The 56,894-nt window shown below is 65.0% G+C and carries 53 protein-coding genes (2 of these 53 cut by a window edge); 30 read left to right on the top strand and 23 right to left on the bottom strand.

Annotated features, from left to right (window positions below):
• The 6 genes from V6F88_RS01825 to dld all read left to right on the top strand — a co-directional run.
• A protein-coding gene (locus tag V6F88_RS01825; protein ID WP_332607650.1) for a [protein-PII] uridylyltransferase crosses the window boundary here: on the top strand, window positions 1-2,063 show its 3' portion. The gene continues 544 nt to the left of window position 1, outside the view; 2,063 of the gene's 2,607 nt are visible here — the last part of the coding sequence; the start codon falls outside the window, past its left edge; the stop codon is at window positions 2,061-2,063.
• A gap of 80 nt (window positions 2,064-2,143) precedes the next feature.
• Window positions 2,144-2,857, top strand: a complete 714-nt coding sequence (locus V6F88_RS01820) for a MarC family protein (RefSeq protein WP_332607649.1) — start codon at window positions 2,144-2,146, stop codon at window positions 2,855-2,857.
• A 54-nt stretch (window positions 2,858-2,911) separates the two neighbouring features.
• Window positions 2,912-3,406 (top strand): disulfide bond formation protein B, encoded by a 495-nt coding sequence (locus V6F88_RS01815; RefSeq protein WP_332607648.1) that lies wholly within the window; start codon window positions 2,912-2,914, stop codon window positions 3,404-3,406.
• Window positions 3,403-3,924 carry a M48 metallopeptidase family protein gene (locus V6F88_RS01810; protein ID WP_332607647.1) on the top strand — a complete coding sequence of 174 codons (522 nt, stop codon included), beginning with the start codon at window positions 3,403-3,405 and terminating at the stop codon, window positions 3,922-3,924. Before V6F88_RS01815 ends, V6F88_RS01810 begins: the two co-directional genes overlap by 4 nt.
• Window positions 3,925-4,100: 176 nt before the next feature.
• On the top strand, window positions 4,101-4,868 hold the full coding sequence (lldR, locus tag V6F88_RS01805; RefSeq protein WP_332607646.1) for a transcriptional regulator LldR: 768 nt from the start codon (window positions 4,101-4,103) through the stop codon (window positions 4,866-4,868).
• Window positions 4,865-6,637, top strand: coding sequence for a D-lactate dehydrogenase (dld, locus tag V6F88_RS01800; RefSeq protein WP_332607645.1), 1,773 nt, complete (start codon window positions 4,865-4,867; stop codon window positions 6,635-6,637). The genes lldR and dld overlap by 4 nt, the downstream gene beginning before the upstream one ends.
• A 1-nt stretch (window position 6,638) precedes the next feature.
• On the opposite strand, the gene purF is transcribed toward dld, so the two are convergent.
• The 4 genes from purF to folC form a co-directional block, all read right to left on the bottom strand.
• The gene (gene purF, locus V6F88_RS01795; RefSeq protein ID WP_120155022.1) at window positions 6,639-8,159 is read right to left on the bottom strand and encodes an amidophosphoribosyltransferase; all 1,521 of its coding nucleotides are present in this window, start codon (window positions 8,157-8,159) and stop codon (window positions 6,639-6,641) included.
• A gap of 30 nt (window positions 8,160-8,189) precedes the next feature.
• A complete protein-coding gene (locus tag V6F88_RS01790) occupies window positions 8,190-8,678 on the bottom strand; it encodes a CvpA family protein (RefSeq protein WP_046807457.1) in 489 nt (162 codons plus the stop codon).
• Window positions 8,678-9,529 (bottom strand): SPOR domain-containing protein, encoded by an 852-nt coding sequence (locus tag V6F88_RS01785; RefSeq protein ID WP_332607644.1) that lies wholly within the window; start codon window positions 9,527-9,529, stop codon window positions 8,678-8,680. The genes V6F88_RS01790 and V6F88_RS01785 overlap by 1 nt, the downstream gene beginning before the upstream one ends.
• Window positions 9,530-9,592: 63 nt before the next feature.
• Window positions 9,593-10,903, bottom strand: a complete 1,311-nt coding sequence (gene folC, locus V6F88_RS01780) for a bifunctional tetrahydrofolate synthase/dihydrofolate synthase (RefSeq protein ID WP_332607642.1) — start codon at window positions 10,901-10,903, stop codon at window positions 9,593-9,595.
• Window positions 10,904-11,067: 164 nt separating this feature from the next.
• On the opposite strand from folC, the gene V6F88_RS01775 reads away from it, so the two are divergent.
• From V6F88_RS01775 to V6F88_RS01760, 4 genes are all read left to right on the top strand, one after another.
• On the top strand, window positions 11,068-11,484 hold the full coding sequence (locus V6F88_RS01775; RefSeq protein WP_332607641.1) for a cupin domain-containing protein: 417 nt from the start codon (window positions 11,068-11,070) through the stop codon (window positions 11,482-11,484).
• 73 nt (window positions 11,485-11,557) lie between these two features.
• Complete coding sequence (locus tag V6F88_RS01770) at window positions 11,558-12,529, top strand: Bug family tripartite tricarboxylate transporter substrate binding protein (RefSeq protein ID WP_332607640.1); 972 nt, start codon at window positions 11,558-11,560, stop codon at window positions 12,527-12,529.
• A complete protein-coding gene (locus V6F88_RS01765; RefSeq protein WP_332607639.1) occupies window positions 12,526-13,854 on the top strand; it encodes a CaiB/BaiF CoA transferase family protein in 1,329 nt (442 codons plus the stop codon). Before V6F88_RS01770 ends, V6F88_RS01765 begins: the two co-directional genes overlap by 4 nt.
• The gene (locus V6F88_RS01760; RefSeq protein WP_332607638.1) at window positions 13,854-15,020 is read left to right on the top strand and encodes an acyl-CoA dehydrogenase family protein; all 1,167 of its coding nucleotides are present in this window, start codon (window positions 13,854-13,856) and stop codon (window positions 15,018-15,020) included. Before V6F88_RS01765 ends, V6F88_RS01760 begins: the two co-directional genes overlap by 1 nt.
• A gap of 43 nt (window positions 15,021-15,063) precedes the next feature.
• On the opposite strand, the gene V6F88_RS01755 is transcribed toward V6F88_RS01760, so the two are convergent.
• The gene (locus V6F88_RS01755; RefSeq protein WP_332607637.1) at window positions 15,064-15,801 is read right to left on the bottom strand and encodes an IclR family transcriptional regulator; all 738 of its coding nucleotides are present in this window, start codon (window positions 15,799-15,801) and stop codon (window positions 15,064-15,066) included.
• A gap of 143 nt (window positions 15,802-15,944) precedes the next feature.
• Between V6F88_RS01755 and V6F88_RS01750 the strand changes: the two genes are divergently transcribed.
• From V6F88_RS01750 to V6F88_RS01720, 7 genes are all read left to right on the top strand, one after another.
• Window positions 15,945-16,322: a flagellar protein FlaG gene (locus V6F88_RS01750; RefSeq protein WP_332607636.1), complete on the top strand. Its 378-nt coding sequence runs from the start codon at window positions 15,945-15,947 to the stop codon at window positions 16,320-16,322.
• 143 nt (window positions 16,323-16,465) lie between these two features.
• Entirely contained in the window at window positions 16,466-17,854 is a 1,389-nt protein-coding gene (gene fliD / locus V6F88_RS01745) for a flagellar filament capping protein FliD (RefSeq protein ID WP_332607635.1), read from the top strand.
• A 19-nt stretch (window positions 17,855-17,873) separates the two neighbouring features.
• Complete coding sequence (gene fliS / locus V6F88_RS01740; protein WP_046807466.1) at window positions 17,874-18,302, top strand: flagellar export chaperone FliS; 429 nt, start codon at window positions 17,874-17,876, stop codon at window positions 18,300-18,302.
• Window positions 18,303-18,349: 47 nt separating this feature from the next.
• Window positions 18,350-18,706, top strand: coding sequence for a flagellar protein FliT (locus tag V6F88_RS01735; protein ID WP_332608918.1), 357 nt, complete (start codon window positions 18,350-18,352; stop codon window positions 18,704-18,706).
• A complete protein-coding gene (fliK, locus tag V6F88_RS01730; protein WP_332607634.1) occupies window positions 18,703-20,058 on the top strand; it encodes a flagellar hook-length control protein FliK in 1,356 nt (451 codons plus the stop codon). The genes V6F88_RS01735 and fliK overlap by 4 nt, the downstream gene beginning before the upstream one ends.
• The gene (locus tag V6F88_RS01725) at window positions 20,058-20,387 is read left to right on the top strand and encodes an EscU/YscU/HrcU family type III secretion system export apparatus switch protein (protein WP_332607632.1); all 330 of its coding nucleotides are present in this window, start codon (window positions 20,058-20,060) and stop codon (window positions 20,385-20,387) included. The genes fliK and V6F88_RS01725 overlap by 1 nt, the downstream gene beginning before the upstream one ends.
• A 24-nt stretch (window positions 20,388-20,411) precedes the next feature.
• On the top strand, window positions 20,412-21,212 hold the full coding sequence (locus V6F88_RS01720; RefSeq protein WP_332607631.1) for a flagellar brake protein: 801 nt from the start codon (window positions 20,412-20,414) through the stop codon (window positions 21,210-21,212).
• Between the two features lie 109 nt (window positions 21,213-21,321).
• Here the strand turns inward: V6F88_RS01720 and fliE are convergent, their stop codons facing one another.
• Window positions 21,322-21,654, bottom strand: a complete 333-nt coding sequence (gene fliE, locus V6F88_RS01715; RefSeq protein ID WP_046807469.1) for a flagellar hook-basal body complex protein FliE — start codon at window positions 21,652-21,654, stop codon at window positions 21,322-21,324.
• A 320-nt stretch (window positions 21,655-21,974) separates the two neighbouring features.
• Here fliE and fliF point away from each other — a divergent pair, with 320 nt between their 5' ends.
• From fliF to fliR, 13 genes are all read left to right on the top strand, one after another.
• Window positions 21,975-23,657 carry a flagellar basal-body MS-ring/collar protein FliF gene (fliF, locus tag V6F88_RS01710; protein WP_332607630.1) on the top strand — a complete coding sequence of 561 codons (1,683 nt, stop codon included), beginning with the start codon at window positions 21,975-21,977 and terminating at the stop codon, window positions 23,655-23,657.
• Entirely contained in the window at window positions 23,647-24,657 is a 1,011-nt protein-coding gene (gene fliG / locus V6F88_RS01705; RefSeq protein WP_039883173.1) for a flagellar motor switch protein FliG, read from the top strand. The genes fliF and fliG overlap by 11 nt, the downstream gene beginning before the upstream one ends.
• Window positions 24,650-25,393 (top strand): flagellar assembly protein FliH, encoded by a 744-nt coding sequence (gene fliH / locus V6F88_RS01700; protein WP_332607629.1) that lies wholly within the window; start codon window positions 24,650-24,652, stop codon window positions 25,391-25,393. Before fliG ends, fliH begins: the two co-directional genes overlap by 8 nt.
• A 62-nt stretch (window positions 25,394-25,455) precedes the next feature.
• Window positions 25,456-26,889, top strand: a complete 1,434-nt coding sequence (fliI, locus tag V6F88_RS01695; protein WP_162941321.1) for a flagellar protein export ATPase FliI — start codon at window positions 25,456-25,458, stop codon at window positions 26,887-26,889.
• Entirely contained in the window at window positions 26,882-27,331 is a 450-nt protein-coding gene (gene fliJ / locus V6F88_RS01690; RefSeq protein ID WP_046807473.1) for a flagellar export protein FliJ, read from the top strand. The genes fliI and fliJ overlap by 8 nt, the downstream gene beginning before the upstream one ends.
• A 24-nt stretch (window positions 27,332-27,355) precedes the next feature.
• Window positions 27,356-28,738, top strand: coding sequence for a flagellar hook-length control protein FliK (locus V6F88_RS01685; protein ID WP_332607628.1), 1,383 nt, complete (start codon window positions 27,356-27,358; stop codon window positions 28,736-28,738).
• Between the two features lie 170 nt (window positions 28,739-28,908).
• Entirely contained in the window at window positions 28,909-29,535 is a 627-nt protein-coding gene (locus V6F88_RS01680) for a flagellar basal body-associated FliL family protein (RefSeq protein ID WP_332607626.1), read from the top strand.
• A gap of 2 nt (window positions 29,536-29,537) precedes the next feature.
• Window positions 29,538-30,545, top strand: a complete 1,008-nt coding sequence (gene fliM / locus V6F88_RS01675) for a flagellar motor switch protein FliM (protein ID WP_046807476.1) — start codon at window positions 29,538-29,540, stop codon at window positions 30,543-30,545.
• Entirely contained in the window at window positions 30,538-31,098 is a 561-nt protein-coding gene (fliN, locus tag V6F88_RS01670; RefSeq protein WP_219992258.1) for a flagellar motor switch protein FliN, read from the top strand. Before fliM ends, fliN begins: the two co-directional genes overlap by 8 nt.
• A gap of 12 nt (window positions 31,099-31,110) precedes the next feature.
• Entirely contained in the window at window positions 31,111-31,434 is a 324-nt protein-coding gene (gene fliO / locus V6F88_RS01665) for a flagellar biosynthetic protein FliO (protein ID WP_006219060.1), read from the top strand.
• A gap of 27 nt (window positions 31,435-31,461) precedes the next feature.
• Complete coding sequence (fliP, locus tag V6F88_RS01660) at window positions 31,462-32,253, top strand: flagellar type III secretion system pore protein FliP (RefSeq protein WP_082134665.1); 792 nt, start codon at window positions 31,462-31,464, stop codon at window positions 32,251-32,253.
• Between the two features lie 16 nt (window positions 32,254-32,269).
• The gene (gene fliQ, locus V6F88_RS01655) at window positions 32,270-32,539 is read left to right on the top strand and encodes a flagellar biosynthesis protein FliQ (RefSeq protein WP_006219058.1); all 270 of its coding nucleotides are present in this window, start codon (window positions 32,270-32,272) and stop codon (window positions 32,537-32,539) included.
• Between the two features lie 34 nt (window positions 32,540-32,573).
• A complete protein-coding gene (gene fliR / locus V6F88_RS01650; protein WP_046807478.1) occupies window positions 32,574-33,362 on the top strand; it encodes a flagellar biosynthetic protein FliR in 789 nt (262 codons plus the stop codon).
• Between the two features lie 331 nt (window positions 33,363-33,693).
• Here fliR and V6F88_RS01645 read toward each other — a convergent pair whose 3' ends face one another.
• The 17 genes from V6F88_RS01645 to V6F88_RS01565 form a co-directional block, all read right to left on the bottom strand.
• The gene (locus V6F88_RS01645) at window positions 33,694-34,851 is read right to left on the bottom strand and encodes a T6SS immunity protein Tli4 family protein (protein ID WP_332607619.1); all 1,158 of its coding nucleotides are present in this window, start codon (window positions 34,849-34,851) and stop codon (window positions 33,694-33,696) included.
• 11 nt (window positions 34,852-34,862) lie between these two features.
• Window positions 34,863-36,062: a T6SS immunity protein Tli4 family protein gene (locus V6F88_RS01640; protein ID WP_332607618.1), complete on the bottom strand. Its 1,200-nt coding sequence runs from the start codon at window positions 36,060-36,062 to the stop codon at window positions 34,863-34,865.
• Window positions 36,059-37,771 carry an esterase/lipase family protein gene (locus V6F88_RS01635; RefSeq protein WP_332607617.1) on the bottom strand — a complete coding sequence of 571 codons (1,713 nt, stop codon included), beginning with the start codon at window positions 37,769-37,771 and terminating at the stop codon, window positions 36,059-36,061. The genes V6F88_RS01640 and V6F88_RS01635 overlap by 4 nt, the downstream gene beginning before the upstream one ends.
• Window positions 37,768-40,359, bottom strand: coding sequence for a type VI secretion system Vgr family protein (locus V6F88_RS01630; protein WP_442880123.1), 2,592 nt, complete (start codon window positions 40,357-40,359; stop codon window positions 37,768-37,770). The genes V6F88_RS01635 and V6F88_RS01630 overlap by 4 nt, the downstream gene beginning before the upstream one ends.
• A 90-nt stretch (window positions 40,360-40,449) precedes the next feature.
• Complete coding sequence (locus V6F88_RS01625) at window positions 40,450-42,045, bottom strand: methyl-accepting chemotaxis protein (RefSeq protein WP_332607615.1); 1,596 nt, start codon at window positions 42,043-42,045, stop codon at window positions 40,450-40,452.
• Window positions 42,046-42,382: 337 nt separating this feature from the next.
• A complete protein-coding gene (locus V6F88_RS01620) occupies window positions 42,383-44,113 on the bottom strand; it encodes a methyl-accepting chemotaxis protein (RefSeq protein WP_046807734.1) in 1,731 nt (576 codons plus the stop codon).
• 137 nt (window positions 44,114-44,250) lie between these two features.
• Window positions 44,251-44,718: a hypothetical protein gene (locus V6F88_RS01615; RefSeq protein WP_332607614.1), complete on the bottom strand. Its 468-nt coding sequence runs from the start codon at window positions 44,716-44,718 to the stop codon at window positions 44,251-44,253.
• A 29-nt stretch (window positions 44,719-44,747) separates the two neighbouring features.
• Complete coding sequence (locus V6F88_RS01610; protein ID WP_332607612.1) at window positions 44,748-46,613, bottom strand: methyl-accepting chemotaxis protein; 1,866 nt, start codon at window positions 46,611-46,613, stop codon at window positions 44,748-44,750.
• Between the two features lie 110 nt (window positions 46,614-46,723).
• A complete protein-coding gene (locus V6F88_RS01605) occupies window positions 46,724-48,733 on the bottom strand; it encodes a methyl-accepting chemotaxis protein (RefSeq protein WP_332607611.1) in 2,010 nt (669 codons plus the stop codon).
• Between the two features lie 143 nt (window positions 48,734-48,876).
• Window positions 48,877-50,136 (bottom strand): flagellar hook-associated protein FlgL, encoded by a 1,260-nt coding sequence (flgL, locus tag V6F88_RS01600; RefSeq protein ID WP_332607610.1) that lies wholly within the window; start codon window positions 50,134-50,136, stop codon window positions 48,877-48,879.
• A gap of 45 nt (window positions 50,137-50,181) precedes the next feature.
• Window positions 50,182-51,855, bottom strand: a complete 1,674-nt coding sequence (gene flgK / locus V6F88_RS01595) for a flagellar hook-associated protein FlgK (RefSeq protein ID WP_332607609.1) — start codon at window positions 51,853-51,855, stop codon at window positions 50,182-50,184.
• 73 nt (window positions 51,856-51,928) lie between these two features.
• Complete coding sequence (flgJ, locus tag V6F88_RS01590) at window positions 51,929-52,906, bottom strand: flagellar assembly peptidoglycan hydrolase FlgJ (protein WP_332607608.1); 978 nt, start codon at window positions 52,904-52,906, stop codon at window positions 51,929-51,931.
• Window positions 52,907-52,911: 5 nt separating this feature from the next.
• Window positions 52,912-54,048 carry a flagellar basal body P-ring protein FlgI gene (locus tag V6F88_RS01585; protein ID WP_332607606.1) on the bottom strand — a complete coding sequence of 379 codons (1,137 nt, stop codon included), beginning with the start codon at window positions 54,046-54,048 and terminating at the stop codon, window positions 52,912-52,914.
• Window positions 54,049-54,050: 2 nt separating this feature from the next.
• On the bottom strand, window positions 54,051-54,740 hold the full coding sequence (locus V6F88_RS01580) for a flagellar basal body L-ring protein FlgH (protein WP_046807742.1): 690 nt from the start codon (window positions 54,738-54,740) through the stop codon (window positions 54,051-54,053).
• Window positions 54,740-55,525, bottom strand: coding sequence for a flagellar basal-body rod protein FlgG (gene flgG / locus V6F88_RS01575; RefSeq protein WP_006219047.1), 786 nt, complete (start codon window positions 55,523-55,525; stop codon window positions 54,740-54,742). The genes V6F88_RS01580 and flgG overlap by 1 nt, the downstream gene beginning before the upstream one ends.
• A gap of 64 nt (window positions 55,526-55,589) precedes the next feature.
• The gene (locus V6F88_RS01570; RefSeq protein WP_046807743.1) at window positions 55,590-56,351 is read right to left on the bottom strand and encodes a flagellar basal body rod protein FlgF; all 762 of its coding nucleotides are present in this window, start codon (window positions 56,349-56,351) and stop codon (window positions 55,590-55,592) included.
• 33 nt (window positions 56,352-56,384) lie between these two features.
• A protein-coding gene (locus V6F88_RS01565) for a flagellar hook-basal body complex protein (RefSeq protein ID WP_332607604.1) crosses the window boundary here: on the bottom strand, window positions 56,385-56,894 show its final stretch. Its footprint extends 960 nt past the window's final position; the window shows 510 of its 1,470 coding nt (coding positions 961-1,470); the start codon falls outside the window, past its right edge — the gene reads right to left on this strand; its stop codon occupies window positions 56,385-56,387.

Here is a 56,894-nt window from a genome sequence, read left to right as displayed (position 1 = left end):
ACGCGCTGGAACCGAACTGCAAGGAATCGCCCGGCGGCCTGCGCGATCTGCAAGTGATTCTGTGGATGGCGCGCGCGGCGGGCTTTGGCGACAGCTGGCGGTCGGTCGCGCAAGCGGGCCTTTTGACCCCTTCCGAGGCGCGCGATCTGCGCAAGGCCGAGCAGGCATTCAAGCGCCTGCGCATTGAATTGCATCTGCTGTCGAACCGCCGCGAGGACCGCGTGCTGTTCGATTTGCAGCCGGCGCTGGCCGAGGTCTACGGCATTCATGCCACCGCCACGCGACGCGGCAGCGAACTGCTGATGCAGCGCTATTACTGGGCGGCGCGGCTGGTAACGCAGCTGAACGGCATCCTGGTGCAGAACATCGAAGAACGGCTGTTTCCGCGCCCCGATAGCGACGCGCGCGATATCGACGACGATTTCCGCAACCTGCGCGACCGCCTGGACATCATTCGCGACGACGGTTTCGAACGCAATCCCACTCTGCTGCTGCGCGCCTTCCTGGTGATGCAGCAGCATCCCGAACTGACCGGCATGTCGGCGCGCACGCTGCGCGCCATCTGGCATTCGCGCCACCGCATCGACGCGCAGTTCCGCCGCAATCCGGTCAACCGCAAGCTGTTCCTGCAAATACTTCAGCAGCCGCGCGGCATCGTGCACGAACTGCGGCGCATGACCATGCTGAACATCCTGCCCCGCTACCTGCCGGTGTTTCGCCGCATTGTGGGCCAGATGCAGCACGACCTTTTCCACGCCTACACGGTGGACCAGCACACGCTGGCGGTGGTGCGCAACCTGCGCCGCTTCACCATGCCCGAGCACGCCCAGGAATATCCGCTGGCCAGCCAGCTGATTGCCGGGCTGGACCGGCACTGGCTGCTGTACGTGGCGGCGCTGTTTCATGACATCGCCAAAGGCCGGGGTGGCGACCATTCCGAACTGGGCGCCCGCGAAGTGCGCAAGTTTGCGCAAGACCACGGCATGGACCCGGAAGACGCCAAGCTGGTGGAATTCCTGGTGCGCCAGCATCTGCTGATGTCTGCCGTTGCACAAAAGCGTGACCTTTCCGACCCGGCGGTGGTGCAGGAATTTGCCACCACGGTCAAAGACGAACGCCACTTGACGGCGCTGTACCTGCTGACGGTGGCCGATATCCGGGGCACCAGCCCCAAGGTATGGAACGCCTGGAAGGGCAAGCTGCTGGAAGATTTGTACAAGCTGACGCTGGCGGCCCTGGGCGGCGCCCACGCGGACGCGCACACCGTGCTGACCGAGCGCAAGGAAGAAGCGGCGCGCCTGACGCGCCGGGCCGGCCTGCGCGACGACGCCCGCGAGGCCTTCTGGAACCAGCTGGACGTGGCCTACTTCCTGCGCCACGACGCCTCGGACATTGCCTGGCACACGCGCCACCTGTATCACCAGGTGGCGCCCGCGCAAGCCGTGGTCAAGGCCCGCCCCACCGAGCAAGGCGAAGGCCTGCAGATCATGGTCTACACGCGCGACGCGCCGGACCTGTTCGTGGCGATCTGCGGCTACTTCGACGCCAAGAGCCTGTCCATTCAAGACGCGCGCATCCACACCACCCGCCATGGTTGGGCGCTGGACAGCTTTATCGTGCTGCTGCCCGAAGGCGCCAGCGACCTGCGCGCGCAAGCCACGCTGGTGGAACACGAACTGGCTGAACGCCTGAAGGACCCGCACGCGGCGGCGCAGGCACAGCCCAACCGGGGTGGCCATTACGGCCGCAACCGGCAATCGCGCGTGTCGCGGGTGTTTCCCGTCATGCCGCAGGCCGAGTTGCAACCGGATGAGCGCAGCACGTCGTGGCGCTTGTCCGTCACGGCCACCGACCGCCCCGGCCTGCTGCACGCCCTGGCGCGCGTGTTCGCCCGACACGAAATCAACCTGCTGATGGCCAAGATCATGACGCTAGGCGACCGCGTGGAAGACGTGTTCATCGTGGACGGGTCCACCCTGGCCCGCCCCCGCAGCCAGATGCAGTTTGAACGCGACATCCTTGATGCGCTGGCCGGCGACGAGGCGCAACAACGGGTCGCTTGATCTGACCGCACCCGCCGCATCGCCAGACCCCGCCCGGACCGCATACAATCCGGGTTTTCGGCCAGGCGATGCCCGCTCTCATGCAGCTCAACGACTATCTGCGCGTCTTTGGTGGCAGCTTCTTTTTTGCGCTGGCCACGCTCTTGCCCTTCCTGAACCCGCCCGCGATCGCGCCGATTTTCCTGTCGCTGACCGAAGGCGCCTCGTCGGCCACGCGCGTGGTGCTGGCCAAGCGCGTGGCCATCAACGTGTGCCTGATGCTGATCGTGGCCATGGTGGCCGGCAACGTGCTGCTCAGTTTCTTCGGCATTTCGTTGTCGATCGTGCGCGTGGGCGGCGGCATGCTGGTGATCGCCAGCGCCTGGCGGCTGGTGAATTCGCCCGACGCCGATACCGAGCGCGTGGCCCGCATGGCGGAATCGTTCACGCCCGAAATGGCCAAGGCGCGCGCGTTCTACCCGCTGACCTTTCCCATCAGCTGCGGCCCGGGCTCGATTGCCGCCGCCATCACCGTGGGCGTGTCACTGCGTGATCAGAACCATGTGCTGAGCCTGGTACGCCTGGGCGGCTCGATTCCGGGCATCATCGCGGTGTCGCTCACCCTGTATATCTGCCTGCGCTTTGCCGCCCAGATGCTGCACCGGCTGGGCGACAACGGCACGGCCGTGTTCATGCGGCTGTCCGCCTTCATCATGCTGTGCCTGGGCGTACAGATCTTCTGGGAAGGCGCCCGCGACCTGATGCTGGGTTTGTTGACGCAGGTAATGCAACCAATTCCGGTTCCCAAAGCCTAAGCGTTGGCCGGGCCGTAAGCCCGCATCGACAATCTCAAGACAAGCTAAAAAAAAATGACTACCCGCTCTGAACGCCTGCTACGCCTGATTGCCCTGTTTTGCTTCGGCGCCGTTGGCGTCGCCCTGATTTCCCAACACGTCTTTGACATGCCGCCCTGCGCCTGGTGCGTGCTGCAACGCCTGATCTATCTGGTGATCGGCGTGGTGGCGCTGGTGGGCGGCTTTGGTGGCGGCCGTGCGCTGACCCGCATCGCCGGCGCGCTGGCGGCGCTGCTGTCGTTGTCCGGCGTGGTAGCGGCCTGGTATCAGTACACCGTGGCGGCCAACATGCTGTCATGCGACCAGACATTTGCCGACCGCTTCATGACCGGCATCGGCCTGGAAGGCAACGTGCCCTGGGTGTTCGGCATCTTTGCCACCTGCATGGACGCCAAGGTGCCGGTGCTGGGCATTGAATACGCTCTGTGGAGCCTGGCGCTTTTCGTGATCCTGTTCTTCATGGCGTTGCCGGTGGTCTTCGGGCGCGCGCCTGCTCGCCCGGGGCTGTGACTGCCCTGAAATTTCTGACCGGCTATCCGGAACCCCTGCTCGTCCAGGCCCAGACGCTGCTTGAGCGCGGCAAGCTGGGCGACGCCCTGCTTGCGCGCTACCCGGATGGACCACACGATATCCGCACCGACCGCGCGCTGTACCAGTACGTGACCGACCTGAAGAACACGTATCTGCGCAATGGCGACCAGATCAACAAGGTGGCGTACGACAGCAAGATTCATGTGATCCAGCACGCGCTGGGCCAGCACACGTACATCTCGCGCGTGCAGGGCGGGAAATTGCGCGCCAAGCACGAGATCCGGGTAGCGACGCTGTTCAAGACCGTCCCCGCGCAGTTCCTGAAGATGATCACCGTGCATGAATTGGCGCACCTGAAAGAGAAGGACCATAACAAGGCCTTCTACAACCTGTGCCTGCGGATGGAACCGCACTACCACCAGTACGAATTCGATCTGCGGCTGTACCTGACGCATCTGGAAGCAACGCGCGAAACGCTGTGGGCGCCGCAGAGCTGAAGGCGGTGCAGCGAACCTACCCACGCATTGGTCGTACCAATTCTGCTTGAAAATATAGCGCCTTAGGCGAACCCGGTGCGAGTTGGACGGCAATTCTTGGGTATCATTGCCTCCGGCGCCTGATTGGCATGCGCCGTCGCCCGCACAGGGCGGCAAATTGGTCGTACCAATATCTCATGCGCCTGTCAGACCAAGTCGCTGAAAAGCTGTTATCCCTGATCCAGGCCCGGGACATCCCGCCGGGCGGAAGGTTGCCCGCCGAACGCGGCCTGGCGCAAAGCCTGGGCGTATCGCGCACGGCGTTGCGTGAAGCGATCCAGAAGCTGTCCAGCCACGGCATCCTGATCAGCCGCGTCGGCGCCGGCACTTTCCTGGCGGCCGACGCGCATCAATGGCCGCAGGAATCGATGTCGCCGCTGGCCGCGCTGATGCAGCATGACCCGCAGTACCGCTATGACGTGCTGGAAACGCGCTGCGCGCTGGAAACCAGCACCGCCGGCTATGCCGCCCAGCGCGCCACCGATGCGGACAAAGCCAAGATCCAACGCTGCTTCGACCAGATGGTCGACTACCAGCAACGCGGCAATGCCGAGCTCTCGGCCCACGCCGACGCGCAGTTTCACCTGGCCATCGCCGAAGCCTCGCACAACCTGGTGCTGCTGCAAGTCATGCGGGGGCTGTTCGACCTGATGCTGTCCACGGTGGCGCAAAACCGCCGCATCATGGTCATCCAGGACAGCCCGGCCTCGCACGACAAGCTGACGCATCAACATCAGGCGCTGATGCAGAGCATCCTGGATGGCGACCCCGATCAGGCGCGCGCCGTCATCGGCCAGCATCTGGACTACATCCGCGCCACGCTCGTCAAAATGGACGAAGACGCCGCCCGCCGCGACCGCGCCACCCGCTTGCCCTTCCCGCCCCCGACTCTGCCCCAACCATGACGCCACCCACCGCCCCCAACACCGGCAGCCAGCTGCTTACCCAATTGCGCGCCGTGGTCGGCCACGGGCATGTACTGACCGGCGATTCGGCCACGCGCCGCTTTCGTCGCGGCCATCGTACGGGCGAAGGCCGCGTGCTTGCCGTGGTACGGCCGGGCACGCTGCTGGAGCAGTGGCGCGTGCTGCAAGCCGTGGTGCAATCTGGCCGCATCGTCATCATGCAGGCGGCCAACACCGGCCTGACCGGCGGGTCCACGCCCGATGGCGATCAGTACGACCGCGAGATCGTGCTGATCAGCACGCTGCGCATTCCCGGTGTGCAAGTGATCCGCGACGGGCGGCAGGTGGTGTGTCTGCCCGGCGCCACGCTGGACCGGCTGGAGCAGACGCTGGCGCCGCTGGGCCGCGAGCCGCATTCGGTAATCGGGTCGTCCTGCATCGGGGCGTCGGTGCTGGGCGGGGTGTGCAATAACTCGGGCGGCGCCTTGCTGCGGCGCGGGCCCGCCTATACCGAACTGGCGCTGTATGCGCGCGTGAATGACGACGGCTCGCTTGCCTTGGTCAACCATCTGGGTATTGACCTGGGGCAGACCCCCGAAGAGATCCTGACCCGTTTGCAGGCCGGCGACTATGGTCCCGGCGATATCCGCGATGACGTGGGCGCGGCGTCGGACCCCAACTATGCCGAGCATGTGCGCCAGATCGATGCGCCCACGCCGGCGCGCTTCAATGCCGACCCCTCACGCCTGCACGAAGCCTCGGGCTCGGCCGGCCGCGTCTGCCTGTTCGCGGTGCGGCTGGACACGTTCGAGCGCGAGCCCAGCACGGTGTTTTATATCGGCAGCAATCTGCCCGACGACCTGACCGCCGTGCGCCGGGAACTGCTGGCCAATCTTGCACGGCTGCCGATCGCGGGCGAATACATCCATCGCGACGCATTCGACATCGGCGCGCGCTACGGCAAAGACGTGTTTCTGCTGATCGACAAACTGGGCACGGCACGCGTGCCCAAGGCATTCGCCATCAAGAGCCGACTGGACGGCATTGCGGAACGACTGGGCTTGCCCGGCGTGGTTGACCGCGCGATACAGGCCGTGGTGGCCCTGCTGCCGAATCATCTGCCGCGCCGCATGCGCGACTACCGCGACCGCTACGAACACCATCTGCTGCTGCGCGTGTCCAACGATACGGCCGAGGCCACGCGCGCCTTCCTCACGACGCATTTCGCGGGCCGCACGGATGCGGCGTTCTTTGAATGCGACGCCGAGGAAGGACGCAAAGCCTTCCTGCATCGCTTCGCCATCGCGGGTGCGGCAATCCGCTATCGCGACACGCATCGCTTAACGGTGCAGGACATCGTGCCGCTGGACATCGCGCTGCGCCGCAATGACCACGAATGGGTCGAGACGCTGCCGGCTGACATGGAACGCGACATCGTGCACAAGCTGTATTACGGGCACTTCTTCTGCCACGTGTTTCACCAGGACTACATCGTGCGCAAGGGCGTCGACCCGGTCGCGATGGAGCACCGCATGTGGGCATTGCTGGACGCGCGGCAGGCGGAATATCCGGCCGAGCACAACGTGGGTCACTTGTATGTCGCCAAGCCGGCGTTGGCCGCGTTCTATCGCGAACTGGACCCCACCAACACATTCAACCCCGGCATCGGGCACACATCAAAACTGTTGAATTGGGGCGCCTGCTGCGGCCAGCAAGGGCTGCCGGCCGCTTACCGCGGCCAAGAGGATGGCCGCGGCGCGCAGGGGTAGATCAGGCGTCGTTGGCAGCGTAGCCCATGTTGAATTGCAGGCCGCTGGCGCCTTCGTCCTGGCCGGGTTCGGCGCGCGACTGACCCAGGCGGGCCAGGTATTCGGCGGTGATGTCGCCCGTGACATATTCGCCGTCGAAGCACGAAGCCTCGAAGCGCTGCATCTTGGGGTTCAGGTCACGCACCGACTGCTGCATGTCGGACAGGTCCTGGTAGATCAACGAATCAGCACCGATGGCGCGGGCGATTTCTTCGTCGCTGCGGCCGGTGGCGATCAGCTCCGATTGCGTGGGCATGTCGATGCCGTACACGTTCGGGAAACGCACCGGAGGCGCGGCGGAGGCGAAATACACCTTGTTGGCGCCGGCGGCGCGCGCCATGTCGACGATTTCGCGGCTGGTGGTGCCACGCACGATGGAGTCATCAACCAGCAGCACGTTCTTGCCCTTGAACTCCATGCCGATGGCGTTGAGCTTCTGGCGCACGGACTTACGGCGCACAGCCTGGCCCGGCATGATGAACGTGCGGCCCACGTAACGGTTCTTGATGAGCCCTTCGCGGTAGTCCAGGTTCAGGCGCGCGGCCAGCTGCATGGCGGCGGGACGCGAGGAATCCGGAATCGGCATGACGACATCGATGTCGCCCAGGCGCATGTTGCGCGCGACCTTGTCGGCCAGGTATTCACCCATGCGCAGGCGGGCGTCGTAGACCGACACGCCGTCGATCAGCGAATCCGGACGCGCAAAGTACACGTATTCGAAAATGCAGGGCACCAGCTGCGGGTTTTCGGCACACTGGCGGCTGACGAAGCGGCCGTCCAGGTCGACGAACACAGCCTCGCCGGGCTCGACGTCGCGCACGAAGACAAAGCCACTGCCTTCCAGCGCCACGGATTCCGAGGCCACCATCCATTCAACGCCTTCGTCGGTTTCCATGCGGCCGATACACAACGGGCGGATGCCGTTGGGGTCGCGGAAGGCCAGCAGGCCGTAACCGGAAATCTGCGCCACGACGGCATAGGCGCCACGCACGCGCTTATGCACGGCCGACACCGCGCGGAAGATCGCGTCGTCGTCCAGCGACACACCGTTGGCCGACGATTGCAGTTCGTGCGCCAGCACGTTCAGCAGCACTTCGGAATCGGAGTTCGTGTTGATGTGGCGGCGGTCGACGCGGTACAGCGATTCACGCAGTTCACGCCAGTTGGTCAGGTTGCCGTTGTGGGCAAACATGATGCCGAACGGGGCGTTGACGTAGAACGGCTGGGCCTCTTCCTCGCTGGCGCTGGAGCCCGCGGTGGGATAGCGGACCTGGCCGACGCCGGACGTACCCGGCAACGAACGCATGTTGCGCGTACGGAAAACGTCGCGCACCAGGCCGTGAGCCTTGTACATATTGAATTGGTTGCCTTGCGACGTCGCGATGCCCGCGGCGTCCTGCCCGCGATGCTGCAACAACAGCAAGCTGTCATAGAGCAGCTGGTTGACCGGCCCGCGCCCGATGACCCCTACGATTCCACACATGGTGAGATTTCCTGGTTGATTTGAAGCTAATCAATACGGCAGCCACGTCGCCAAAGACGGCGGCAGCCACGTTTTGATATGTTTGATGGCCTCGATGGCCGAATGCGAAAACATGGCGTCCTTCCACCACGGCTCTTGGGGTAGCGGCGTATAGCCGGCAGCGGCAACCAGCGCCAGCACGATCAGCAGACCACGGGCCAGCCCGAACATTCCGCCCAGGCCGTGATCGGCCGGGCTGAGTCCGGTACTGCGGATCAAGGCGGCTAGCGTCATGTTGACCAAACCCACACCGAGCAGCACTAGGATGAACACCACGGCGTATGAGACTCCCATGCGCAGCAGCGTCGTTTCAATATAGGGCTCAAGCCACGTATATACCGTGGGGCCCCACCATATCGCGGCCACAAAGGCCAGCAGATAGGCGACCAGCGACAGCACCTCTTTGAGCAGGCCGCGCACCAGGCCCAGCACACCCGAGACCGCCAGGATGGCCAGCACGACGAAGTCGAAACCGGTCACTATTGGGCGGCGATAAAACCATTGTCATAGCCCAAGGTGCGCAAGCGCGCCTGGGCCGCCTGTGCCGCTTCGCGCGAGGGGAACGGCCCCACGCGCAAACGGTACTGCTGCTTGCCTCCGATGGAGGCCTGTTCAACGAATGCATTGGTAACGCCGGCCTGATGCAGTTTGCCGCGGCGCGATTGGGCATCTTCCGACGTGGTGTACGCCGCGATCTGCAAGACGAAATTGCCCTTGGCGGCTGGCTTGGGGGTGGCGGCCGGCGCCGAAGCGGCCGGTGCAGAGCGCCCTTCCAGCAGTGCCAATGCGCGCGCGCCGTCATCGGAGCGCGTGTCGGGCTTGGCCGGCGTGGCGGGTTTGGCTTCCGGCTTGGCCTCGGGCTTGGGTTCCGGCTTGGGCTTGGCTTCGGGCTTGGGCGGCACCAGCGGCGGCGTGACCTGCACCGTGGTCCCCTGCGCGGTGGACGCCGTCGCGGTGGGCGGCGTGGACGTCACGGCAGGCGGCGTGGGCACCGGGGTTTCCGTGGGCGCGGCGCCTGTAGCTGCGCCGTTCCCGGCGGTGGCGCCCGATGCGGCTGCGCCCGACCCGGCGGCCTGCGGCTCGCTTACCTGCGGTTGGAAGGGGGTGTTGCGGTCCGGCACGCGGATGGGGATGTTGTCGGCAACCGGCACCGGCTGCGAATCAAGCACCATGGGCAGGATGATGACCGCCGCCAGCACAAGGGCGACGGCGCCTGCCAACCTGCGCCGCGCACGGCCGCGCAACTGCGCAGCCTGAACCTCGCTAGGCACTGCCGCCCGTTTAGAGGACTGCGCCTGGTCGGCAGGATCTTTGCGATTGAAAAAACCCATGGAAGAGAATTCCTTGCGGCGCCTTGCGGCAATATGGCGGCGGGCCGCCATGACCCGTTTTGCCTATGCCTTGCGACCCAGAGCCTGCAAAACCGAGGCCACGGTGAGAAACGACCCAAACACGACGATTCTATCATTCTCGACCGCCCGTTCGCGCGCCGCCGCAAAGGCTTGCGCGGGATCGTCGAAGGCGGCGATGCTGGGCGTTTCCGCCCCCGCGGGCGATGGCGGCAAGGCGGCGGCAACCTTGTCGGCCAGCGCCTGGCCCGACGTGCCGCGCGGCCCCGGAAGCCCTGCGCAATACCAGTGGTCGATACGGGTGCCCAGCTTGGCGATGACGCCGGCCAGGTCCTTATCGTTCAGCATGCCGAACACCGCGTGGGTGTACGGATGAAAGCCCATGTTGTCCAGATTTTGCGCCAGCACGGCGGCGGCATGCGGGTTGTGCGCCACGTCCAGAATCACCGACGGCTGGCCGGGCAGAATCTGGAAACGGCCCGGCAACGAGGCTTGCAGCAAGCCCAGCCGCACCGCCTGCTGCTGCACCGGCAGCCGGTCGCGCACCGATTCCAGCGCGGCCAGCGCGGCCGAGGCGTTCAGCAACTGGTTGGCGCCGCGCAGCGCCGGGTACGCCAGCGCGCTGCGGCGCTGCTCACGCCCGCCATACGCCCATTGCTGGCGGTCGCCGGAATAGTTGTAGTCGCGCCCGAACAGCCAGAGATCCGCGCCGATTTTTTCAACGTGATCCAGGAGCGATTGCGGCGGCACCGGGTCGCTGCAAATGGCCGGGCGGTCGGCGCGGTAGATGTGGGCCTTTTCGAAGCCGATTTTCTCGCGCGTGTCGCCCAGCCAGTCGGTGTGGTCCAGGTCTACGCTGGTGACGATGGCGCAATCGGCGTCGACGATATTGACGGCGTCCAGCCGCCCGCCCAGCCCCACTTCCAGCACGATGGCGTCAAGCCGCGTTTGCGAGAACAGCCGCAGGATGGCCAGCGTGGTGAATTCAAAGTAGGTCAGCGAGACCTCGCCGCGCGCCGCCTCGACCGCCTGGAACTGCACGATCAGGTCGGCGTCCGAGGCGATCTGGCCGTTGACGCGGGCACGTTCGTTGAAGTCGATCAGGTGGGGCGACGTGTACAGCCCGACCTTGTACCCGGCCGCCAGCAGGATGGCTTCCAGCATCGCACAGGTGGAACCCTTGCCGTTGGTGCCGCCCACCACGAACTTCACGCCCGACAACTCAAGCCCCATGCGCGTGGCCACGTCGCGCACGCGGTCCAGGCCCATGTCGATCGCGGTGGCGTGAATGGATTCCAGGTACTGGAGCCAGTCGGACAGGGTGGCGGAAGCGTCAGGCGAAGAAACGGGGGACATGTCGGGGCCGAGAGAGGAGATCAGCGCGGGATTTTACCAGTCGATGCCCGGTGTTTTCCCTAATCCCCTAGGGCGCGCCACGGTATCCGTTCCGAAAAAGCGCTTGCCGATGTTTTTCGCATACGTGAAAATGAATTTACGTATGAAAACTTAGACGGACGAACATGACGCAATCTTCAACCCCCCGCTGGCTGGTTCGCGAAGCCGACATCCCCGGCTATCACCCCGCCAATCACACCGGCACCTTGAACCGCCGGCTGATCAGCCCCGAGACGGTCGGCGCGCGCGGCGTGGAAGTGCTGCTGGGCGTGATTGAAAAAGGCCAGGGCGCGCTGCCGCATGCGCATCCGGGCATCGAACAGGTCTGTTATCTGCTGTCCGGCACCGCGCGCGCGCAGGTGGCGGACGAAACGGCCGACATGGTGGCGGGCGACTGCTGCTACTTCCCACCCGACATCCCCCACGTATTTACCGTGACCAGCGACGAGCCCGCCAGGCTGCTGGTGATCTACACCCCTCCGTACGAAGAATCCCCCGACCGCGTGATCCGGGACTTTCCGGCGCCCTCGCCCGCCGCCTGACGCGGCGCGGCAACAAGCAGCGGACGCAGAGCCGCGCTTGCATTCCCTGTCTATAAAAACTGGAGACAAACCCATGCACCCCTTCCGTCTATTCGGCACCGCCCTGCTCAGCGGCGCGGCAATGTTGGCCGCGCCCCTGGCGCACGCGGCCGACTACCCGAACAAGCCCATCACCTTGATCGTGCCCTTCCCGGCCGGTTCAGGCACCGACGCCGTCGGCCGCATCTTCGGCCAGGAACTGTCTACCATCCTGGGCCAACAGATCGTCGTCGAGAACAAGCCGGGCGCCAACGCGACGATCGCCGCCAGCTATGTGGCGCGCGCCAAGCCGGACGGCTACACGCTGTTCGTCACCACCAATACGTCGCACTCCGCCGCGCCCTGGTTGATGAAGAACGTGTCCTACGACCCCGTCAAGGATTTCACACCCATCGCGCGGGGCGGCAACCTGCCCTTCATCCTGGTGGTGAACCCGAAACGGCCCTGGAAGAACGTGGCCGAACTGGTGGCCGACGCGAAGAAGAACCCCGGCCGCATCACCTACGCCAGCGGCAACAGCACGGGCATCGTCGCGGGCGCGACGCTGGCGGACCGCGCCAAGATCGACATCCTGCACGTGCCGTACAAGGGCACGCCGCAGGGGCTGACCGACGTGGTGGGTGGCCAGGTGGATTTCATGTTCACCGACCTGGCTTCCGGCCTGCCCTTCGTGCAGTCGGGCCAGCTGCGGGCGCTAGCCGTGTCCACCGCCGACCGCAGCGCCATCGTGCCGGACCTGCCGTCCATGGCCGAGGCCGGCGTGAAGGACTTTGACCTGAATTCCTGGAACGGCTACTTCGGCCCGGCCGGCCTGCCGCCCGAGGTGGTCGCCAAACTGAATGCCGCCATCAACCAGGTGGTTGCCAAGCCCGACGTGAAAAAGCGCCTGGCGGGCCTGGGTTTCGACGCCTTTTCAGGCACGCCGCAGGAGTTCGCCACGTTCGTCAGCGAACAGCGCGACCTGTGGGGCAAGCTGATCAAAGACGCGGGGATCCAACAACAATGACGCAGCATTCAGCCGCTGATGCCGTGCCAGGGGCGGTGCCTGGCGTAGCCGCCGGCGACGCAGTTGAACCCGGCTTCGGGACGACATCCGACACCGCCCCGGCCACCGGGCTTGCGCCTGCCGCCAGTGGCCCGCTGGCCGGCGTGCGCATCCTGGACCTGAGCTCGGTCGTGATGGGCCCGTACGCCACGCAGACGCTGGCGGACCTGGGCGCCGATGTCATCAAGGTGGAATCGCCCGCGGGCGACAACATGCGCGCCGTGGGCCCCATGCGCAATCCGGGCATGGGCCACCTGTACCTGCACCTGAACCGCAACAAACGGTCCATCGTGCTGGACCTGAAGACGCCCGAGGGCTTGGCGGCCTGCCTGAAACTGGCCGAAACCTGCGACGCGCTGCTCTACAACATCCGGCCGCAGGCCATGGCGCGGCTGGGCTTGTCTTACGAGGCGGTGGCCGCGCGTAACCCGCGCATCGTCTACCTGGGCGCCTACGGCTTCGGCGAGGCCGGCCCCTACGCCGGCCGCCCCGCCTACGACGACCTGATCCAGGGGCAGACGGGCATCGCCGCGCTATCTGCCCAGCAAAGCGGCGACGTGCCGCGCTATGCGCCGCTGACGCTTGCGGACCGCGCGGTGGGCCTGCACGTGGGCATCGCGCTCGTGTCCGCCGTGCTGCACGCCAAGACCACGGGGCGCGGCCAGCAGGTCGAGATCCCGATGTTTGAAGGCATGGCGCACCTGGTGCTGGGCGATCACCTGGGTGGGGCGACCTTTGAGCCGCCGCTGGGCCCAACCGGCTATGCCCGGCTGCTGGCGCCGCACCGCCGCCCTTACGCCACGGCCGACGGTTATCTGTGCTTGCTGATCTACAACGACAAGCACTGGCGCAACTTCTTCAAGCTGATCGAGCAACCGGAATTGGCCCAGGACCCGCGCTTTTGCACACATGGCGCGCGGGCGGCGCACATCAGCGAGGTCTACGCCTTCGTGGCCGATGTGATCCGTACCCGCAGCACCGACCACTGGCTGGCAGCGATGGCCGGCGCCGACATTCCGGCCTCGCAGCTGTACACCGTGGACGACCTGCTGCAAGACGAGCACCTGGCCGCCACCGACTTCATCCGCCACATCGACCACCCCAGCGAAGGCCCGCTGCGCACCCCCGCGCCGCTGGGCCATTACCAAGGCACGCCGACATCGCTGCGCCGGCCCGCCCCCCGGCTGGGCGAACACAGCCGCGAGGTGCTGGCGCAGGCCGGCTACGACGACGCCCGGATCGACGACCTGCTCGCCCGTGGCATTACCCAGGACGGAAACGACTGATGGACTTTGCTTTCACCCCCGACCAATTGGCGTTGCGCGACGCTGTTTCGCGCATCTGTGACCGCTACCCCGACGAATACTGGCTGGAGCGCGACCGCGAAGGCGGCTTTCCCGAGCCCCTGCATGCCGATCTGGCCCGCGACGGCTGGCTGGGCATTGCGATGCCGCAGGAATACGGCGGCGCGGGCCTGGGCATGACCGAAGCCGCGCTGATGATGCAGACCATCGCCGCGTCCGGCGCGGGATTTACCGGCGCGTCGGCCGTGCACATGAACATCTTCGGGCTGAACCCGGTAGTGGTGTTCGGCAGCGACGAGCAGCGTGGCCGCTGGCTGGAACCGCTGATCGCCGGCCGCGAAAAAGCCTGCTTCGCGGTGACCGAGCCCGATGCCGGGCTGGACACCACCAAGCTGTCCACCCGCGCCGTGCGCCAGGGCGACGAATACGTGGTGCACGGGCGCAAGATCTGGATATCGACGGCGCAAGTCGCCACCAAAATGCTGCTGCTGGCGCGCACCACGCCGTTGTCCGAAGTGGACAAGCCCACCCAGGGCCTGTCGCTGTTCTATACGGACCTGGACCGCGAAAAGATCGAAGTGCGCGAGATCGAGAAAATGGGCCGCAAAGCCGTGGACTCGAACATGCTGTTCATCGATGGCCTGCGCATCCCCGTGGCCGACCGCATCGGCGAAGAAGGCCGGGGCTTTGAATACATCCTGCACGGCTTGAACCCCGAACGCATCCTGATCGCCGCCGAAGCCGTGGGCATCGGTCGCGCGGCGCTGGACCGGGCGGTGAAATATGCCGGCGAACGCACCGTGTTCGGCCGCCCGATTGGCCAGAACCAGGGCATCCAGCACCCGCTGGCGCAAGCCTGGATGCAGCTGGAGGCCGCGGACTTGATGGTCTTCAAGGCCGCCAGCCTGTACGACGCCGGCCAGCCTTGCGGCCCCTACGCCAACACGGCCAAATATCTGGCGGCCGAAGCCGGCTACAACGCCTGCCAGACGGCGGTGATGACGCTGGGTGGCATGGGCTACGCCAAGGAATACCACGTGGAACGACTGCTGCGCGAGAGCTTCATTCCGCGCATTGCGCCCGTCAGCCCGCAGCTGATCATGTGCTTTATCGCCGAAAAGGTGCTGGGGCTGCCGAAGTCGTATTGAGGATTCAGGGGCGGCCCACCCCGGCCCGCCCCAGCCCGCGCCGTCAGGCCTGCTGTTCCAGCGCCGTGCAGGCCGCCCGCAGGATGCGCGCATAGGCCTCTTGCTGCGGCTCGATGCGGTAGATCGGGCCGCCCACCGAAATCGCATAGTGCTCGCCCGACAGCGTGACGGGCCACGCGATGGCGCCCACGTCGGCGATCGATTCCCCGCTGTTCATGAACCAGCCGCGTTGCCGCGAGCGTTGAAGATCGTCTTCCAGCGCCTCGGCGGTAACCAGCGTGCGCTCGTTGTAGCGCGTCATCGGCGTGCCGGCCAGAACGGCCTGGCGCGCGGCCTCGTCCATTAGCGACATCAGCGCCTTGCCCAGCGAATTAGCGTGTACGTCCTTGAACTCGCCGGCAACAGGCGCGTATCGGATGGTATGGGGCGAATCCAGCACGTCCAGATAAACGACGCGGCTGTCTTGCGTGAGCTTGGCGAAAACCACGGTTTCGCGGGTGGCGTCGCGCAATTCGGCCAGGCTGGGATAGACGCGGTCCAGAACCGGGTCGGCACGCGCGATGCGTTGCGCCATGGCAAGCAGCCGACCCGTGGGGTAGTACCCCTGGCGCCGGCCGGTTTCGTACAGATAGCCCAGGCCGGTCAGGGTGCGGATCAGCGCCAGGCAGCTGGACACCGGAACGTCAAGCAGACGGGCCAGTTCCGACAAGGGCAACGCGCGCTTTTCGCGGGCAAAGGTTTCGATGATTTCGATGACTCGCAGCGCCGTCTTGACACTCATTGCCCGATCCAAACTGATTAGCACGTGAAAGACCCAGCCCCGCCGGGGGCTAAAGTTCCCTGCAAAGGTGCCGTAATCGTAGCTGAGAATTCCCTGAAAACAGCGCGTTCCTCCGAGACGCCCACATCGCCGCTGGAGTGATCATGGCCGTAACCCCCCTAGCCCCCGCTACGTTCGCACCCGCTGCGCCCGTGTTGGCCCCCGTTGCAGCCGAACCGGCTGTAAGCGTGACGCCCGCCGCCGCCGCCACGAACAGCGGCGCCTCCGACAGTGCCACGTCGGACCAATCAGATTCGCAGAAGCTGCCGCTGGACAAGGCGCTGGACGAAATCAACGACCAGATGAAGGCGTGGTCGACTCAGCTTCAGTTCGAGATAGACCCGAACGTGCATCAGGTGGTGGTGTCGGTGGTGGACGCGGAGTCGGGCGATGTCATTCGCACGATCCCCAGTGAAACCGTGCTGAAGATCGCCAAAATGATCGTGAACATGCAAGGCAATGGCATCAAGACTTCGGCGTAAGTGACCCTTAAAACGGTGTTTTCCATGCAAGTTGGCGCCATTTCGTGAGGGAAACCCCGAATTAGGCCCGCCTTATGCCCTTACCCGGCCAATCGCCGGCACCATATTTTTGACAGAATCGCATCGCTAGGAAGGAATTTCACATGGCTTCTATTACCAACCTTGGGTCCGTGTCCGGCTTGCCGCTGGAAAAGATCCTGTCGGATTTGCAAGACGCCGAGACGAAAAAGCTCGAGGTCTACACGACCCGCGCCCAAAGCTACCAAACCCGTATCGACGCTTACTCGCAACTGCAAAGCGCGTTGGAAGCCCTTCAGTCGTCTGCCGCCGTACTGGGCAAGACCGAAACGATGGCTGCCATCAAGGGCAGCGTGACCGGCGGTTCCGCCCTGACGGCCACCGTGGCCGCGGAAGGCGCGGTGGCTGGCCAATACACCATCGAAGTGAAAAACCTGGCGCGTGCCCAAAGCCTGCAATCGTCGGCCGTGGCCGACCGCACGGCCAAGAACGGCGCCACCGGCACGTTTGAAATCGAGCTGGCCGACGGCACCAAACGTACCATCGACCTGAAAGACGACACGTCGCTGAACGGAATCGTCAAAGCCATCAACGCCGATGACAAGGCAGGCCTGCGCGCCACGGTCATCAACGACGGCAACGGCAACAACTTCCTGATGCTGACCGCGCGCGATACGGGCGAAAAGGCGTCGGTCAAGTCCATTACCGTCAACGGCGACCAGTCGCTGAAAGACATCCTGACGTTCAGCACCGACGCCGGCGGCGTCACCAGCGGCATGACGGCCACCAAGGGCCAGGACGCCGAAGTCATCATCAACGGCATCGCGGTCAAGAGCGGGTCGAACAACATTTCGACCGCCATCGACGGCATCACGCTGAACCTGGCTGAAAAGACAGACGCCGACAAGCCGATCACGCTGAAGCTCGAAGCCGACACGACGGTCGCCAGCAAGGCCGTGCAGGACTTCGTCACCAAGTACAAGACGCTGCAAACCACGATCAAGAACCTGACGTCGTTCGATGCCAAGGCCTCCACCAACCAGCCGCTGACCGGCGACGGCACGACGCGTTCGATCCAGTCGGCCCTGTCCGGCGCGCTGCAAGGCGTTCTGGGCAGCGGCACGCTGAAATCGATGGCCGATCTGGGCATCACCACCGATGCCACCGCCCGCGAACTGAAGCTGGACACGACCAAGCTGACCAAGGCACTGACGGAAAACCCGGCAGACGTCACCAAGCTGCTGACCGGCGAAAACGGGCTGGCCAAGAACATCGACGCCGCCCTCAAGGACGTGCTGGGTTCGACGGGTTCGCTCAAGACGCGCAAGGACGGCTTGGCCAAGTCCATCACCGCCGTGGATGCGCAGAAAGCACGGGCCAAGGCGTCCAGCGACGCTGAAATCCAACGGATGCGCGCGCAGTTTGTTGCGCTGGACACCTTCTACATGAAGATGCAAAGCACAGGCAGCTACCTGACCCAGCAGTTTGAGGCAATGAATAAGTCCAACAAGTAATTTATAGAAGATGCATTAAATGACGTATGCCGCCCGACGGCCCTCAGGGTCTTATTCTGTTCGTTCCTACGCCGATATCGGTCTGGAAACGCAAGTCCTGGGCGCAAGCCCGGAGCGGCTGATCACCCTGCTGTATCTGGGTGCGCGGGCGGCCATCGGGCAGGCACGTATCCATTTGAACGAAGGCCGGATCGCCGAACGCGGCGCCGCCATCTCGAAAGCGATCAAGATCGTCGATGAAGGTCTGAAGACGGGGCTTAATATGGAGGCCGGCGGCGACATCGCCGCCAACCTCGCCCTGCTGTACGACTACATCATCCGCACGCTGCTGACGGCGAACCTGAAGGCGGATGCCGAACAGCTGGATATCGCCGACCGGCTGCTGGCCGATCTGGCCGAAGCCTGGCAGACCTCCATCGACCGGCCCGCCGGTGGCATGGAGCCTTAATGGCCCGAACCATGTCCCTAGCCAGCCTGCGCACGCCCGAGATTTCCATGACGTCCCTTACCCAGTCCCCTCCCTCCATCCTGGAAAACTACCAGGAGATTGCGACCATCACGGGGGAAATGCTGTCAGCCGCCCAGGCCGGCGACTGGGATCTGGCAATGGTTCACGGCCAGCAATACTGCGAGCGCGTCGAGCTCCTGCGCCAGACCGAACAGAAGGCGCCGCTGGACGAAGCCACGCGCGCCATGAAGTACGACCTGCTTGTGCGCATCCTGGAAAATGACGCGCTGACGCGTGAGCTGGCCATTCCCCAACTGGCCCGCCTGGGCGAATTGCTGGGGCGCATGAAGCGCCAGCAGACGCTGTTGTCGGCCTACGGATACCAGCAGGCGCCTGAAGAATGAGCGTCGGTCCCGCCGCACTCGGTAACGTCCTGGTGCAGCGGTTGGACGCCGTGCTTGGCACGACGATGTCCGCCGCGAATGCCAACCAGGTTTCAGGCGCCCGGCCGGACGCCGTCAGCCAGCCTGGCGGCCCGGAAAAGCCCGGGTCGTCGGAAGGGTCCACCCGCGATCCCCGGCAAGGCATACAAACTGGCGGCGCCCGAGGCGACCGCCAGAATACCGTTGTCGACGCCAAGACCGCCGCCGCGCTGGCGCTGGCCGCGCGCGGGCTGGTCACCAGCAGCGACACCACCGCGTCCGCGCCGACCACGCTAGGCACCACTGCCCGCACGATTCTTGCCCTGTTGGCGCAATTTCCGGAAGCCGCGCCCGCCGTCCAGGGACGCGCGCCGCTGTGGAACGCCAATGGCGGCGCGGCCGGGCAAGCCTCCGCACAAGCCGGCTCCCAACCCGCGCCCGCAAACGGCCAGCCCCCCCAGCCCGGACAAGCCGCGCAGACGTTGCCGGGCGCCCCGCAGGCGGGCGCTACCGCGAATACCGCCACGCCCTCGGCCGCCCCTTCTGCCGCGACGGCCGGCGCCGATGCGGCCGTCGGCACCAAAGCCGCCCGCCCTGGCGGCCACGCCGACACGGCCGCCACGCGCGGCGCCGACGCCACGGCCCATGCCGCGCTTGCCGCCGGGGGCCCGTCGGCCCGCCTGTTGGGGCAGGCATTGCGCCAGGCCTTGCAGACCAGCGGGCTGTTCTACGAATCGCACCTGACCGACATGGTGTTCGGCCGCACCAACCCGGACGCGCTGCAAAAAGAGCCCCAGGCCAACCTGACCAAAGACCCCGCCCAGCAGAACGCGGCACTGGCGCGCAACCGTGCCGAAGCCCCCGCCGCCAACCGCACGGCCGGTGGTGGCGACGCGGCAACGGGCGCCGGGTCCTCGACCAGCCCGGCGCCTGGCACGCCCGTCGCGGGCATCCATCAGGACCTGACCGTGCTGGTGCGCCAACAGCTGGACGTGCTGGCCAACCAGTCCCTGACCTGGCAAGGCGAAGCCTGGCCCGGCACGCCGATGGAATGGGAAGTGGAACGCGACCCCTACGGTGGCGATCCCGATTCGGCCACGCCCACCTGGGCCACCCGCTTGAAGCTGGACCTGCCGCGCCTGGGTCTGGTGGATGCCCGCCTGAACCTGGCGGGCGACCAGATCGTCTTGCAACTGGTCGCGCCGCTGGCGGCCGGTGAAATCAATGATGCGTCCGACCAGCTGCGCTCGCGCCTGTTGGCCGCCGGCCTGACGCTGAGCAACCTGGCGGTCAGCGTGACCGACCCGCGCCCCGTCATCCCGACCGACTTCTGATGAGCACCCTCTCCTATTCCGAGGACGGCGTCCCCGCTGGCGGCCCCAATGCCAACCGCAATGCGGCCGTCGCCATTTCCTACGACGACAAGGACGGCGCGCCGCGCGTGGTGGCCAAGGGCTACGGCCAGCTTGCCGACACCATCGTGCGCGCCGCCGAGGAAAACGGCCTGTATGTGCATGAGTCCCGGGAACTGGTCGGCTTGCTCATGCAAGTGGACCTGGACGCACATATTCCTCCCCAACTGTACGTAGCGGTGGCAGAATTGCTGGCCTGGCTGTACCGCCTGGAATCGCGCGAGCTTCCCCAAGCGGCGCCGCCCGCCTGACCCCACTTTCTAAGGACCACCATCGTGTTGGAAGCCAGCGACCCGGAATTCCTGCTGACCCGGCCGGAAGACATGCGTTCCGCCCTGTTCGAGCTGACGCACCCCGACAGCCACATCCTGGTGCGCGACGCCGCCGACCGCGAGATGGCGGTGCTGGTGCTGGGCGCCGACAAGCAGACGCGCCAGTTCTTCTGGCGGCCCCGCGACTACGCGGGCGCCGACTTCGAACAGTCCGACAGCATGGGGTTGTTAAGCGGCACGACGTTCCACTTCCACGCCACCGCCTATGGCGGCGTGCAGATCCGCTTTCGCGTCCAGCGCCCCGAAGTCATTCATTTCGATGACGGCAGCGCGGCGTTGATGTCGCCGTTTCCCGATCGTCTGGCCCGCATCCAGCGACGCAAGATGTTCCGCGCCTCGCTGGTCACCGGCGCCGGGCAGTGCCAGGCCACATGGCAAGCCGAGCCCAAGGCCCGCCCCTTGAGCTTCACGGTGCGCGATATTTCCGTTGACGGCGTGGGCTTGCGCGCCGGGCTGGCGGTGCCCGCCCTGCCCGAGCGCGGCACCGTCATGGAAGACGTGCAACTGGACTTCGGCGACCTCGGCAAGCTCAGCGCCAACCTGGAAGTGCGTAACGTCTACCCGATTTCCGGCCAGCCGATGGTCCAGCCCGACAGCCTGGACGAAGCGCCGCGGCATTTGTCGCTGACCGGCGAACCGCCGATGAGCCACGTGGGCGCCGTGTTCCTGAACCTGGACGCGCGCCAGGAAAACTGGCTGCAAAAAGTGGTGTGGCGTCTGGAGAAAGGCGCGCAGCGCAACTGACCCGCCAAGCCCGCCCCCTAAAAGCAAAAAGGCCTTTCCACCGGAAAGGCCTTTTTTCGGATCGACGCCGCCGTCAGGCGACGCACCCGCCATGCAGGTCTTGCACGCCTTACACGGCCATCGACGAGATTTCCTTGTAGGCCGCAACCAGCTTGTTGCGCACCTGCACCGCCGTCTGAAAGCCAAGGCTGGCTTTCTGCATGTCGATGATCACATCATTCAGCGAAATATCCGGCGCGCCCATTTCAAAGGCCTTCGCCTGCGCCGACGAAGCGTTCTGCGCCGAGGTCACGCGGCGGATCGAGCGCTGCAACTCGGCGGCAAAACCGTCGGGCTGGCCAACCGATTCTCCGGCGGCCAGATTGCCGGTTTCCGCCTTGCTCACGACGGTGCGCATCTGCTGGAGCATGCTTTCGATGCCGTTCAAGCCTGAGACAGCCATTACCTGATTCCTTGCTGGTGGGGCGATTCGCCAATGTTGCCGCAAAGCGTACCGCCGATCGCGCACGCCCATAGCGATTAAAAACCGCCAAAAACCCCGACATTTCAACGAATGCCCACAGCCGGGGCCGGATCAGCCCATTCGCTATCGACATAGAGGATAAGTAACGCCAAAAACCGGCTGTTTTCATCGATTGGGATTGTCGACCCAAGGGCAATAATCCAGGCTCTCCCCAGACCAGAAGCACGTTGCATGTGTAATCTGCCCTACCCAGACATGAAGTCCTTTTCCTTGCGCCGCGCAGCCAGCGGGAGCCGTCGATGAATCAGCAGGCCACTCTGAGTTCGTCGCTGCTGGCGAAGTTCCCTGTGCTGGAAAAGGTCCGCGCACTGCCCAAGCCCGTCTTGCTTGGCGCGGCGGCCGCCGTCGTCGCGCTGATCATCGCCGCGGTGATGTGGAGCAGCGAGCCCAAGTACAAGGTCCTGTTCTCGAACCTGGACGACCGCGACGGCGGCGCCATCGTAACGGCCCTGGGCACCATGAACGTGCCCTACCGCTACAACGAGACGGGCACCGCGCTGCTGGTGCCGGCCGACCGCGTCTACGACGCCCGGCTGCAACTGGCTTCGCAAGGCTTGCCGCGCGGCGGTTCCGTCGGCTTCGAACTGATGGACAACGCCCGCTTCGGCGCCAGCCAGTTCGCGGAACAGATCAACTACCAGCGCGGTCTGGAAGGCGAGCTGGCCCGTTCGATCGAAGCCATGCACACCGTGCAACACGCCCGCGTTCACCTGGCCATGCCGCGCCAGTCGCTGTTCGTGCGTGAACGCCAGGCGCCCACCGCGTCCGTGCTGCTGAACGTCTACCCGGGCCGCAGCCTGAGCGATGCGCAGGTCTCGGCCATTTCGTGGCTGGTGGCCTCCAGCGTGCCCGAGCTGACCGCCGAAAACGTCTCCATCGTCGACCAGAACGGCCGCCTGCTGTCCGCGCCGCTGGGCGAAGGACGCGGCATGGACGCTGACCAGATGCGCTTCGTGCGCGAAATGGAACAGCGCACCGTCGAACGCATCCTGACGATCCTGAACCCCCTGGTCGGCCCCGGCAACGTGCACGCACAAGCCAGCGCCGACGTGGACTTCGCCCGCCGCGAAGAAACGTCCGAGGTCTACCGCCCCAACCAGGAACCTGGCCAGGCCGCCGTGCGCAGCCAGCAAACCAGCGATTCCACGCAGCGCGGCGTCAGCCCCGCCCAGGGCGTGCCGGGCGCCCTGTCGAACCAGGCGCCTCCCAACGCGCAAGCGCCGCTGGCCAACCCGCCCGCGCAGCAGCCGCCGCGTCCGGGCCAGCCGCCCGCCGCGGCCGGTGCCCAGCAACAGCAGCAACAACAACAGCAGCAAACCGGCACCCAGGCGGCCACGGCCAACCTGAACGAGCGCCGCGACGCCACCACCAACTATGAAGTGGACCGCACCATCAGCCACATCAAGCAGCCGGTGGGCAACCTGAAGCGCCTGTCGGTGGCTGTGGTGGTGAACTACATCCGCGACAAGGACGGCGAGCCGCAAGCCCTGCCGCCCGAAGAACTGAGCAAGCTGACCAATCTGGTTCGTGAAGCCATGGGCTATTCCGAAACGCGTGGCGACTCGCTGAACCTGGTCAACAGCCAGTTCAACGATGGCCCGCCGCCGCTGCCGATGTGGCGCGATCCGGAAATGATTGCCCTGTTCAAGACGATCCTGGCATGGCTGGTGGGTCTGGTGGTTGCGTTCTGGCTGTATCGCAAGATTCGCCGCTCGGTCACCGAGTACCTGTACCCGCCGGTGGATCCGGAAATGGCTGAAGCCGAGCGTCAGGAAGCCGCTCGCGAAGCCCAGGACGCCGCCCGCAGCAAGGAACTCAGCCGTTACGAAGACAACCTGGAACGCGCCCGCACGATGGCCAACAAGGATCCGCGCGCCGTCGCGATGGTTCTGCGCACCTGGATGAGCAAAGATGAAAAATGATTCCACTCCGATGGACGGCATGACGCGCAGCGCCGTCCTGATGATGTCGCTGGGCGAGGACGCCGCAGCCGAGGTCTTCAAGTACCTGAGCGCCCGTGAAGTGCAGCAGGTGGGCGCGGCGATGGCCAGCCTGAAGCAGGTCACCCGCAACGACGTGGCCGTGGTGCTGGAAGAATTCCGCCAGGAAGCGGACCAGTTCATGGCCGTCACGCTGGGCTCGGACGACTACATCCGCAGCGTGCTGACCAAGGCGCTGGGCAGCGACCGCGCGGCCGGCCTGATCGAAGACATCCTGGAAGCCGGCGACGGCGGCAGCGGCATCGACGCGCTGAACTGGCTGGACCCGAACACCGTGGCCGAGCTGATCGGCGACGAACACCCGCAGATCATCGCAACGATCCTGGTGCACCTGGAGCGCGACCGCGCGGCCGGCGTGCTGGCTTTGTTGACCGACCGCCTGCGCAACGACGTCATGCTGCGCATCGCCACGTTTGGCGGCGTGCAGCCGGCGGCCTTGTCCGAGCTGACCGAAGTGCTTAATTCCGTGCTGGCCGGCCAGGGCGCCAAGCGTAGCAAGATGGGCGGCGTGCGCACCGCGGCCGAGATCCTGAACATGATGAATTCCTCGGACGAGGAAACCGTCGTGGCCAGCCTGCGCGAACGCGACAACGACCTGGCGCAGAAGATCATCGACGAGATGTTCGTGTTCGACAACTTGCTGGACGTCGAAGACCGCGCCATCCAGCTCATCCTCAAGGAAATCGACAACGACACGCTCATGGTCGCGCTCAAGGGCGCCCAGGAAGAGCTGCGCGCGAAGTTCCTGCGCAACATGTCCAGCCGTGCCGCCGAAATGCTGCGCGAGGACCTGGAAGCGCAAGGCCCGATCCGCATGTCGAAGGTGGAAGGCGAGCAGAAGAAGATCCTGCAAATCGCCCGCCGCCTGGCCGAGAGCGGCCAGATCGTGCTGGGCAATTCCGGAGACGACGCGTATGTCTGAAGCGGACAACGGCGCGACGACGCTCATCTCGCGCAGTGCCGCCTGGCGGCGCTGGCAGATGCTGTCGTTCGACGAGCCGGCGACCGTCGAAGCGGAGCCCGAACCGGAACCCGACCCCGGTCCGGACCCCGCGGTAGTGATGGCGCAGCTGCGCGCCCAGGCCGTGGCCGAAGGGCGCGAGGAAGGCTACGCGCAAGGCCATGCGGCCGGCGTCGAAGCCGGGCAGCAGGCGGGCCACGAAACGGGTTATGCCGCGGGCCGCGAAGCCGGTTACGCCGAAGGGCTGGCCCAGGCGCGCCAGCAAGGCGCTGAGGAAGCGCAGCGCCTGAACGCGCTGGTGCAGGCCTGCGCCGCGTCCGTGGGCGCGCTGGAAGAAAAGATGGGCCAGAGTCTGCTGACGCTGGCGCTGGACATCGCGCAGCAGGTCGTGCGCACCACCCTGTCAGAACAACCCGAAACCGTGATCGCCGCCGTGCGCGATGTGCTGCACATCAACCCGTCGGCCGGCGGCCAGATGCGCTTGTGGGCCAACCCCGAAGACATCGAACTGATCCGCCTGCACCTGGCGGACGAATTGAAAGAAGGCCATTGGCGCGTGCTGGCCGATGAGTCCATCGCGCGCGGCGGCTGCCGCGCCGAAACGCCTTTTGGCGATATCGACGCCACCTTGCAAACCCGCTGGCGCCGCGTTGCGGCCTCGCTGGGCCGCAACGTGTCTTGGGAGGATCCGGCGTGAACGGCGATCAGGCATCGGCGCAGACCGGCCAACCCGCCCTGCCCGCGACCTCCGCGAGCACGGTGCCGGTGCTGGACCGCTGGAAGACGCAGCTGGAGATCGGATCGATCCGCGCGGCGTCCACCGACCCCTGGCTGGTCAGCGGCAAGATCACCCGCGCCACCGGCCTGGTGCTGCATGCCACCGGCCTGCGCCTGCCCGTGGGCGCCGCCGCCCGCATCGAAATCGCGCGCGGCCACGATCACTGGGCGGATGCCGAAGTGGTGGGCTTTGACGGCCACACCCTGTACCTGATGCCGCAGGCCGATATTTCCGGCCTGCCGCCCGGCGCGCGCGTCGTGCCCGGCGAGCCGCCCGTGCAACGCGCGATCCCGCTGCCGCGCAAGGCCGAATTGAATGGCAATGCCAAGCCCCAACTGGGCCGTCACCTGCCGGTGGGCAACGCGTTGCTGGGCCGCGTGCTGGACGGCGCGGGCCGCCCGCTGGACGGGCTGGGCCCATTGACGGGGGCCGAACTGGCGCCCTTGTCCGCGCTGCCCATCAACCCCTTGTCGCGCGCGCCGATCGATACCGTGCTGGACACGGGCGTGCGCGCCATCAACGGTTTGTTGACGGTGGGACGCGGCCAGCGCATGGGCCTGTTCGCAGGTTCCGGCGTGGGTAAATCCGTGTTGCTGGGCATGATGGCCCGCTACACCAAGGCCGACGTCATCGTCGTGGGCCTGATCGGCGAACGCGGCCGCGAAGTCAAGGAATTCATCGAACACAACCTGGGCCCCGAGGGCCTGGCGCGCTCGGTCGTCGTGGCCGCGCCCGCCGACGTGTCCGCGTTGCTGCGCCTGCAAGGCGCGGCCTATGCCACGCGTCTGGCCGAGCACTTCCGCGACCAGGGGCTGGACGTCTTGCTGATCATGGATTCGCTGACGCGCTACGCCATGGCTCAACGCGAAATCGCGCTGGCCATCGGCGAGCCGCCCGCTACCAAGGGCTATCCGCCGTCGGTGTTCGCCAAGCTGCCGATGCTGGTCGAACGCGCCGGCATGGGCGCACCGGGTCCGTCCGGCAAGGCCGGTTCCATCACCGCGTTCTACACGGTGTTGGCCGAAGGCGACGACCAGCAAGACCCCATCGCCGATTCGGCTCGCGCCATTCTGGACGGCCACGTGGTGCTGTCGCGCCATCTGGCCGAAGCCGGTCACTACCCCGCCATCGATATCGAGGCGTCGATCTCGCGAGCCATGACGTCGCTGATCACGCCGCAGCAGTTCGCCGTGGTGCGCCGCTTCAAGCAGAACCTGTCGCGCTACCAGCGCAACCGTGACCTGATCGCGGTGGGCGCCTACGCGGCGGGCAACGATCCGCAGCTGGACGAAGCCATCGCCCGCTATCCGCGCCTGGAAGCCTTCTTGCAGCAAGACATCGGCGAGAACATCGGCTACGACGAAGCCGTCAACCAGTTGCGCGCCAGTTTCGAGTTAAGGGACACCTATGCCTAGCCAATTGCCCTTGGACATGTTGATCAACCTGGCCAAGGAAAGCACGGATGAAGCCGCGCGCCTGTTGGGCCGCCTCAGCGCCGAACGCACCAATGCCGAGCGCCAGCTGGGCATGTTGAGCGACTATCGCCAGGACTATCTGGAACGTCTGCAACAGGCCATGACGACCGGCATGTCGGCCAGCGATTGCCACAACTACCAGCGCTTTATCGGCACCCTGGACGACGCCATCGGCCAGCAGCAGGCCGTGTTGCGCCAGGCCGATGACAACCTGGCCAAGGGCCGCCAGTACTGGCAGCAGGAAAAGCGCAAGCTCAGCTCGTACGACGCCCTGGCGCAGCGCGAACTGCGCGCCCAGGCCGTCGTGGAATCCCGCCGCGAACAACGCGCCAATGATGAATATTCCGCCCGCCTGGTCCAGCGCCAGGCCGGGATGCATTAAGCAATACCTAACAGGAAGCCCCAGATGACCGCTCCCCTGCCCCTGCCCACCGTCGCGCCTTTTGCGCCCACGTCCATCGCCGACGCGCTGGGCGCCAAGTCCGCGCCCGCGAACAAGAAAGGCCCAAGCTTTTCCGACGTGCTGGCCCAGCAGCGCCCGAAGCCGTCCGCCGATTCGCGCCCCGCGAACAACGGCGCCAAGACGCCCGCCAAGAATGCAAACACCGGTGACGCCGGCAGCGAAGCAGCCGGCAAGGCCGAATCAGCCGCCGCCGGCGCCATCGACGAGGCCGTGAAGACCGCCACGTCCGCCGAAGCCGGCGCGCTGGCCGTGGCCGCCTCGCAGCAGCCGGTTGCCGCACTGCCGCAGCAAACGCTGGAACTGGCGGCGCAGGCCGCCGAACAGGTGCAGCTGGCACGCGGCACCGCCGAATCCGCCGCCGCCGCGATGAGCAACGGCGCAGCCGTTCTGACCGCCGCGCTGACCGCCGCCGACGCACCCGCCACCCCACGCACGCCGGTTGCCGCCACCGCCGTCCAGGCGGAAGCTGCCCTTGCCGCCGCCGCGCGCGACGCCCAGGCCGCGCAACCCATCCTGACCACCGCGGTCAAACCGGGAAGCGCCGTGCCCCCGGTCGCGGACGCCGCACCGGCCGCCAAGCCCGCCGCGCCCACGGCGGCCAAGGCCGATGCGCCGCGTCTGGCACCCGAGATCCCGTTGCCGCGCGTGGCGCGCGACACGCACGCCGCTGCCGCCGAGCACACGACGACGTTGCCCGCCCACACCGAAGAAGAATTGACGGCCGCCCTGAACAGCACCGCGCAGCAATTCCAGGCGCCGCAACATGGCGCCACGCCGCAGGACAACCTGGCCCAGGCACTTGCCGCCGCCAGCCAGCGCCAGGCCGCGCCGGTCGTGAACCAGGCCGCCATCGCGCCGCCGGCCGTGCCGCTGGTGATGCAGGTCGCCACGCCCGTTGGCGGCACGCACTGGGGCACCGAGCTGGGTCAGCAAGTGGTCATGATGAGCACCAACGCACGTCAGGGCATGCAGACCGCCGAGCTGCGCCTGGACCCGCCCGACCTGGGCCCCTTGCGCGTCAGCCTGAACCTGTCCGACGGCGTGGCCAGCGCGTCGTTCGTTTCAGCGCATGCCTCCGTGCGCCAGGCCATCGAAACCGCGATCCCGCAACTGCAACAGGCCTTGGCGCAAGCCGGCATCTCGCTGGGCCAGACCAGCGTGGGTGAACAGGCCGCGCAGCAGGAATTCGCACAGCAACAAGGCAACGGCGGATCGCAACGGCAGTCGGGCAATGGATCGGCGCTTGCCGATGCATCGGCCGATATCGCCGCGCCCACCGTCACCGTGTCGCGCAACGCCAACGCACTGGTCGACACCTTTGCCTGACAAACACCCGGCCCGCGACCGGCAACGGCAGCGGGCGGTGCAGCAATAGCTTGAGATACGCGGCTTTCGCCCTGTTTTTCGCCTCCAAGGCGACACGCACTTTGGGGCAGAATGCTTTCATCCACTAAGAATCCGTTTTCACCAGCGGCTTAATACGCATCGAAACCGAGATGGCGACTACCAAACCTATTACCGCGCCGTCGGGCGCCAAGAAATCCGGCGGCATCGGCGTCCTTCGCCTGCTGCTGGGCCTTCTGGTCCTGCTCATCGTTGCAGGCGCCAGCGCCGGCGCAACCTGGTTCATCACGCAGCGCATGCAGCAACCGCCCGCCGGCGCCGCCGTGCAATTGGGCGTGGGCCAAGTGCCCGGCGGCCAGCCTGGCCAACCGGGTGTGGCAGGCCAACCCGGCCAGCCTGGCCAAGGCCCGCAAGCCACGCCGACCACGTTTGTTGCGCCGCCGGCCGGCCCCATCGCCGTGCCCGCGCCGATCTTCGTGCCAATCGAAGCATTCACCGTCACGCTGCAAAACGCCGACACCGAACGCATCATGCACGTTGGCCTGACCCTGCGCGTCAGCGACGAGCAAACCCGCACGCGCCTGGAAAAGTACATGCCTGAAGTGCGCAGCCGCATCCTGATGGTGCTGTCGTCGCAATCGCCCACCGGCGTGCAGACCCAGCAAGGCAAGACCGATATGGCCAACGCGATCAAGGTCGCGGTCAACCGTCCGTTCTCGCCGTTGCCTGACGGCCAGTATGTCACCGACGTACTGTTCACGGCGTTCGTGGTGCAATAAGCATGGCCTACGAGGCATTTCTTTCGCAGGACGAAGTCGATGCGCTGCTTGCCGGCGTTACCGGCGAGAGCGATAGCAAGTCGGCGGCCGCGAACTCCAATGATGGCGCGCGTGCCTATGACCTGAGCTCGCCCGAGCGCGTCGTGCGCCGCCGCATGCAGACGCTGGAGCTCATCAACGAGCGCTTTGCGCGGCACATGCGCAACGTGCTGTTGAACTTCATGCGCCGCAGCGCCGACATCACCGTCGGCTCGATCAAGATCCAGAAGTACGCGGACTTCGAACGCAACCTGCCCGTGCCCAGCAATCTGAACATGATTCAGATGAAGCCGCTGCGTGGCACGGCGCTGTTCACGTATGACCCGAACCTGGTGTTCCTGGTCATCGACAGCCTGTTCGGTGGCGATGGCCGCTACCACACGCGCGTCGAAGGCCGGGACTTCACCACGACCGAGCAGCGCATCATCCGGCGCCTGCTCAACCTGACCCTGGAAAGCTACGGCAAGTCCTGGGACCCCGTCTATCCGATTGAATTCGAGTACGTGCGCTCGGAGATGCACACCAAGTTCGCCAGCATCACCGGCAACAATGAAGTGGTGGTCGTCACCTCGTTCCATATCGAATTCGGCGCGACCGGCGGCGACCTGAACATCTGCCTGCCCTACTCCATGATCGAGCCGGTGCGCGATCTGCTGACGCGTCCGCTGCAGGAAACCACGCTGGAAGAAGTTGACCAGCGCTGGTCGCAGCAGCTGTCGCGCCAGGTGCGCAGCGCCGATATCGACGTGGTGGCGGAATTTGCGCGCATCCCGTCCTCGATCCGCGAACTGATGAATTTGAAGGTGGGCGACGTCCTTCCCGTGGACGTGCCCGAGACCATCATTGCCAATGTGGACGGCGTACCGCTGATGGAATGCGGCTACGGCGTCTTCAACGGCCAGTACGCGCTACGCGTACAGAACATGTTTACCTACGATACCGATTCAAACGAGGCCCCCGACCATGACTGACAAGAACGAGCCTGGCTCCGGCTCGTCCCCGGCCGACGACTGGGCCGACGCGCTCGCCGAACAATCCCGCGCCAACCCGCCCACGCAAGCCGACGGCTTAAAGCCGCAGGACGACTGGGCGGCCGCGATGGCTGAACAAACCGCCTCCGCGCCCGCAGCCGCTGCGCCGGCGCCCGCACCGGCACCGGCTGCTCCCGCACCGGCCGCCGCGCCCGCTGCCCCCGCCGCGCAATCGGCGGCGCAGTCGGTGTTCAAGCCGCTGGCCGGCGCCACAAGCGGCACCGGTACCGACATCGACCTGATCATGGACGTTCCCGTCCAGTTGACGGTTGAACTGGGACGCACCCGCCTGACCATCAAGAACCTGCTCCAGCTGGGCCAGGGTTCCGTGGTCGAGCTGGACGGCCTGGCCGGCGAGCCGATGGACATCTTCGTGAACGGCTACCTCATCGCCCAGGGCGAAGTCGTGGTCGTCGAAGACAAGTACGGCATCCGCTTGACCGACATCATCACCCCGTCCGAGCGGATCAACCGCTTGAACAACCGCCGCTAGCAGTTCGGCGCCATGACTGAATCCGCCCTGCTGCGCGTCATCATCGGCCTGGTGCTGGTGGTGGCCGCCATCCTGGTATCGGCCTGGCTGGCGCGGCGGGCTGGATTGACCCAGCGCGGCGGCGGCAACCTGCTCAAGCAAGTGGCCAGCCTGCCCGTTGGCGCGCGCCAAAGCATCGTCGTCGTTGAAATCGACAACACCTGGCTGGTGGTGGGCGTAGGCCCGAACCAGCTCACCACGCTGCACACCCTGCCCGCCGGCCAGATGCCGGAGGGTTCGCCCTTGCCCGCCGCGGCCTTCGCGGCCAAGCTGGGCCAGGCGCTCAAGCGCCGCTAGCGCGACACGCGCATCTTTGCGACACCCATGAGCTTTCTCTCTCGCACGACACTCCTGCCTGCTCGCCCGCGCGCGCTGCCCCTGCTGGCCGCCGCCGCGGTGCTGGGCCTGGCCTTCTTTCCGGCCGGAGTCGTCGCCCAGGCCACCCTGCCCGCCCTGACGGCCACCCCCGGCCCCAACGGTTCGGAGACGTATTCGCTCAGCATGCAGACCATGCTGCTAATGACGTCCCTGTCGTTCCTGCCGGCCGCCTTGTTGATGATGACGGGCTTCACCCGCATCATCATCGTGCTGGGCCTCTTGCGCAGCGCGATGGGTACGGCGATGTCGCCGCCCAACCACGTGCTGATCGGGCTGGCGCTGTTCCTGACCTTCTATACGATGTCGCCGGTGTTCGACAAGATCTACGCCGACGCCTACAAACCCTTGTCCGAAGGGTCGATCCAGTTTGAAACCGCGGTGGAACGCGCCGCCGGTCCGCTCCGTACGTTCATGCTGCACCAGACCCGCGAGAACGATCTGTCGCTGTTCGCCAACCTGGCCAAGCAACCCGCGCTGGAAGACCCATCGCAGGTGCCGCTGCGCATCCTGGTGCCCGCCTTCATCACCAGCGAATTGAAGACGGCGTTCCAGATCGGTTTCACGATCTTCATCCCGTTCCTGATCATCGACCTGGTGGTGGCCAGCGTGCTGATGGCGCTGGGCATGATGATGGTGCCGCCCGTGACCGTGGCGCTGCCGTTCAAGTTGATGCTGTTCGTGCTAGCCGATGGCTGGAACCTGCTGATGGGCTCCCTGGCCCAAAGCTTCTACCAATAACGCCGGAGCAATCGCCATGACCGCTGAAACCGTCATGACCATGGCCTACCAGGCGATGAAGATCGTCCTGGCGATGGCCGGCCCGCTGCTGCTGGTGGTGCTGGTGGTGGGCCTGGTCATCAGTATTTTCCAGGCGGCCACGCAGATCAACGAAATGACGCTGTCGTTCATTCCGAAGCTGCTGGCCATGTGCGGCGTGCTGGTGCTGCTGGGCCCGTGGCTCATCGGCGTCATGGTCGACTACATCCGGCAGCTGATCGGCCAGATTCCCATGCTGGTGTCCTGAGCGGCCCGCGCCGCCCGGCCCCGGACGTTTCCCCATGATCGCCTTCACGCTCGAACAGCTCAACGGCTGGATCGGCCAGTTTCTCTGGCCCTTCGTGCGTATCCTGGCGCTGATCGGCACCGCACCGCTGTTCTCGGAATCCGCCGTTCCCGTCAAGGTGAAGGTCGGCCTGTCTTTCGTGCTGGCCGTGGCGGTAAGCCCCGCGCTGGACCCCATGCCGCCGATCTCACCGGGCTCGTATGCCGGGCTGTGGATGGTGATGCAGCAGGTGCTGATCGGCATCGCCATGGGCTTCACGATGCGCATCGTATTCGCCGCCGTGCAGACGGCCGGCGAATTCGTCGGCCTGCAAATGGGCTTGTCGTTCGCCTCGTTCTTCGACCCCAGCGCCGGCGCCAACACCGCTGTGCTGTCGCGCCTGTTCAACATGGTGGCGATGCTGACCTTCCTGGCGCTGGACGGCCACCTGCTGGTGCTGGCCGCCCTGGTGCGATCGTTCGACACGCTGCCGGTGGCCGCGATCCAGCTGCACCAGAACGGCTGGGGCGTCGTGGTGGAATGGGGCAAGACTGTCTTCGTCTCTGGCCTGCTGCTGGCACTGCCGCTGATTTGCGCGCTGCTGACCATCAACCTGGCGATGGGCATCCTGAACCGCGCCGCCCAGCAACTGTCCGTGTTCTCGGTAGGCTTTCCGGTCACCCTCATCATCGGCGTCACCGTGCTGACGGTGGTGCTACCCCACGCGGGGCCGTTTCTGGAAACGCTATTCGAATCGGGGCTGGGCGCGATGAGCCGCGTGGTGGATGCGTTGGCGGGCCGGTAGGGCCTTGCCCCTAAGATGCTGGCGGGTTGGTAGGACGGCGCCGCCTCGACGCTGGAGGACCGATAGGACCGCGCCGCCTTGACGCTAGAAGACCGATAGGGCCGCGCCGCTGCGACGCTGGAGGACCGATAGGACCGCGCCGCCTTGACGCTAGCAGACCGATAGGACCGCGCCGCCTTGAAGCTGGCAGACCGATAGGACCGCGCCGCTGCGACGCTAGCAGACCGATAGGGCCGCGCCTCCTCGACGCAGGCGAGATTGATCGATTTCGCTGCTGCTGGCTAGATCCATCAAAACGCCTTCACCAGCCGCCACACCACGGCTTGACCGCCTACCGAGGCAGAATCTGGCCATGCATGAAGGTCCGCTCACGTTCCTGCGCCACGCCGTCGCACTTCCAGATGCCCGGCCAGGGACAAGGCGTGCCGGACGCCGCAGTCATGCCTGTGTTCGCAGTGCCCTGGCTTGACGAGGCGCCCGCCGCGCCGGGACGCAGGCGAATGGATTCGACGATCGCGTCCCACAACGCCACGGCCTCCGCGTCCGATACAAACGCGGGCGGCGGCGGGTTGCCTTGGTTGTCGCGATTGCGCTCCAGGACGCCCAACTGTGCGGCCAGATTCGGCTCCGTGATCGAGTCATCCTTGCCCTGCGATTCCCAGGTAAACGAGTAAAGCCGCTGCCCTTCCTGGCTGCCCGCCGTGGCGTATTCCTCGGCCTGGATCGGGCCGATGTTGCGCTCGCCTTTGCGCAAGGTGGTCATGCCCGCGACCAGCTTGGCGACGCCCATCAGGAAGCCGCCCATCCTTTCCAGCAAGCGGTTTTCTTCGGCGCCGGTGCTGGAGCGGAATAGGAACTGCGCGCCGGGATGGTTGGGGAAGGTCACGCCAATTCGAAAGCTCTCCACTTGGAATGCGCTGCCGGCGATGAAGCCGCCGTCGATGCAAAAGCCGGGGTCGGTCGGAATTTCCAACGGTTCGCGTGAACGCAGGTTGCTGGTCCAGTTTCTTACGTACCCAAAAGTCATCTCTTCGCGATCGGGCGATACAAGATGTTCCAACCGCAAAATACGTCCCGCCGGTTGTGCCACCGCATAGATCTCAAGGCGGTAGGCCTCCAAACTGTAGTCCGCGTACCAGGAAGAGAGTCCCATCGCGTCGGGACCGAAGGCGATGCGACGTAAGAACAAACTGCCGTTACTCTTTTGATGCGGCTGTGCCTTGAGATCACGCTCTCTTGCAGCGAGGACGTCGCCAAGTGCCGAAGCCCGTTCTGTCATCCACTTCAGCGGGTCACCCCACAGCCTGTAACTGGGTCTGATAACTGCATTCGCGGGAAGGTCGATCACATACCGGCCAAAACAGTGCGTGATCCATCCATCTTTATTCACGTTGGAACTCCGGGATGGGGTCGGGAACGCGGCGCAGCCGGGCAAAGCCAGGGAAGTGGCAACGCCAGCAGCAATCAGTGCTCGAAACACGGGATTCATATCGCTGCCTATCAGAACGCTTTGACCAGCCGCCACGGCACTACACGCCCGTCGACCAGCGGTAGGATCTGGCCATGCATGAAGGTCCGCTCACGTTCCTGCGCCGCGCCGTCGCACTTCCAGATGCCAGGCCACGGACAAGGCGTGCCGGACGCCGCAGTCATGCCTGTGTTCGCAGTGCCCTGGCTTGACGAGGCGCCCGCCGCGCCGGGACGCAAGCGAATGGATTCGACGATCGCGTCCCACAACGCCACGGCCTCCGCGTCCGATACAAACGCGGGCGGCGGCGGGTTGCCTTGGTTGTCGCGGTCGCGCCCCAGGACGCCCAACTGTGCGGCGAGATTCGGCTCCGTGATCGAGTCATCCTTGCCCTGCGATTCCCAGGTAAAGGAGTAAAGCCGCTGCCCTTCCTGGCTACCCGCCGTGGCGTATTCCTCGGCCTGGATCGGGCCGATGTTGCGCTCGCCTTTGCGCAAGGTGGTCATGCCCGCGACCAGCTTGGCAACGCCCATCAGGAAGCCGCCCATCCTTTCCAGCAAGCGGTTCTCTTCGGCGCCGGTGCTGGAGCGGAATAGGAACTGCGCGCCGGGATGGTTGGGGAAGGTCACGCCAACCTCGAACTCTTCGACTTGGAATGCGCTGCCGGCGATGAAGGCTCCGTCGATGCAAAAGCCGGGGTCGGTAGGAATTTCCAGCGGTTCGCGCGAACGCAGGTTACTGGTCCAGGTCTTTGCGCGTTGCATCGCGCGCTCTTCGCGGTCAGGTGATATCGGAACTTTTAGGCGGAACACTCGGCCGGCGGGCTCAGCAACAGCGTAGGTGTCTAGAAGATACGCCTCGTCGCTAAAGTCCACGTACCAAGAATAAAGACCCGTTGATGTCGGGCTAAGCGCAACGCGACGAACGAACATGGTCCCACCTGATTTCAAGTGAGGTTGCGCTTTCAATTCACGCTCTCGAACATTCATGACGTCATCAAGCGCCGATGCCGGATCTTTGAGTGATTCCAGCTGGATACCCCACAGCTTATAACTTGGCCTAACGACAGCATCCGGTGGAAGATCGATAACATACCGACCAAAGCAGTGCGTAATCCATTCGTCTTTTTTCACGACGACATTCCGAGAGTGAGTTGAAAAGGAGGTGCAGCCGGAGAGCATCAGGAAAGCCGCCAAGCCAACAGCAATCAACGCTCGACTTTGGTTGGTCATGTCGCCCCCTTGTCAGAAGGATGCCAGTTTGCGAGCTGCGCAATTTTTATGATGCTGAATATTGCCGCCCATTGAGCGCGCTCATCAACATAGCTATCTGCGTGTTCGTAACCCTCGTCTTTGTTGTAGTCGCCGTAGCCTTTACTGCCGTGCCGGAAACTTGCTTTTATGCCGCTTCTTCCCGGCAACCGGCCGGAATCTGTTGACACGGTTCCATCTCCTCCACTGCCGTGAGTGTCCTGGCCCTGCGCAGTCCAAGCCGGCGTCGTAGGGATCAAAGTGGGGAGCTTGCGTTCGAACCAATCCTGGTAGCTGCCATTGCCATCGTCGCGAGGCTGGGCACCGAACATTTCCAAGGGTGTGGGATCGCCTTGCCAGATAATCTCGCGCCAACTATGCAATCCATCATCGGCCCCGTAATGGGCATACGTGTGGGGGTGATAGCCTCCGGCCGCCAGGGCACCTTGAAATTTGGCAACTTGATCCAGTTGGATTTTGAAGGTCTTCCGCAGATCCAAGTCAATCGCCGACCCCTCCGACTTCTCCAACATATTCAAATACTTCGTGTTCTGCTCCGGCACCAAGCCATACCACGCCTCAGTCCTATAAATTTCCTCGTACGGATTCCCGCGTTGCGGATAGGCGCGGGGAACACCGGCTGCGTCTTTCAACACCTGCCCCTTGGCATCGCGCAGGAACAGCCATGGCATGCCGCCTCGGTGCTGCGTCGTGGGTAGCAATTCCAGGCCGCCCGGTGAACGCCCCACGACCGCGGTGACCTCGCCGGCGTTGGATCCCAGGATGATCTGAACCGCGCCTTCGTAGCCGCAGCGCATGTGGTGATAGGCTGCCGGTGCGCCGCTGGCGGGCTGCACGCCGTGGACTACGCCCAGCACGCGGTCGTACCCCTGCAACTGGGTCAGCGCGCGGCTGACGATGCCGCCCATCGAGTGCGTGACCAGGATCACCTTCATGCTGTCGGCTTGCTCGGCGCTGATGCCGCCTTCGTCGCGGTAATGGGCTAGCACCGTGTTTTCGATGTAGTCGCGGATGTCTGCTGCGGAATCCGCATTGGATTGCAGCCAGTTGTAGCCGCCGCACCAGACGTCGAACTGGTATTTGCCGGCGCGGATCAGTTCATCTTCTGTCAGCGCGGTGACCTGGCCCCGTTCCTCGCCGTATTCCGCTGGTTCGCGCAGGCTTTCTTCGTTCCACCATTCCTGAATTTTTCGAGCGCGATAGATGTTGTCCAGCCGTTGTTCCAAGCGGGCCAGGAACGGGTGGTAGTACATCTTGTGAGCGCTGCCCCACCCGCGTCGTCGCGCCGCGTCGGCGTTTAGCCCAGAATCGCCCAGACTGATCGGGCCGCTGCCGTCCACCTCGACGGCCACCGGATCCAACAGCTTCTGGCGAACTTTTGGACCCCGACTCCACCAGGTGAAGATCGCAGCAATCAGCCCGAAAATATCGGCAATTGAAAAGCTGGTATTCGGCGGTTGCCATACCGTCGCCTTGGTCGCTTTGTTCCGCAAATTCGTACCCATAACCCCGGGCAGAAACACCACTGGTATCGGCGCCGGCACGGAGCACAGCAGCACCTTGTCGCGCTTGTCTTCTGTCGGCGTCAGGCGTGTTGAATACACTCGCCGGCCCAGGTCGTCGCGTGTACACGGAATCAGCACCTCGTCGTCGGGCAGCATCGGCTTCATGCATTTTCCTTGCGATTGTCTTGTGCGTCGGAATCAGCCGACACGGTGCGCATGCTGACCAGGTCCATCAACAGATCCTGCTGCCTGGGCAGGCGGCCCTGGGCGTCGGTGACCACCTGCAAGATGGCGCCGTCACCCCGGCGCAATTCCACCTTGGTGTGCGCCAGCGGCTCTAGGCTGGCGGCGTCTCGCACGACGTAGGCGTCGTCGAAGGGCGTTGCGTCCCAGGTGTTGAATTCCATTGACGCGCTGCTTGGCCCCGAAAAAACGTGCTGCGCGGCCTTCACCGTGAATGTGCCCGGCATGCCCAGTTCGATATTGCCGTCGGCAATCTTGATCGTCGCCCCGCCGCACAACAGCGTGATGTGTTTGTCGGCGGCGACCAGCACGTGTTGTTGGCTGGACGTGATTTCCGCGCTTTGATCGGCCTGGATGCGAATGGCGTTGTGCTGCGCCTGTAGCAGCATTTCGCCTTGATGCGCGATCTGGCGCAGGGCACCGCCTTGCGAGAACAGGCCCAGGTCACCGCCCGCGTTCAGCACGATCTTGTCGCCCGCGCTGACCTGCTGATGCTGCTGCGCGACGCTGTCCACATTGCCACCGGCCGACATCACGATGCCTGCCGGGGTGGCGGCGGCGATGCCGGCTGGGGCGCTTAGCGCGATGGCGCCAGCGTCGCCTTGGCCCGCGTCGTCCGACTGGTTATTGGCGCCGTGGCCCAGGTCGCGCACCGCATGCGACAGGGATTGCTGCGGCTGGGCGTCGTGGGCAACGCCCTCGTGCTTTTCGGCGTAATCCCCCAGGTTGCGGGCGAGTTCCAGCGCCGCTTGCAATGCCGCGACGATATCGGACCGGTCCAACTGCCCGCCCTTGGCGCGCAGTTGCGTCTCGGCCGTCAACAACAACCCCTTCGCCGCCCGCAGCGCTCCGTGTTCATCCGTGCGCAGTTCGAACCCTTCACCGCGAGCTTGCCCACCGCTTGGACGCGGGTGCGTCAAATAGCCCAGATGCAGCTGCGTGTCGCCGTGTTCACTCATCAACGCCGCGCTGATCTGCGCGGACGTGTCATCCAGCCGCAATTCGTTCGCGCGATCGCCCCTGAATTCCTTGCTCTTAATGGTGTTCAGGACGTTGTGCCGTGGCAGTTCATACGGTGGCAGATTGGTCGCCCGGAAAGTTCTGCCGATTATCAGCGGCTGGTCCGGGTCGCCGTTTGCGAATTGCACGATGACCTCTTGTCCGATGCGAGGTATCGCCATGTGACCCCACTGCGCACCGGCCCAGTTTTGCGATACGCGAATCCAGCACGAGCTATGTTCGTCGTGCTCGCCCAAGCGATCCCACGGGAATTGGACTTTGACGCGGCCCCATTCGTCGCAATAGATCTCTTCATTGGGCGGGCCGACCACCGTCGCCATCTGATGGCCGTCGATGCGGGGTTTGGGTAAGGGCTCGGGTTTCCAGTCGACCTTGTCGGGCACCAGTTCAGCGGTGTAGCGGTATTGTGTGCCGTGCTCCGGGCGATATTCCGAGCGGTGCATCGGGCCATGATCCAGCCCGCCTTGCTGACCGTTTTCGGCTCCGAACCCGTCTTCTTCCTGGCTGGCAGGCTGCACGCCCCGATGTTGCATCCGCACGGGTCGCCAGCCGTGGTTCCAATCTTCACGAGGATGGCCGACCAGATCAAATGCCACGCCAGGAACCAGGCGCGCGTCGTCCCCTTCGACCACCGCCACGCGCGCGTCGCGGCGGCGGCCCAGCAAGCGCGTCTGGGTAAACGGCCGACCTGCTTCGTCGCGTTTGTAGCGGCCGGGATAGTCGTAGCGTTCGTACCGGGCATCCTGATGAGAAAGATCCGATGCAACCGGCGAATGTTCCTGGCTATAGCGCGGATGCGTGTAGGTGTAGTCGCGTTGCGTCTGCACGGCGGTGCGCACGCGCTCTGCATAAGAAAACCGATGCAACGCGGGTTCCGCCTGATCACCGCCCGGCATTGGGTTGTAAACCACCGGCCCGCCCGCGATCTCGCCGTGGATGTAAATCCGGTCGCCATGAATCAAGCGGTGCCCATGCGCGGAATGCGCGTAGCGATAGAAATACCCTTCCTCGGCCGCTAGCCTGTCGATAAACGCCAAGTCCGTGTCGCCTGCCTGCACGCAATATTCGCGCGGCAGGTGGGCATCGGTAGTGATCTGCTCGTAGTCGGTAATGCCTTGGCGCTTGATCACGTCCGCCATGATCTCCGGCACGCAAAGATGCTGATAGATGCGCCAGTCCGAACACAGCGCGGCACGCGCCAAAGACGGTTCCAGCACCAGCCGATACCGCGTGCGCCGAAAGCCCGTGTCGCCTTGAACGAATTCAGTGACGACGCCGTGTACGTGGCGCACCGGCAGCGCCCCGCGCCATATCGTGAACAGGGCCGGCTGATCCAGCAGCGCGCCGAAATCCACCGCGGGATCAAAGCTGGACAATTCCACGAATAGCCGATACGTCTCGGACAGCGCCTCGTCCAGCGTGAATTCAATGACGTCAAACGCCGCGCCGCTGGCGGGCGTGAACGTAAAGCGATAAATGTGCGCCTGCAATGACACTGGCCCCTCCCGGACGAATCCAATGAGAGGGGCCAGTGTGCGCAGCCAAGGCGCTGCGCGTCTATAGGAGGCTTACGAAATCGGCTACGGGTGGCCCGTCAGGCGGAACACGCGGATGGTCTCGCGCAGCGCGCCGGACTGAGTGCCCAGCTGCATCACCGCGCCGCCCAGTTCCTGCACCAGCGCCGTGTTCTGCACGGTCATCACGTCCATCTGCGACACGGCGGTATCCACCTGCTCGATGCCGCTGGATTGTTCCTGAGACGCTTGCGAGATCTCGCCGATGATGTCTGTGACCCGATTCACGGCGGCCACGATTTCTTCCATGGTCGCGCCGGCCTGCTCCGCTTGCGCCGAGCCTTCCGACACGCGGTCCACGGAGTCCTCGATCAACCCCTTGATCTCCTTGGCCGCCTGCGCGCTTTTTTGCGCCAGGCTGCGCACCTCGCCCGCCACCACCGCAAAGCCCTTGCCAGTTTCACCGGCGCGGGCCGCTTCCACCGCGGCGTTCAGTGCCAGGATGTTGGTCTGGAACGCGATGCCTTCAATGATGCTGACAATGTCCGAGATCTTGCGCGAGCTGGCCGAAATACCGTGCATGGTGTCCACCACCTGGCCCACCGCCACGCCGCCGCGCCGCGCCACGTCCATACTGCTGGCCGCCAACTGATTGGCCTGGCGGGCGTTGTCCGCGTTCTGGCGCACGGTGGACGTCAGCTGTTCCATGCTGGCGGCGGTCTGCTGCAATGAAGACGCCTGCCCTTCCGTGCGGCCGGCCAGTTCCTGGTTGCCGCGCGCGATGTGCACGGCTGCATGGGTCGTGCCTTCGATGCCGCGATAGACGTCTTGCGCGATGCCGATCAGGCTCTTGCGCATGACTTCCAGCGAGAACTTCAAGCTGCCGACTTCGTCATCCGAGTCCGCAATGATTTGCGTGGTCAGGTTGCCGGCGGCGACCTGACGCGCCATGTTGGCCGCGTCCAGCATCGGGTCCAGCAAGGAACGCGACAAGCTCCAACCCATGCCGAAGATGGCGATCACGCCCAGCGCGATTGCCCCGCAACCCAGGCCGGCGCCCCACGCGCCCAGGCTGTCCCAATTGGCGTGCAGGCCGTACGCGCCCGCGCCCGCCACGATGCCGGCGGACACCAGGGCATGGCGGAACATCCGGCTGCGCACGCTGCGCCGGAACGGAAACGCGATCACATCCAGGCCACGCCGCCAGCCGGCGCGCACCGGCCGACCGCGCTTGATGCGGACGCCGTGCGCCGTGCCCTCGCGAATGCGGGCGTAGAGTTCTTCGGCCATCTCGATCTGTTCGTCGGACGGGCGCACGCGCACGGACGAATACGCCACCACTTCGTCGTTCTCGACGATGGGCGTGGCGTTGGCCAGCACCCAGTAGTAGCCACCGTCCTTGCGACGATTCTTGACCAGGCCCAACCACGACTCGCCGGCTTCCAGCGTTTCCCACAGATCTTCGTAGGCTTCGGGCGGCATGTCGGGATGGCGCACGATGTTGTGCGGCTTGCCGATCAGTTCTTCGCGGGTAAAACCGCTGACTTCGACAAAAGCCGGGTTCGCGTAAACGATGCGGCCCTTGGTGTCGGTGCGCGAGATCAGATACTGATCTTCGCGCAGCTTGGTTTCCACATCGTTGATGGGTAGGTTTACGCGCACAGCTAGTCTCCAGTGACATCTATAGAGCAGCGAATGATTAGCAGCGAGCAAACCGGCCGTAACGCCCCGGATAAACCTGTCCCCGCCCGGTTTGTCTGATGGACGCGCCCGCGAGCGCCGCCCTATCGTCAAACACTGTTCACCGCCCTTCCCCAGGCGTTATTGTTATTAACGGTCTTATTTTCGAAAACTTAACGTGCGTATTAATTCGCCGCGTGGGCGTCGGCACGTCAGAGCATTGCAACGTCACAGCATTGCAACGTCACGACATTGCATCGTGACGCCATCCGGCATGACGTTCCCGCCGAGGTCTGCCCCGGCGGGAAAGCTGTGGGAATCAGCCCTGCGTCAGCGTCGGCGACGCGTAGCCGCTGAGTTGATGCGCGGGCACTTCAATGACTTCACCCGCGTTGATCTTGAACACGGCCACGGCTTCGGCCAGGCGATGCGCCTGGTCTTGCAGCGAACCGGCGGCAGCGGCCGCTTCTTCCACCAACGCCGCGTTCTGCTGCGTCACTTCATCCATTTGCGACACGGCGCGGTTGACCTGGTCGATGCCGCTGGACTGCTCTTCCGAGGCCGCCGAGATCTCGCCCATGATGTCGGTCACGCGCTTCACCGAGGCCACGATTTCCTGCATCGTCGCACCGGCGCGTTCCACCTGCTGCGAACCGGCGCCGACCTTGTGCACCGAGTCTTCGATCAAGCCCTTGATTTCCTTGGCGGCCTGAGCGCTGCGCTGGGCCAACGAGCGCACTTCGCCCGCCACCACCGCAAAGCCCTTGCCTTGCTCGCCGGCGCGCGCCGCTTCCACGGCGGCGTTCAGCGCCAGAATGTTCGTCTGGAAAGCGATGCCGTCAATGACGGACACGATTTCCGAGATCTTGCGCGAGCTGGCGGAAATGCCCTGCATCGTGCTGACCACTTCCGACACCGCAGAACCACCACGCTCGGCCACGTCCGACGCGCTGGCGGCCAGCTGATTGGCCTGGCGCGCGTTGTCGGCGTTCTGCTTCACGGTAGACGCCAGTTCTTCCATCGACGCCGCGGTTTCTTCCAGCGATGCCGCCTGCTCTTCCGTGCGGCTGGACAAGTCCGTGTTGCCGGCCGCGATCTCGCGCGAGCCCACGGTGATCTCATCCACGCCACGGCGCACCGTCGCCACCGTGCGCGACAGGCTTTCCTGCATGCGCTTGACGGCAGCCATCAGCTGGCCGATTTCGTTGTGCGATTTGACTTCCACGCGGCTGGTCAGGTCGCCCGCGGCGATCTTGTCGAAGTGCTGGCCGGCTTCGACCAAGGGGCGCACCACCAGGCGGCCGAACAGAATGCGGCAGAACACCATCAACAACAGGGCCAGGCCCACGGCGACGCCCACGGCAACCATGGCGCGGTTGAAGTTGGCTTCGGCCTGGTCGATCGTGGCTTGCTGCTGGTCGCCGATGTACTTGCTGAAGTCGCTGATCGCCTCGATGAAGGCGGCGCTGCGCGGCGTGCCGTATTCGTTGTTCACCATGTAGAACGTCGAATAGTCTTCGCTGCGCAGGGCTTCGACCATCGTGTCGACGCCGTCGTCAATGTACGAGCGATAGCGACGCACCAGGTTCATCGACAGCTGGCGGCCGGTGTCGTCCTGAAGCATGTTTTTCTGGAAGTCCGAGAAGCGGCTGCGCACGCCCGTCAGCAGGTCGGTAGCGCCCTTGAGCGCGGCGGCTGCATCGCGTGCCGAGTTCTCGCCGCTGCCCCAACCCGATTCCTGCAAGTGGCGCGCGGCCACCATCAGGCTGACGCGGGCGCGCAGCATGTCGCTGTTGATGACCTCGACCTGCTTGGCACGTTCGGTCAGCGCGTTGACTTCGCGGATGGACTCGTAGTTGTGCTGCAAGAAGAATGCCGCCAGACCGCCGACGGCCGCGATCAAAATCGCGAAGAACGCCATGACCCACAGCAGCATCGTACCGACGCGGGCGTCGCGCAGCCGTAGCTTGCGTTTCACCTTGGGTGCGCGCGCGGCCTTTTTCTTGCCGCCTTTGCCGGCCTTTGCGCCGGATTCGAGACTCGCTTCCATATTATTTCCCCATCCCTCAGGAACTGCTCTGACCAAATGAAAAACCACCTTGTGGACACGCCCTGTTACACGGCGGGTACATTCAAGGCGACGTACATTGCGGCGCCCGCCGCAATGCTCTCTACCGGACTCCAGCGCTACTTGCCTTTCGGCGCCAACACGGCCGGTTCGCCCGGACCAGGTATGTAGATGGTTTGGACCTCGGGTTCGGCCATGGGCTGCGCCCAATCCTGACGCACGTCAGGCATGGGCGCGGGGCCCAGCAACTTCTGGCGTTCCCAAGGTTCCAGCAGAATATTGGTGCTGTCGACCAGCCGCATCAGGCGGCCATCGGGGCCGAACTGCAGCAGCGCTTCCTTGCGGCTGTACAGCCCATCGGCGACAAACGTGATCTTGAAGGACCAGAGGGCAAGCTGCGTGCCGTCGGTCTGTCTGTATAGCTTGTCAGGCGGCGCGGTGAGCGCGCGCGAGGCTTCTTCCAGCGTCGTCTGGCCGGGAGTCAGGGTGCCCAGCTTGCCGGGGTCAAAGTTATGACCCGTGGCCGCGCAGCCGCCCAACAACAACGCGATGGCGGCGGCCGCCAGAAGATGTCTATAGCCTCGCATACCTTACCTGTTCGCCGGCTGCGCCGGCATCAAAAAGATTCCCAGTCGTCGTCGGACGGCGCCGCGCGGCGGCTGGGCGCGGGCGCCGGCTTGGCCTCGCCGGCGGAAGCCGCCGGGCGCGGCGCGGGACGGCGCAACGGACGTGTCGCGGTGGCGCCTTCGGCGGCTGCCGCCGGCTTGGCGCGCGGGGCATGCGTCAGGCGCACGGCCGGCGCGGCGCGTGCCGGTGCCGGCGCTTCGGCAGGCGCCTCGGGCGCGGCAGCCGGTGCGGCCACGCGCGGCGCGCGACGCTGCGGTTGCTGCTGCGCCAGCTGGCGAGCCGGCACTTCGATGACTTCGCCCGCGTTGATCTTGAACACGGCCACGGCCTGGACCAGGCGTTCAGCCTGCTCTTGCAGCGAACCCGCCGCGGCGGCCGCTTCTTCCACCAACGCCGCGTTCTGCTGCGTGACTTCGTCCATCTGCGACACGGCGCGATTGACCTGGTCGATGCCGCTGGACTGCTCGTCCGAGGCTGCCGAGATTTCGCCCATGATGTCCGTCACACGCTTCACCGAGGCCACGATTTCCTGCATGGTCGCGCCTGCGCGTTCGACCTGCTGCGAGCCCGCGCCAACCTTGTTGACGGAGTCTTCGATCAAGCCCTTGATTTCCTTGGCGGCCTGCGCGCTGCGCTGCGCCAGCGAGCGCACTTCGCCCGCCACCACCGCAAAGCCCTTGCCCTGCTCGCCCGCGCGCGCCGCTTCCACGGCGGCGTTCAGCGCCAGGATGTTGGTCTGGAAAGCGATGCCGTCGATGACGGAAACGATTTCCGAGATCTTGCGCGAGCTGGCCGAGATGTCGTGCATGGTGTTGACCACTTCCGACACCGCCGACCCGCCCCGCTCGGCCACGTCCGACGCGCTGGCGGCCAGTTGATTGGCCTGGCGCGCGTTGTCGGCGTTCTGCTTGACGGTGGACGCCAGCTGTTCCATCGACGCGGCGGTTTCCTGCAGGGAAGCGGCCTGCTGCTCGGTGCGGCTGGACAGGTCTGTGTTGCCGGCCGAGATTTCACGCGAGCCCACGTTGATCTCGTCCACGCCCCGGCGCACGGCCGAGACAGTGCGCGTCAGGCTTTCCTGCATGCGCTTGACGGCCGCCATCAGATGGCCGATTTCGTTGGACGAGGTGGCTTCCACGCGCACGGTCAGGTCGCCGCCCGCGATCTTGTCAAAGCTCTCGCTGACGGCACGCAAGGGGCGCAGGATCACGCGGTTCATGAATAGGAAGGCGCCCAGCGACACGGCCAGGATCAGCACGGCCAGGCCCAGGTACACAAACGTCATCGTGGACGCCTGCGAGCGGGCGGCCTGTACTTCTTGTTCGCTGAACGTATTGATGTTGCCGGCAAAATCGCTCAGCTGCTTGAAGAACGCACCGCTGGCGGCGCCCGCCTTGGTGTTCTTCAGCGTCAGGTACGTCGCAGCGTCGCCCTTGTCCAGCGCGCCCATCATGGCTTGCAAGGCGCCCGAGAAGGCGTTGAACGTCGAAATCAGTTCCCCTTCCGCCGTCTTGCCCATGGTCGTCAGCTTGGGCACGGCCTTGAACGCTTCCATCTTCTTGTTGGCGTCGCCGATCAGTTGCTGCACGGTGCGCGAGTTGTCGGCGGCGCCGTTCGCGTCGCCCGCCGCACGTTGCGCGGCGGCGATGTCGGCACGGATCGTGGCGCGCAGCATCTGCGTGTACGCGTCCTTGATCAGATTGCTTTGCTGCACGCTCAGCGAATCCAGCGCGTTGATCGTGACAGCACTGGCCTGCATGCTGTTCCAGCCCAAACCAATTGCAACCAGTGCGGCGACGGCAACTGCCAACTGAGCGAGCATCAAGCCCGTGCGCACCTTCAGATTGCTAAACATGTTCCAAGAGTTCCGGTAGTCGTCCCGACGGCACGCTGTGGCCGCCGGTCCGTAAAGGGGAAGTACTGTTCGTAATCGACTGCCTGTTCAATGCACTGACGTGGGGTGCGTCAGAAAGACTCCCAATCATCGTCCGCGGGCGGCGGACGGCGGCTGGCGGATGACGCGGCAGGCGACGTTGCCGCCCCGCCCGCGCCGGCACCGTCAGCGCGCGTCGCCGGGCGGCGCAACGGACGCACCACCGTCGCGGCGGTAGCCGCCGGCTTGGGGCGCGCCACCTGGGTCTTGCGCGGCGCGGGCGCAGGCGCGGGTGCGGCCTGCGTCGGCGTTTCGTATTCGTCGTCCGACTCGTGCGCTGCGGGCTCGGCCGCGGCCGGCATCGGCTTGGCCAGGCGCGCGGCAGGGGCGCGATGGGCGCTGGACGTGGGGGACGCTGGTTGGCCCTGGGTCGACCCATGGGCCTTTACCGACGACTGCGACGATTGCGACGACTGCGACGACTGCGACGACGATACGCGCGGGGCGCTTTGCTGCGCGGCAAGTTGACGCGCCGGCACTTCGATGACTTCGCCCGCATTGATCTTGAACACCGCCACGGCTTCCGCCAGGCGTTGGGCCTGCTCTTGCAGCGAGCCCGCCGCGGCGGCCGCTTCTTCCACCAGCGCCGCGTTCTGCTGCGTGACTTCGTCCATCTGCGACACGGCGCGGTTGACCTGGTCGATGCCGCTGGATTGTTCTTCCGACGCGGCCGAGATCTCGCCCATGATGTCCGTCACGCGCTTCACCGACGCCACGATTTCCTGCATGGTCGCGCCCGCGCGTTCCACCTGCTGCGAACCGGCGCCAACCTTGCTGACCGAGTCTTCGATCAAGCCCTTGATTTCCTTGGCGGCCTGCGCGCTGCGCTGCGCCAACGAGCGCACCTCGCCCGCCACCACCGCAAAGCCCTTGCCCTGCTCGCCCGCGCGCGCCGCTTCCACGGCGGCGTTCAGCGCCAGGATGTTGGTCTGGAAGGCAATGCCGTCGATCACAGACACGATTTCGGAAATCTTGCGCGAGCTGGCGGAAATGCCCTGCATCGTGCTGACCACTTCCGACACCGCCGAACCACCGCGCTCGGCCACGTCCGACGCGCTGGCGGCCAGCTGATTGGCCTGGCGCGCGTTGTCGGCGTTCTGCTTGACGGTGGACGCCAGTTGTTCCATCGATGCCGCGGTTTCTTCCAGCGACGCCGCCTGTTGTTCCGTACGGCTGGACAGGTCGGTGTTGCCGGCGGAAATTTCCCGCGCGCCCACGTTGATCTCGTCCACGCCACGGCGCACGGTTGCCACGGTGCGCGTCAGGCTCTCCTGCATGCGCTTGATGGCGGCAAACAGCTGGCCGATTTCATTGGTGCTGCGTACGTCGATACGGCCGGTAAAGTCGCCACCCGAAATCTTGTCAAAGTGCTCGCCGGCCTGATGCAACGGACGCAGCACGGTGCGGTTGATGAACAGCCAGCAGCCCAGCGCCAACAGCAGCGACACCGCCAGCAGCGCAATGGTCACCGTGCGCGAGATGCGGTGGTCAGCCTCTGCCTGCACCACCAATTCGTCGGTGCGCGCATCGACAAACTGCAAGACGCCATACACGCCTTCGCGGAAGGCCGTGTTGGCGGCGCCGCCAGCGTCGTTCAGGTCCAGATAATCTTGAATGGCCAGGTTCGCCAACGCGGCGGCCTGACGCTTGTAGACGTCTTCGAACTGCTTGTAGGCGGCTTCCAGCTTTTGCACCTGCGCATCCGAACCCGGCATGCGGGGCGCCTTGCGGAAGGCTTCAAGCTGTTGGTTGCCTTCCTGCATCAACGCGTCGGCGCGCTTGGCCTGCGAGGTGGCCTGCTCGGTCTTGCCCTGCTGCATGTCCATCAGCGAATTGGCCAGCAGCAAGCGGCCCCGCAGGAACGCGGCGTAGGCGCGATTCAGTTGGGTCGCCTGATTGGAGTAGGCGTCATTGACCTGTTCCAGCTTGGCGTTGCTGGAATTGAGCCCCAACCACGCCACGCCGTTCGACGCGAACATGGCGGCCGTGAAGAGCAACAGCACCAGGACGATACAGGTGCGGACTTTCAAATTGACAAGCATGAAATACCCGAGCGTTAAGCAACGTGAAACGACACAACCTACCCTGAACGCAACCACGGACGCCCCGGTCCTTGACCGGAAGCGTCCGAGAGTGGCGCAGTAGGCCCAAGCCCTACCCGGGCCCGGCCTGGAAAAACTGCCGCTTATTTGCGGCTGAAAAGGCTGGATCCCTGGATGGTCAGGAACGCGCCGGAAGCCGCTTGCAGCGCCACCTGGCGCAAGGCAAGCTGGCTGGTGCCGGCGTAGTAGTCCAGATCTTCCAGGTCCGACAGCGTCTTGGAATACGTCAGGCCCTTCTTCGTGCCGGTCGCGTCCAGCGCTTCCAGCTCGTTCATGCGGGCGCCGACCGAAGCGGCCACGGTCAGGACGTTGTCGTAGTTGTTCGACAACTTCTTGTTGGCCGTCGCCAGTTCGTTGTTCAGCTTGGCCAGGGCAACTTCATCACCGGCGATCGGCGAATCCAGCACCTTGATCAGGCTGTCCAGCGTGTTGAACATATCCAGGTCCGCCGACTGCACGGACTCGACATTGATCACATCGCCGTTGGCCGGCGTGCCCTTGATCACAACCGACACGCCACCGAAGTCGATGGCAGCGCCATCGGTATAGGGCGTGGCGGCGGCGGGCGGCGCGGGCGTGACGACGGGCGGCACGGGCGGATTGGCATTCGGGTCCGTCGTGGTGACGCGGTAGCCCATGCTGCCGGTGGTGGGGTCCGCTTCGAACTGGACCTGGAAATTCTTGCCGATGTTGGCCGAACCGGGCGTGACCGAGACCGTGCTGAACTGCGCAGTGCCGGTGTTGCCGTTGGCGGCGGTGCTGACGTAAGCCTGCGAACCGGGGTTGGCGCGGCCGAACACATCGCTGCCCAGGTCGCTGGTGGACAACTGGCGCGACTGGTCCACCTGCACCGTGCGTTCGCCGGTGGCGCCGCTGTAGACGATCTTGCCCGTGGTGTCCTGCGAATAAGGCACCACGCCGCCCTGATAGCCCGAGAACACGTACTGGCCGTTGCCGTCCGTGCTGTTCGCCAGGCCCAGCAATGCGTCGCGGGCGCTTTTCAGCGCGGTCGACAAGGCTTGGCGATCGCTGTCGGCGAACGTGCCGTTACCGGCCTGGATGACGCGGGTACGCACGTCCTGCAATGCCGTGGTGATCGAGTCCAGGACGTTGCTTTCCTGCCCCAGATTGGTCATGGCCGTGTCACGGTTCATGCCGTACGTGCTGTTCATGCTCTGGGTCTGCGCCACGCCGATGGACAGCGAGGCCGACAGGGGATCATCCGCGGGCGTCAGGAACTTGCGACCGCTGCCGACCTGTTCAACCAGGCGGTTCATGTCGGATTCCTGAGCCATAATGCCGCTCAGGCCGTTCGCGTACATCATCGAGGTGCTCAAGCGCATGGTCCAACTCCGAATTGCTTTGTAGTCATCACAGTAAAGATCGCCTTAGCCGCGCAGGCCCAACAACGTGTCGAACACGGTGCTGGCCACATCGATGAGGCGGGCGCTGGCCTGGTACTGCTCTTGATAGATCGACAGGCTGACGTATTCTTCATTCAGGTTCACGCCCGACACCGCCTGCTGGGCAGCCGTCGTCTGCTTGATCAGGTTGGCCTGCGCCGTGGCGGCCGTCTTGACCTGGGCGGTCTGCACGCCCACCGTGTTCACCACCTGGGCAAACATGTCGGCGGTGCTCATCGTGCCGTGGCCCAGCACCTTGGCGTTTTGCAGTTGCGCCAGCTTCAGGGCGTTCTTGCCGTTGGCGTCGCCGCCATCGGCGTCGGCCGCAGCCACTTTTTCCGGGTCGCTGATCAGCACGTTGATGTCGCGCGCGGCATCGCGGGTGGGCGACAGCGACCACTTGTCGCCGGCTTGCGGCGGCGCACTGATCGTCAGCGTCACGCCCATCTCGGCGTCCAGGTTCAGCGTGGCGTTCGGCGGCGTGCCGGTCGCGGGGCCGTTGTACACGCGCGAGCCTTCCGGCATGCGCAGCACCTGGTAGTTGGTGCCGTCAAACGAGATCTCGTAGTCCTTGGCGTTGATGTTGTTCAACGTGGTGAACTGGCCGGTGATCTGGGCGTTGCTCTTGTTCGCGGTGTTGGGCACGCCGGTGGGCGAGCCGATGCTGAAAAAGTCGGTGCCCGGGTTGCCGTTCTGGTCCAGGCCCTGCTTGTGTTGCTCGTTGAACGACAGAGCCAGGCCAACGGCCATCTGGCCCAGCTGGTTCTGCATCGTGTCCAGCGACGTTGCGCGAAACTGCAACAGGCCGCCCAGGCTGCCGCCCGTGACGTCGCTGTCGCTCATTTCAACGGCCACCGTCTTGCCCGAGCCGGCCGGCAGCGTGTAGGCCACGACCGTGCGGCTGGCGTCCTTGGACGAAGCCACCGCTTGCAGCGGATACAGCGTCGTGCCGGACAGCAGCGACTGGCCGCCCTTGGTCAACGAAATATTGATCTTGTTGCCCTGCTCGTAGGTGGTGATGCCTACGATCTGGTTCAGTTCCAACACCGCCTGGTCGCGCTGGTCGAGCAGGTCGTTGGGGGGGCTGCCGTTGGCCTTGCCGGCCGCCAGCGAAATCTGGGTGTTCAGATCGTCGATGCGGCTCAGGTAGCTGTTGACCTGCTCCACCGTCGTGGTGATCTGCGTGTTCAACCCTTCACGCTGGTTCTGCATCTCGGAATAGGCCGAGCGGATCTGCGTGGTCAGGCTGTTGGCCTTGCCCAGCAGGTCGGCGCGGGCCGCCGGGTCGGCCGGCTTGCTGGCCACCGTGTTCATGCTGGTGAAGAAGTCGGTCAGGCCCGGGGCGATGCCCACCGTGCGGTCGGCAAACAGATTGTTGATCTGCGACACCTGCGAGAACTGCGTCTGCAATTGCGCACCGCTGCCTTGCGCGCCGACCAGCTGCTTGTACAGGAAGCTGTCGTAGCTGCGCTCAACCGTGTCCACTTGCACGCCGCGGCCGATGTAACCGTTGGCGGTGGCTTGGGCGCCGGCGGTCGAGGTCAGGACGCGCTGGCGGTTGTAGCCCACCGTGGTGGCATTGTTGATGTTGTGGCTGGCGGTTGCCAGGCCCGCCTGGGCGGCGTTCAGCCCGCCCAGCGCTGTTTTGTACAAGTTCATGCTGACAATGCCCCGTATGTAACCGCAGCTGATATTTCTGGATACTCCAATAACGGCAGGAGATCGTCCAAATTTAGAGTCCTTCCAACATCTGGCGAGAAATTTCCACGTTGGAGGCCGCGCCGCGCAACTGGCCCATGATGCCGATCAATTTTTGTGCATAACGCGGGTCGGTTGCGTAGCCCGCGTCCTGGATCTTGCGAGCCGCGTCGATCTCGTTGCGCGCCTGGGTAACGGCCTCGTAGCGCGGGCTGTTGCCGATCAGGCGGGCGTAGTCCGAGAACGACTCCTCGTAAGAGGAATAGGCACGGAACGGCTGCGTCACCTTTTTGGCAACGCCGCCTTCGTATTCGGTGGTCAGCACGTTGACGACCTTGCCGCTCCAGCTTGCGCCGGCCTTGATGCCGAACAGGTTGTAGCTGGTGCTGCCGTCCGGGTGCTTGATTTCGCGCTTGCCCCAGCCCGATTCCAGCGCCGCCTGACCCATGATCAGACGCGCCGGCACGCCGCTTTGCTGCGACGCCAGGTTGGCCGCGCGCGACATCTTCGACACGAAGTCCACCACGTGCTCGGGTGCGCCTTCGGCGGCGGCCAGCGCGCGGTCGCTGGGCCGGTTGTTGCGCATCACGTTCAGCAGCGCCGACACTTCGCGCGAACCGCCCGTGCGGAAGTCCAGGTCGCCGCCCTGCCCGATTGCGCGCACGGCCTCGTCGGACATGTCCGACGGCTTGCCCTGCTGCATCTGCGAAAGGATGGATTGCGTCAGGCCGATGCCGGGCGAGGCCAGGTGCAGCGCCAATTGCTCGTCTGCCATGGACTGCATCATCTGCGTCTGCTGCGAATCGAACAGACCTTCCTTGGGCGTGGCCTCGCGCATGCGCTTGACCATCATTTGCAGGAACAGGGCCTCGAACTGTTTGGCCACCTGCTTTTGCTGCTCGGTGCCGGCAGGATCCTTCTTGACGTCGCGTTTCAGGTCCGACAAGCGGCCCATGTCAAAGACGGATTCCTGACGGCCCGCGCCGCCCGCCGCATCTTGGGTAATTGCCATGGCCGTCAGATGATTTCCAGTTCGGCGCGCAAGGCGCCCGCGGTTTTCATAGCTTGCAGGATGGCCAGCAGGTCTTGCGGTGTGGCGCCCAGGGCGTTCAGGCCCTTGACCACGTCAGCCAGGTTGGCGCTGGTGCTTACGCGCTGCAACGAGCCATTGTCCTGGCGCACTTCGATCTGCGTGTTGGGCACCACCACCGTCTGACCTTCCGTGAAAGGCGTGTCCGGCTGCGACACCTGGTTCTGGCGGTTGATGATGACCGACAGGTTGCCGTGCGCCACGGCGGCTTCTTCGATCATGACCGTGCGGTTCATTACGACCGAACCGGTGCGGGCATTGATGATGACCTTGGCCACCGTGGGCGCGCGCGCCACCTGCAAGTCTTCCACTTGCGACAGGAAGCGCGCCTGCGAGGACTGCTCCATCGGCGTGCGCACCTGCACCACGCGCCCGTCCAGCGCGGTGGCCGTGCCTTGGCCGAACTTGCGGTTCAGCGCCTGCGCCACGTTCTGCGCGGTGCCGAAGTCGGTGTTGTTCAGTTCGACGTGGATGTAGCCGTCGCGCGAGAACGTGGTGGGCACGCCGCGTTCGACGATGGCGCCCGCGCTGATGCGGCCGCCGTTCAATTGGTTGATCTGCACACTGGAGCCACCGGCCGACGCGCCCGCGCCGCCGACCAGGATGTTGCCCTGGGCGATGGCGTAGACCTGGCTGTCGGCCCCCTTAAGCGGGGTCATCAGCAAGGTGCCGCCGCGCAGGCTCTTGGCGTTACCCATGGACGACACCACCACGTCCAGCGTCTGGCCGGGCCGTGCGAACGCGGGCAAGGTGGTGGTGACCATCACGGCCGCCACGTTCTTCAATTGCATGTTGCTGCCGGCCGGCACGGTGATGCCCAGCTGCGACAGCATGTTGGTCAGGCTTTGCTGCGTGAAAGGCGTCTGGCGAACCTGATCGCCGCTGCCGTCCAGGCCCACGACAAGGCCGTAGCCGATCAGCTGGTTGCCCCGCACGCCCTGGATCGAGGCCAGGTCCTTGAGCCGCTCGGCGTGCACCGCGCCGGCGCCGGCCACCAGCCCTACCGCCACGCACACACGGGCGAACAGGGACAGCATGGCGGATATCGAGGTGGGTTTTGTCATGGTCAGAACGGCGAAGCAAGCAGGAAGAAGCGTTGCAGCCAGCCCATGGTCTGAACTTCGTCCATGACGCCCTTGCTGCGATATTCGATGCGGGCGTCGGCCACCTGCGTGGACGACACGGTGTTCGTGCCGGTGATGGAGCGCGGATCGACCACCCCGGCGAAGCGAACGTATTCGCTGCCGCGGTTGATCGCGATCTGCTTCTCGCCAGCCACCTGCAAATTGCCGTTCGACATCACGCCCACGACCGTCGTGGTGATGGTGCCGGTAAAGGCATTGTTGGCGGTGCTGTCGCCCTTGCCCTGCGCCACGTTGCCACCCTTGGCGTCGGTGTTCAGGTTGGCGCCGGCCCAGCTATCCATGAAGGACGGGGCTGCCGCGATACCCAGCGTGGCCGATCCGGTGCGGTTCGTATTCGTCGCCACGTTCTTGGACGCATTGGTGCGCTCGTTCAGCACGATGGTGACGATGTCGCCCACATTGCGCGGACGGCGATCCTCGAACAAGGGATAGTTGCCGTACGTGGTGGGCTGATAGATCGACCCCGTCGGCTGCGCCATTGGCATGGGCGGCGGCGGCGGTGCGGCCGTGGTCGGCCCGGTCACGATGGGCTCGGGCGGAATCATGGCGCAACCGGCCGCCAGCATAGCCAGCGCCGCAGCGAATACCAGACGCAGGACAGACATGGGCATCACAGTTGGGTCAGGCGGGCCAGCATCTCGTCAGAGGTCTTGACGGCCTTGCTGTTCATTTCGTAGGCGCGCTGCGTCGTGATCATGTTGACCAGTTCTTCAGCCACGTTCACGTTCGACGTTTCAACGTAGTTCTGCATGATCGAACCCGCGCCGTCCACACCCGGTTGCAGCAGGTTGGCGGGGCCCGACGCATCCGTTTCCAGATACAGGTTTTCGCCGATGCTTTGCAGGCCGGTGGGGTTGATGAAGGTGGCGATCTGCAACTGGCCGATCTGCACGTTCACGCCGGCGGCGCCCGGTTGGGTCACCGAGACGATGCCGTCCTTGCCGATCGAGATGGACAAGGCGTTGTCCGGCACGTTCATGGGCGGCTGGATGACGTAGCCGCTGACGGTGGTCAGCTGGCCGTTCTGGTCGCGTTGCAGCGCGCCGTCACGGGTGTAGCCCTGCGTGCCGTCGGGCAGTTCCACTTGCAGGAAGCCACGGCCGTTGATGGCGATGTCCATTTCGCCGCCCGTGTTGTTCAGGTTGCCGGCGGTGTGGATGCGCTCGGTGGCGGCCACGCGGGCGCCCGTGCCCAATTGCAGGCCGGACGGCAGTTGCGTGGCGTCGCCCACTTGGGCGCCGGGCTGGCGCAGCGTTTGGTACATCAGGTCCTGGAACACGGCGCGGCCGCGCTTGAACCCGTTGGTGGAAACGTTGGCCAAGTTGTTCGAGATCACGTCCATGGAGGTCTGTTGACCTTCCAGGCCCGTTTTGGCAATCCACAACGAACGCATCATGATGAAGTTACTCCTGGTGCCGCGGCGGCGCCGCGCGCGAAATTGGTTTGAATCAGCGGCCGAATCAGCTGACGGACAAAATGCCGTTGGCGCGTTCCGCGTTACGGTCCGACTGCTGGATCACCTGCATCTGCTGCTCGAAGCGGCGGGCGTTTTCAATCATGCCCACCATCGCTTTCATCGGATTGGTGTTGCTGCCTTCCAGCACGCCGGACAACAGGCGCAGGCTGGGGTCCGCCGGCGCGGGCGGCGCGGGCTGGCCATTGACCGGCGCCAGGCGGAACACGCCGTCGTCGCCATGCACCAGTTGCGCGTTGTTCGGGTTGGCCAGCTTCAGGCGACCGAGGTTCAGAATATTGTTCGGGCCGTCGCCGGCGCCGATGGCCGTGATGGTGCCGTCGGACGTGATCGTCAGCGAGGCCTGGTCGGGCACATCGATGGGGCCGCCCTGGTCGGACAGCACCGGTTGGCCCAGCGACGTCTGCAACAGGCCGTTGATGCCCACTTGCAGGCTGCCGCCGCGCGTATAGGCTTCGCCTTGCGGCGTCTGCACGGCGATCCAGCCGTTCTCGCTGGCCAGGGCCACGTCCAGGTCACGGCCCGTGGTCTGCATGTTGCCCATTTCAAAGCTGTTGCCGGGGGTCGAGGCCACCGTCGAAACACGCGTGGGCAGGCTCACTCCGTCCGTCACGGGAACCGAGCGGTACAGCGCGATCTGCTCGCGAAAGCCCGTCGTGTTCACGTTGGCCATGTTGTTGGAAATCGCGGCCTGCTGCTCAGTGATACGTGCCGCGCCATTCATGGCGGTGTAGATGATTCTGTCCATTGCCTATTCCGTCGGTGTCGTCGCGAGCCAGCTTTACTTCAGGTTCATCAGGACTTGCATGATTTCGTCCTGGGTCTTGATGGTTTGCGAGTTGGCCTGATACGTGCGCTGGGCAATGATCATGTTGACCAGTTCCTTGCTCATGTCGACGTTGGACGCTTCCGTCGCCTGACCCACCACCTTGGACATGCCGTTGGTGCCCGGCTGGCCCAGGATCGGTTGGCCCGAGGCGGACGTTTCCGTCCACGCGTTGTTGCCCACCGGTTGCAGGCCTTGCAGGTTGGCGAAGTCGGCCAGCACGATGTTGCCGACCACTTGCGTTTCGCCGTTGGTGTAGCTGGCCACCAGGCTGCCGTCGCCGCCGATGTTGATGCCGCTGAATTCACCGGAGGTGTAGCCGTCGGGCTTGGCAACCAGCTTGTAGTTGCTGCCGTACTGCGTGGTGCCGGTGTAGTTCATGGCGATGCTGATGGGGTCGGCGGGCGTGGTGGTGCCGCCGGGCTGGGCAAAGCTCAAGGTCACGACCGGGGCGCTGGTCAGCGC

It is taken from the genome of Achromobacter sp. ESBL13, from assembly GCF_036668755.1.
Classification (GTDB): Bacteria; Pseudomonadota; Gammaproteobacteria; order Burkholderiales; family Burkholderiaceae_B; genus Achromobacter.
Note: the sequence above shows the minus strand (reverse complement) of the source record. Positions and strands in the feature narration are given on the sequence as shown.

What these genes read in the sequence shown, in the direction of transcription:
- V6F88_RS01820 (WP_332607649.1), top strand. Translation starts at nt 2,144, where the DNA reads ATGCAGCTCAACGACTATCTGCGCGTCTTTGGTGGCAGCTTCTTTTTT.
- flgL (WP_332607610.1), bottom strand. Translation starts at nt 50,136, where the DNA reads ATGCGCTTGAGCACCTCGATGATGTACGCGAACGGCCTGAGCGGCATT.
- V6F88_RS01645 (WP_332607619.1), bottom strand. Translation starts at nt 34,851, where the DNA reads ATGAATCCCGTGTTTCGAGCACTGATTGCTGCTGGCGTTGCCACTTCC.
- V6F88_RS01815 (WP_332607648.1), top strand. Translation starts at nt 2,912, where the DNA reads ATGACTACCCGCTCTGAACGCCTGCTACGCCTGATTGCCCTGTTTTGC.
- fliN (WP_219992258.1), top strand. Translation starts at nt 30,538, where the DNA reads ATGACTGACAAGAACGAGCCTGGCTCCGGCTCGTCCCCGGCCGACGAC.
- V6F88_RS01620 (WP_046807734.1), bottom strand. Translation starts at nt 44,113, where the DNA reads ATGGAAGCGAGTCTCGAATCCGGCGCAAAGGCCGGCAAAGGCGGCAAG.
- fliD (WP_332607635.1), top strand. Translation starts at nt 16,466, where the DNA reads ATGGCTTCTATTACCAACCTTGGGTCCGTGTCCGGCTTGCCGCTGGAA.
- V6F88_RS01570 (WP_046807743.1), bottom strand. Translation starts at nt 56,351, where the DNA reads ATGGACAGAATCATCTACACCGCCATGAATGGCGCGGCACGTATCACT.
- V6F88_RS01635 (WP_332607617.1), bottom strand. Translation starts at nt 37,771, where the DNA reads ATGAAGCCGATGCTGCCCGACGACGAGGTGCTGATTCCGTGTACACGC.
- folC (WP_332607642.1), bottom strand. Translation starts at nt 10,903, where the DNA reads ATGTCCCCCGTTTCTTCGCCTGACGCTTCCGCCACCCTGTCCGACTGG.
- V6F88_RS01725 (WP_332607632.1), top strand. Translation starts at nt 20,058, where the DNA reads ATGAGCACCCTCTCCTATTCCGAGGACGGCGTCCCCGCTGGCGGCCCC.
- V6F88_RS01735 (WP_332608918.1), top strand. Translation starts at nt 18,350, where the DNA reads ATGACGTCCCTTACCCAGTCCCCTCCCTCCATCCTGGAAAACTACCAG.
- V6F88_RS01770 (WP_332607640.1), top strand. Translation starts at nt 11,558, where the DNA reads ATGCACCCCTTCCGTCTATTCGGCACCGCCCTGCTCAGCGGCGCGGCA.
- V6F88_RS01750 (WP_332607636.1), top strand. Translation starts at nt 15,945, where the DNA reads ATGGCCGTAACCCCCCTAGCCCCCGCTACGTTCGCACCCGCTGCGCCC.
- fliJ (WP_046807473.1), top strand. Translation starts at nt 26,882, where the DNA reads ATGCCTAGCCAATTGCCCTTGGACATGTTGATCAACCTGGCCAAGGAA.
- V6F88_RS01640 (WP_332607618.1), bottom strand. Translation starts at nt 36,062, where the DNA reads ATGACCAACCAAAGTCGAGCGTTGATTGCTGTTGGCTTGGCGGCTTTC.
- purF (WP_120155022.1), bottom strand. Translation starts at nt 8,159, where the DNA reads ATGTGTGGAATCGTAGGGGTCATCGGGCGCGGGCCGGTCAACCAGCTG.
- fliQ (WP_006219058.1), top strand. Translation starts at nt 32,270, where the DNA reads ATGACCGCTGAAACCGTCATGACCATGGCCTACCAGGCGATGAAGATC.
- dld (WP_332607645.1), top strand. Translation starts at nt 4,865, where the DNA reads ATGACGCCACCCACCGCCCCCAACACCGGCAGCCAGCTGCTTACCCAA.
- flgG (WP_006219047.1), bottom strand. Translation starts at nt 55,525, where the DNA reads ATGATGCGTTCGTTGTGGATTGCCAAAACGGGCCTGGAAGGTCAACAG.
- V6F88_RS01775 (WP_332607641.1), top strand. Translation starts at nt 11,068, where the DNA reads ATGACGCAATCTTCAACCCCCCGCTGGCTGGTTCGCGAAGCCGACATC.
- V6F88_RS01615 (WP_332607614.1), bottom strand. Translation starts at nt 44,718, where the DNA reads ATGCGAGGCTATAGACATCTTCTGGCGGCCGCCGCCATCGCGTTGTTG.
- V6F88_RS01765 (WP_332607639.1), top strand. Translation starts at nt 12,526, where the DNA reads ATGACGCAGCATTCAGCCGCTGATGCCGTGCCAGGGGCGGTGCCTGGC.
- V6F88_RS01760 (WP_332607638.1), top strand. Translation starts at nt 13,854, where the DNA reads ATGGACTTTGCTTTCACCCCCGACCAATTGGCGTTGCGCGACGCTGTT.
- fliH (WP_332607629.1), top strand. Translation starts at nt 24,650, where the DNA reads ATGTCTGAAGCGGACAACGGCGCGACGACGCTCATCTCGCGCAGTGCC.
- fliS (WP_046807466.1), top strand. Translation starts at nt 17,874, where the DNA reads ATGACGTATGCCGCCCGACGGCCCTCAGGGTCTTATTCTGTTCGTTCC.
- fliM (WP_046807476.1), top strand. Translation starts at nt 29,538, where the DNA reads ATGGCCTACGAGGCATTTCTTTCGCAGGACGAAGTCGATGCGCTGCTT.
- fliF (WP_332607630.1), top strand. Translation starts at nt 21,975, where the DNA reads ATGAATCAGCAGGCCACTCTGAGTTCGTCGCTGCTGGCGAAGTTCCCT.
- V6F88_RS01785 (WP_332607644.1), bottom strand. Translation starts at nt 9,529, where the DNA reads ATGGGTTTTTTCAATCGCAAAGATCCTGCCGACCAGGCGCAGTCCTCT.
- fliG (WP_039883173.1), top strand. Translation starts at nt 23,647, where the DNA reads ATGAAAAATGATTCCACTCCGATGGACGGCATGACGCGCAGCGCCGTC.
- fliR (WP_046807478.1), top strand. Translation starts at nt 32,574, where the DNA reads ATGATCGCCTTCACGCTCGAACAGCTCAACGGCTGGATCGGCCAGTTT.
- V6F88_RS01685 (WP_332607628.1), top strand. Translation starts at nt 27,356, where the DNA reads ATGACCGCTCCCCTGCCCCTGCCCACCGTCGCGCCTTTTGCGCCCACG.
- V6F88_RS01580 (WP_046807742.1), bottom strand. Translation starts at nt 54,740, where the DNA reads ATGCCCATGTCTGTCCTGCGTCTGGTATTCGCTGCGGCGCTGGCTATG.
- flgK (WP_332607609.1), bottom strand. Translation starts at nt 51,855, where the DNA reads ATGAACTTGTACAAAACAGCGCTGGGCGGGCTGAACGCCGCCCAGGCG.
- V6F88_RS01680 (WP_332607626.1), top strand. Translation starts at nt 28,909, where the DNA reads ATGGCGACTACCAAACCTATTACCGCGCCGTCGGGCGCCAAGAAATCC.
- V6F88_RS01610 (WP_332607612.1), bottom strand. Translation starts at nt 46,613, where the DNA reads ATGTTTAGCAATCTGAAGGTGCGCACGGGCTTGATGCTCGCTCAGTTG.
- fliO (WP_006219060.1), top strand. Translation starts at nt 31,111, where the DNA reads ATGACTGAATCCGCCCTGCTGCGCGTCATCATCGGCCTGGTGCTGGTG.
- fliP (WP_082134665.1), top strand. Translation starts at nt 31,462, where the DNA reads ATGAGCTTTCTCTCTCGCACGACACTCCTGCCTGCTCGCCCGCGCGCG.
- V6F88_RS01755 (WP_332607637.1), bottom strand. Translation starts at nt 15,801, where the DNA reads ATGAGTGTCAAGACGGCGCTGCGAGTCATCGAAATCATCGAAACCTTT.
- lldR (WP_332607646.1), top strand. Translation starts at nt 4,101, where the DNA reads ATGCGCCTGTCAGACCAAGTCGCTGAAAAGCTGTTATCCCTGATCCAG.
- V6F88_RS01585 (WP_332607606.1), bottom strand. Translation starts at nt 54,048, where the DNA reads ATGACAAAACCCACCTCGATATCCGCCATGCTGTCCCTGTTCGCCCGT.
- fliE (WP_046807469.1), bottom strand. Translation starts at nt 21,654, where the DNA reads ATGGCTGTCTCAGGCTTGAACGGCATCGAAAGCATGCTCCAGCAGATG.
- fliK (WP_332607634.1), top strand. Translation starts at nt 18,703, where the DNA reads ATGAGCGTCGGTCCCGCCGCACTCGGTAACGTCCTGGTGCAGCGGTTG.
- V6F88_RS01605 (WP_332607611.1), bottom strand. Translation starts at nt 48,733, where the DNA reads ATGCTTGTCAATTTGAAAGTCCGCACCTGTATCGTCCTGGTGCTGTTG.
- flgJ (WP_332607608.1), bottom strand. Translation starts at nt 52,906, where the DNA reads ATGGCAATTACCCAAGATGCGGCGGGCGGCGCGGGCCGTCAGGAATCC.